53 protein-coding genes and 1 tRNA gene (2 of these 54 cut by a window edge) are annotated in these 57,671 nt (G+C 46.7%); 8 read left to right on the top strand and 46 right to left on the bottom strand.

Features of this window, described 5'->3' with window-relative positions:
- The 9 genes from phoU to ICN11_RS04735 form a co-directional block, all read right to left on the bottom strand.
- On the bottom strand, window positions 1–676 hold the 5' portion of the coding sequence (gene phoU / locus ICN11_RS04775) for a phosphate signaling complex protein PhoU (protein WP_015420965.1). It extends 32 nt beyond the left edge of the window; only the first 676 of its 708 coding nucleotides appear in the window; the start codon lies at window positions 674–676; the stop codon falls past the left edge of the window.
- A 12-nt stretch (window positions 677–688) separates the two neighbouring features.
- Window positions 689–1,480, bottom strand: coding sequence for a phosphate ABC transporter ATP-binding protein PstB (gene pstB, locus ICN11_RS04770; protein WP_015420964.1), 792 nt, complete (start codon window positions 1,478–1,480; stop codon window positions 689–691).
- A 56-nt stretch (window positions 1,481–1,536) separates the two neighbouring features.
- Window positions 1,537–2,403, bottom strand: coding sequence for a phosphate ABC transporter permease PstA (gene pstA / locus ICN11_RS04765; protein ID WP_216229389.1), 867 nt, complete (start codon window positions 2,401–2,403; stop codon window positions 1,537–1,539).
- Window positions 2,400–3,389, bottom strand: a complete 990-nt coding sequence (gene pstC / locus ICN11_RS04760) for a phosphate ABC transporter permease subunit PstC (RefSeq protein ID WP_216229388.1) — start codon at window positions 3,387–3,389, stop codon at window positions 2,400–2,402. Before pstC ends, pstA begins: the two co-directional genes overlap by 4 nt.
- A gap of 83 nt (window positions 3,390–3,472) precedes the next feature.
- On the bottom strand, window positions 3,473–4,495 hold the full coding sequence (pstS, locus tag ICN11_RS04755; RefSeq protein ID WP_216229387.1) for a phosphate ABC transporter substrate-binding protein PstS: 1,023 nt from the start codon (window positions 4,493–4,495) through the stop codon (window positions 3,473–3,475).
- 115 nt (window positions 4,496–4,610) lie between these two features.
- Window positions 4,611–5,954, bottom strand: a complete 1,344-nt coding sequence (gene glmM / locus ICN11_RS04750; RefSeq protein WP_216229386.1) for a phosphoglucosamine mutase — start codon at window positions 5,952–5,954, stop codon at window positions 4,611–4,613.
- A 40-nt stretch (window positions 5,955–5,994) separates the two neighbouring features.
- Window positions 5,995–6,864 carry a dihydropteroate synthase gene (folP, locus tag ICN11_RS04745; protein ID WP_216229385.1) on the bottom strand — a complete coding sequence of 290 codons (870 nt, stop codon included), beginning with the start codon at window positions 6,862–6,864 and terminating at the stop codon, window positions 5,995–5,997.
- Between the two features lie 25 nt (window positions 6,865–6,889).
- Window positions 6,890–8,767 carry an ATP-dependent zinc metalloprotease FtsH gene (ftsH, locus tag ICN11_RS04740; protein WP_216181820.1) on the bottom strand — a complete coding sequence of 626 codons (1,878 nt, stop codon included), beginning with the start codon at window positions 8,765–8,767 and terminating at the stop codon, window positions 6,890–6,892.
- Between the two features lie 127 nt (window positions 8,768–8,894).
- A complete protein-coding gene (locus ICN11_RS04735; protein WP_216133141.1) occupies window positions 8,895–9,569 on the bottom strand; it encodes an RlmE family RNA methyltransferase in 675 nt (224 codons plus the stop codon).
- Between the two features lie 138 nt (window positions 9,570–9,707).
- Here ICN11_RS04735 and ICN11_RS04730 point away from each other — a divergent pair, with 138 nt between their 5' ends.
- Complete coding sequence (locus ICN11_RS04730) at window positions 9,708–10,334, top strand: YhbY family RNA-binding protein (RefSeq protein ID WP_216181822.1); 627 nt, start codon at window positions 9,708–9,710, stop codon at window positions 10,332–10,334.
- A gap of 56 nt (window positions 10,335–10,390) precedes the next feature.
- Here ICN11_RS04730 and ICN11_RS04725 read toward each other — a convergent pair whose 3' ends face one another.
- The 7 genes from ICN11_RS04725 to gloB form a co-directional block, all read right to left on the bottom strand.
- The gene (locus tag ICN11_RS04725; RefSeq protein WP_255539881.1) at window positions 10,391–10,876 is read right to left on the bottom strand and encodes a DUF4149 domain-containing protein; all 486 of its coding nucleotides are present in this window, start codon (window positions 10,874–10,876) and stop codon (window positions 10,391–10,393) included.
- 15 nt (window positions 10,877–10,891) lie between these two features.
- Window positions 10,892–11,368: a transcription elongation factor GreA gene (greA, locus tag ICN11_RS04720; RefSeq protein WP_216229384.1), complete on the bottom strand. Its 477-nt coding sequence runs from the start codon at window positions 11,366–11,368 to the stop codon at window positions 10,892–10,894.
- 19 nt (window positions 11,369–11,387) lie between these two features.
- Complete coding sequence (carB, locus tag ICN11_RS04715; protein WP_216229383.1) at window positions 11,388–14,651, bottom strand: carbamoyl-phosphate synthase large subunit; 3,264 nt, start codon at window positions 14,649–14,651, stop codon at window positions 11,388–11,390.
- Window positions 14,651–15,844, bottom strand: coding sequence for a glutamine-hydrolyzing carbamoyl-phosphate synthase small subunit (gene carA, locus ICN11_RS04710; protein ID WP_216229444.1), 1,194 nt, complete (start codon window positions 15,842–15,844; stop codon window positions 14,651–14,653). Before carA ends, carB begins: the two co-directional genes overlap by 1 nt.
- 245 nt (window positions 15,845–16,089) lie before the next feature.
- Window positions 16,090–17,973 (bottom strand): propionate--CoA ligase, encoded by a 1,884-nt coding sequence (locus tag ICN11_RS04705; protein ID WP_216229382.1) that lies wholly within the window; start codon window positions 17,971–17,973, stop codon window positions 16,090–16,092.
- Between the two features lie 35 nt (window positions 17,974–18,008).
- Window positions 18,009–19,418 carry a transglycosylase SLT domain-containing protein gene (locus ICN11_RS04700; protein ID WP_216229381.1) on the bottom strand — a complete coding sequence of 470 codons (1,410 nt, stop codon included), beginning with the start codon at window positions 19,416–19,418 and terminating at the stop codon, window positions 18,009–18,011.
- Complete coding sequence (gloB, locus tag ICN11_RS04695; protein WP_216229380.1) at window positions 19,418–20,224, bottom strand: hydroxyacylglutathione hydrolase; 807 nt, start codon at window positions 20,222–20,224, stop codon at window positions 19,418–19,420. The genes ICN11_RS04700 and gloB overlap by 1 nt, the downstream gene beginning before the upstream one ends.
- Window positions 20,225–20,260: 36 nt before the next feature.
- Here gloB and ICN11_RS04690 point away from each other — a divergent pair, with 36 nt between their 5' ends.
- From ICN11_RS04690 to dnaQ, 5 genes are all read left to right on the top strand, one after another.
- Window positions 20,261–21,046, top strand: a complete 786-nt coding sequence (locus ICN11_RS04690; RefSeq protein ID WP_255539880.1) for a class I SAM-dependent methyltransferase — start codon at window positions 20,261–20,263, stop codon at window positions 21,044–21,046.
- A gap of 4 nt (window positions 21,047–21,050) precedes the next feature.
- Complete coding sequence (gene rnhA, locus ICN11_RS04685; RefSeq protein WP_215334807.1) at window positions 21,051–21,506, top strand: ribonuclease HI; 456 nt, start codon at window positions 21,051–21,053, stop codon at window positions 21,504–21,506.
- A 116-nt stretch (window positions 21,507–21,622) separates the two neighbouring features.
- Entirely contained in the window at window positions 21,623–22,933 is a 1,311-nt protein-coding gene (locus tag ICN11_RS04680) for an efflux RND transporter periplasmic adaptor subunit (protein WP_216229378.1), read from the top strand.
- Window positions 22,930–26,028 carry an efflux RND transporter permease subunit gene (locus ICN11_RS04675; RefSeq protein WP_216229377.1) on the top strand — a complete coding sequence of 1,033 codons (3,099 nt, stop codon included), beginning with the start codon at window positions 22,930–22,932 and terminating at the stop codon, window positions 26,026–26,028. The genes ICN11_RS04680 and ICN11_RS04675 overlap by 4 nt, the downstream gene beginning before the upstream one ends.
- On the top strand, window positions 26,028–26,741 hold the full coding sequence (dnaQ, locus tag ICN11_RS04670) for a DNA polymerase III subunit epsilon (protein ID WP_216229376.1): 714 nt from the start codon (window positions 26,028–26,030) through the stop codon (window positions 26,739–26,741). Before ICN11_RS04675 ends, dnaQ begins: the two co-directional genes overlap by 1 nt.
- Here dnaQ and ICN11_RS04665 read toward each other — a convergent pair.
- From ICN11_RS04665 to ICN11_RS04655, 3 genes are all read right to left on the bottom strand, one after another.
- Window positions 26,728–28,695, bottom strand: coding sequence for a tetratricopeptide repeat protein (locus tag ICN11_RS04665; protein WP_216229375.1), 1,968 nt, complete (start codon window positions 28,693–28,695; stop codon window positions 26,728–26,730). The two genes, dnaQ and ICN11_RS04665, sit on opposite strands and share 14 nt — an antisense overlap.
- Before the next feature lie 104 nt (window positions 28,696–28,799).
- Window positions 28,800–29,459: a SprT family zinc-dependent metalloprotease gene (locus tag ICN11_RS04660; RefSeq protein ID WP_216229374.1), complete on the bottom strand. Its 660-nt coding sequence runs from the start codon at window positions 29,457–29,459 to the stop codon at window positions 28,800–28,802.
- 53 nt (window positions 29,460–29,512) lie between these two features.
- Window positions 29,513–30,634: an NADH:flavin oxidoreductase/NADH oxidase gene (locus ICN11_RS04655; RefSeq protein ID WP_216229373.1), complete on the bottom strand. Its 1,122-nt coding sequence runs from the start codon at window positions 30,632–30,634 to the stop codon at window positions 29,513–29,515.
- A gap of 150 nt (window positions 30,635–30,784) precedes the next feature.
- Here ICN11_RS04655 and ICN11_RS04650 point away from each other — a divergent pair, with 150 nt between their 5' ends.
- Window positions 30,785–32,305, top strand: coding sequence for a CoA-acylating methylmalonate-semialdehyde dehydrogenase (locus ICN11_RS04650; protein ID WP_216229372.1), 1,521 nt, complete (start codon window positions 30,785–30,787; stop codon window positions 32,303–32,305).
- A 75-nt stretch (window positions 32,306–32,380) separates the two neighbouring features.
- Here the strand turns inward: ICN11_RS04650 and ICN11_RS04645 are convergent, their stop codons facing one another.
- From ICN11_RS04645 to rpsO, 26 genes are all read right to left on the bottom strand, one after another.
- Window positions 32,381–33,046 carry an amino acid ABC transporter permease gene (locus ICN11_RS04645; RefSeq protein ID WP_216229371.1) on the bottom strand — a complete coding sequence of 222 codons (666 nt, stop codon included), beginning with the start codon at window positions 33,044–33,046 and terminating at the stop codon, window positions 32,381–32,383.
- Window positions 33,046–33,777, bottom strand: coding sequence for an amino acid ABC transporter ATP-binding protein (locus ICN11_RS04640; RefSeq protein ID WP_216229370.1), 732 nt, complete (start codon window positions 33,775–33,777; stop codon window positions 33,046–33,048). Before ICN11_RS04640 ends, ICN11_RS04645 begins: the two co-directional genes overlap by 1 nt.
- A gap of 34 nt (window positions 33,778–33,811) precedes the next feature.
- On the bottom strand, window positions 33,812–34,465 hold the full coding sequence (locus ICN11_RS04635; protein ID WP_216229369.1) for an amino acid ABC transporter permease: 654 nt from the start codon (window positions 34,463–34,465) through the stop codon (window positions 33,812–33,814).
- Window positions 34,466–34,509: 44 nt separating this feature from the next.
- Entirely contained in the window at window positions 34,510–35,262 is a 753-nt protein-coding gene (locus ICN11_RS04630; protein ID WP_216229368.1) for a transporter substrate-binding domain-containing protein, read from the bottom strand.
- An 82-nt stretch (window positions 35,263–35,344) separates the two neighbouring features.
- Window positions 35,345–35,872, bottom strand: a complete 528-nt coding sequence (locus ICN11_RS04625; RefSeq protein WP_216229367.1) for a DUF1178 family protein — start codon at window positions 35,870–35,872, stop codon at window positions 35,345–35,347.
- Between the two features lie 61 nt (window positions 35,873–35,933).
- On the bottom strand, window positions 35,934–36,536 hold the full coding sequence (locus ICN11_RS04620) for an NUDIX domain-containing protein (RefSeq protein ID WP_216229366.1): 603 nt from the start codon (window positions 36,534–36,536) through the stop codon (window positions 35,934–35,936).
- Between the two features lie 104 nt (window positions 36,537–36,640).
- Entirely contained in the window at window positions 36,641–38,146 is a 1,506-nt protein-coding gene (nuoN, locus tag ICN11_RS04615; protein WP_216229365.1) for an NADH-quinone oxidoreductase subunit NuoN, read from the bottom strand.
- Window positions 38,147–38,156: 10 nt separating this feature from the next.
- Window positions 38,157–39,623: an NADH-quinone oxidoreductase subunit M gene (locus ICN11_RS04610; RefSeq protein WP_216229364.1), complete on the bottom strand. Its 1,467-nt coding sequence runs from the start codon at window positions 39,621–39,623 to the stop codon at window positions 38,157–38,159.
- A gap of 24 nt (window positions 39,624–39,647) precedes the next feature.
- Window positions 39,648–41,708, bottom strand: a complete 2,061-nt coding sequence (gene nuoL, locus ICN11_RS04605) for an NADH-quinone oxidoreductase subunit L (RefSeq protein ID WP_216229363.1) — start codon at window positions 41,706–41,708, stop codon at window positions 39,648–39,650.
- Between the two features lie 2 nt (window positions 41,709–41,710).
- On the bottom strand, window positions 41,711–42,019 hold the full coding sequence (gene nuoK, locus ICN11_RS04600) for an NADH-quinone oxidoreductase subunit NuoK (RefSeq protein ID WP_015420930.1): 309 nt from the start codon (window positions 42,017–42,019) through the stop codon (window positions 41,711–41,713).
- Window positions 42,016–42,663 carry an NADH-quinone oxidoreductase subunit J gene (locus ICN11_RS04595; protein ID WP_216229362.1) on the bottom strand — a complete coding sequence of 216 codons (648 nt, stop codon included), beginning with the start codon at window positions 42,661–42,663 and terminating at the stop codon, window positions 42,016–42,018. Before ICN11_RS04595 ends, nuoK begins: the two co-directional genes overlap by 4 nt.
- Before the next feature lie 21 nt (window positions 42,664–42,684).
- On the bottom strand, window positions 42,685–43,176 hold the full coding sequence (nuoI, locus tag ICN11_RS04590; RefSeq protein WP_216229361.1) for an NADH-quinone oxidoreductase subunit NuoI: 492 nt from the start codon (window positions 43,174–43,176) through the stop codon (window positions 42,685–42,687).
- An 11-nt stretch (window positions 43,177–43,187) separates the two neighbouring features.
- Window positions 43,188–44,261: an NADH-quinone oxidoreductase subunit NuoH gene (nuoH, locus tag ICN11_RS04585; RefSeq protein ID WP_216229360.1), complete on the bottom strand. Its 1,074-nt coding sequence runs from the start codon at window positions 44,259–44,261 to the stop codon at window positions 43,188–43,190.
- Between the two features lie 8 nt (window positions 44,262–44,269).
- A complete protein-coding gene (gene nuoG / locus ICN11_RS04580; protein ID WP_216229359.1) occupies window positions 44,270–46,594 on the bottom strand; it encodes an NADH-quinone oxidoreductase subunit NuoG in 2,325 nt (774 codons plus the stop codon).
- 31 nt (window positions 46,595–46,625) lie between these two features.
- Window positions 46,626–47,924 (bottom strand): NADH-quinone oxidoreductase subunit NuoF, encoded by a 1,299-nt coding sequence (gene nuoF / locus ICN11_RS04575; RefSeq protein WP_216229358.1) that lies wholly within the window; start codon window positions 47,922–47,924, stop codon window positions 46,626–46,628.
- Window positions 47,921–48,427 carry an NADH-quinone oxidoreductase subunit NuoE gene (gene nuoE, locus ICN11_RS04570; protein ID WP_216229357.1) on the bottom strand — a complete coding sequence of 169 codons (507 nt, stop codon included), beginning with the start codon at window positions 48,425–48,427 and terminating at the stop codon, window positions 47,921–47,923. Before nuoE ends, nuoF begins: the two co-directional genes overlap by 4 nt.
- 23 nt (window positions 48,428–48,450) lie before the next feature.
- Window positions 48,451–49,704 (bottom strand): NADH-quinone oxidoreductase subunit D, encoded by a 1,254-nt coding sequence (locus ICN11_RS04565; protein WP_216181924.1) that lies wholly within the window; start codon window positions 49,702–49,704, stop codon window positions 48,451–48,453.
- A 3-nt stretch (window positions 49,705–49,707) separates the two neighbouring features.
- Window positions 49,708–50,307, bottom strand: a complete 600-nt coding sequence (locus ICN11_RS04560) for an NADH-quinone oxidoreductase subunit C (protein ID WP_216229356.1) — start codon at window positions 50,305–50,307, stop codon at window positions 49,708–49,710.
- A gap of 3 nt (window positions 50,308–50,310) precedes the next feature.
- Window positions 50,311–50,793, bottom strand: a complete 483-nt coding sequence (locus ICN11_RS04555) for an NADH-quinone oxidoreductase subunit B family protein (protein WP_011902891.1) — start codon at window positions 50,791–50,793, stop codon at window positions 50,311–50,313.
- Between the two features lie 5 nt (window positions 50,794–50,798).
- Window positions 50,799–51,158: an NADH-quinone oxidoreductase subunit A gene (locus ICN11_RS04550; protein ID WP_011902892.1), complete on the bottom strand. Its 360-nt coding sequence runs from the start codon at window positions 51,156–51,158 to the stop codon at window positions 50,799–50,801.
- A gap of 109 nt (window positions 51,159–51,267) precedes the next feature.
- Window positions 51,268–51,352: transfer RNA gene (locus tag ICN11_RS04545), tRNA-Leu, on the bottom strand.
- An 85-nt stretch (window positions 51,353–51,437) separates the two neighbouring features.
- A complete protein-coding gene (gene secG, locus ICN11_RS04540) occupies window positions 51,438–51,785 on the bottom strand; it encodes a preprotein translocase subunit SecG (protein WP_216229355.1) in 348 nt (115 codons plus the stop codon).
- Between the two features lie 22 nt (window positions 51,786–51,807).
- On the bottom strand, window positions 51,808–52,566 hold the full coding sequence (gene tpiA, locus ICN11_RS04535) for a triose-phosphate isomerase (RefSeq protein ID WP_216229354.1): 759 nt from the start codon (window positions 52,564–52,566) through the stop codon (window positions 51,808–51,810).
- A 17-nt stretch (window positions 52,567–52,583) separates the two neighbouring features.
- The gene (locus ICN11_RS04530) at window positions 52,584–53,582 is read right to left on the bottom strand and encodes an NAD(P)H-quinone oxidoreductase (RefSeq protein ID WP_216229353.1); all 999 of its coding nucleotides are present in this window, start codon (window positions 53,580–53,582) and stop codon (window positions 52,584–52,586) included.
- A 25-nt stretch (window positions 53,583–53,607) separates the two neighbouring features.
- On the bottom strand, window positions 53,608–55,776 hold the full coding sequence (gene pnp, locus ICN11_RS04525) for a polyribonucleotide nucleotidyltransferase (RefSeq protein ID WP_216229352.1): 2,169 nt from the start codon (window positions 55,774–55,776) through the stop codon (window positions 53,608–53,610).
- A 271-nt stretch (window positions 55,777–56,047) separates the two neighbouring features.
- On the bottom strand, window positions 56,048–56,317 hold the full coding sequence (gene rpsO / locus ICN11_RS04520) for a 30S ribosomal protein S15 (protein ID WP_015420915.1): 270 nt from the start codon (window positions 56,315–56,317) through the stop codon (window positions 56,048–56,050).
- 210 nt (window positions 56,318–56,527) lie between these two features.
- Between rpsO and ICN11_RS04515 the strand changes: the two genes are divergently transcribed.
- On the top strand, window positions 56,528–57,130 hold the full coding sequence (locus tag ICN11_RS04515; protein ID WP_216229351.1) for a YSC84-related protein: 603 nt from the start codon (window positions 56,528–56,530) through the stop codon (window positions 57,128–57,130).
- A 41-nt stretch (window positions 57,131–57,171) separates the two neighbouring features.
- Here ICN11_RS04515 and ICN11_RS04510 read toward each other — a convergent pair whose 3' ends face one another.
- Window positions 57,172–57,671, bottom strand: partial view of a 2-isopropylmalate synthase gene (locus tag ICN11_RS04510; protein WP_215334779.1) — the 3' end only. 1,048 nt of this gene lie beyond the right edge of the window; the window shows 500 of its 1,548 coding nt (coding positions 1,049–1,548); its start codon lies off the right edge, out of view; it ends in the stop codon at window positions 57,172–57,174.

The raw sequence follows: 57,671 nt of genomic DNA, 5'->3' as shown, positions 1-57,671 counted from the left end.
CATGAGGAATATGGCGCACATCAGAGCCTTTAGCAATATAAATCACGAACTCCGCAATATTCTTTGCATGATCACCAATACGCTCAATTGCTTTAGCAATCGTGAGCATATCGAGTCCTGTTGAAATCGTATGTGGATCTTCCATCATGTAGGAAATCAGCTTACGTACAAAGCCCCTAAACTCTTCATCGATCTGACGGTCTTCTTGAACCACTTCAGCAGCTGCGCTTGTATCTAAACGCGCAAACGCATCCAAACTGCGGCGCAATAATGAAATAGCCATCTGACCAGACAAACGAATTTCGGCAACATTAATGTTATGGGTTGCACCGGATTCGATTAAACGCTTAGTACGCTTAGCAACGCGCTCAGCCTCATCGCCCGCACGCTCTAAATTGGTGATTGCCTTAGACACAGCCATTACCAAACGCAAGTCACGAGCCGTTGGTTGGCGACGCGCAATCAATTCGGTACAGGCCAAGTCAATCTGAATTTCTAGATCATTTACCGTTTTCTCATTAGCGATAACAACGTTACAGGTATCGATATCCATCTGGGTGAAGGCACGCATAGCAGTTGAAATCTGGGATTCAACTAAGCCGCCCATTTCTAACAAACGACTAGAGAGGGAATTTAGATCTGCATCAAATTGTGATGATAGGTGTTTATCTGGCATTTATTTCTCCAATTAACCAAAACGGCCGGTAATGTAATCTTCTGTTTCTTTACGCTTGGGCTTGATAAAGATTTCGTCCGTCTTGCCATACTCAATCAAACTCCCCAAGTACATATATGCAGTGTAATCGGAGACACGAGCTGCTTGCTGCATGTTGTGCGTAACGATCGCAATCGTATATTCATGCTTAAGTTCGTTAATCAACTCCTCAATCTTGCCTGTAGATATTGGATCCAATGCTGAGGTTGGCTCATCAAGCAAAATAACGGATGGCTTTACAGCTACCCCACGAGCAATACACAGTCGCTGTTGCTGACCGCCAGAGAGCGATAGTCCACTTTGATTAAGTTTGTCTTTTGCTTCATTCCAAAGAGCCGCCTTATTGAGAGCCCATTCAACGCGCTCATCCATCTCAGATCGAGACAGTTTTTCGTATAAACGCACGCCAAATGCAATGTTCTCATAAATAGACATTGGGAATGGGGTTGGCTTCTGGAAAACCATACCGATTCGTGAGCGCAATAAGTTCAGATCCTGACCAGACTCTAAAATATTTTGGCCGTAGAAATTTATCTCACCTTCTGCGCGCTGACCAGGATAAAGGTCATACATGCGATTTAGAGTTCTCAGAAGAGTAGATTTTCCACATCCAGATGGGCCAATAAAAGCGGTTACTTTACCCTCTTCAATATCTAAATTAATATTTTTAAGACCCTGGAAGGCTCCGTAGAAAAAATTGAGGTTGCGTACCTCAATAGCATTTTTTACTTCTTTAGCGGTTTGGATATTAGTGTTGTCGTTCATTCTGATTCCTTGACTATCGATTGTATTTAAGTCAAACATTGTTTTCATATTGGCCATTAGCTTTGTACTTTTTCACGGAAGACTACCCGGGCTAGGATATTTAATCCCAATACAGTGAATGTGATGAGCAAAGCGGCAGCCCAAGCTAGGTCTACCCAGTTATCGTAGGGACTCATCGCAAACTGGAAGATCACCACAGGCAAGTTAGCCATCGGTGCATTCATATTGGTTGTAAAGAATTGATTATTTAGCGCCGTAAAAAGCAGTGGTGCAGTTTCACCGCTAACGCGGGCCAGGGCCAATAAAATACCGGTAATCACACCACTTTGGGCGGCACGTAGAGTGATCATGAAGGCCACCTTCCACTTTGGCGTACCCAATGCATAAGCTGCTTCACGCAAACTACCCGGAACTAAACGCAACATATTCTCTGTTGTGCGAACTACTACTGGAATAGCGATTAAGGCCAAGGCGATAGTCCCCGCCCAACCAGAAAAGTGACGGACCTGAGCAACGACAATTGCATATACAAACAAACCAATAACAATTGATGGTGCTGAGAGCATGATGTCTGTAACAAAGCGTGTTACGGACGCAACCTTACTTCTATCACCATATTCAGAGAGGTATAGGCCAGCTAAAACGCCAATCGGAGTACTAATTAAAGTACAACTAGCCACAATCATCAAGCTGCCTACAATCGCATTAGCCAGACCTCCACCCTCAGATCCCGGCGCAGGAGTGCTGTGCAGGAATACGTCCATATTAATGGAGGAGAAGCCCTTAATAAATAGGATGCTCAGAATCCAGAGAAGGAAAACCATACCAAGCACCATAGCCCCAGTAGAGAGGACTAGGCCAATCTTGTTGGCGCGCTTACGTTTAGCAAAAACTGCTGGATTAATATTGGATAGGCCGTTCATGTTTTAAGTCCTTGCTTTTTCTCCATATTCATCAACATCCACTTAGCAATGGCTAAAACTACGAATGTAATCATGAATAGCGCAAGACCAAGCGCAAATAAAGAAGAGTAATGTGGTCCAAGCTCAGCCTCACCAAACTCATTAGCCAATGTGGAGGCAATTGAGTTGCCCGGAGCGAAAAGGGATGCAGAAAGACGGTGTGCATTGCCAATCACAAAGGTGACAGCCATAGTTTCACCAAGCGCCCTACCCAATCCAAGCATGACGCCACCAATCACACCAGCCTTGGTATAAGGAAGAACGATATTTTTTACCACTTCCCAAGTAGTGCAGCCGATACCGTATGCCGACTCTTTAAGAACAGGTGGAACAATTTCAAATACATCGCGCATGACTGAGGCGATGAAGGGAAGAATCATCATGGCCAAGATGAGGCCTGCACATAAAATACCAATGCCATTAAAAGCACCAGAGAACAAAATTCCTAAACCCGGAATTTGACCCAGCGTTGCTGCTAAGGCTGGCTGAATATACTCACCAAAAAGTGGTGCGAATATAAATAAACCAAACATTCCATAAATGATAGAAGGAACAGCTGCAAGCAATTCAACAGCGGTACCCAAAGGTCTACGTAATGGACCGGGACATAACTCAGTTAAAAACACCGCAATACCAAAGCTTAATGGCACGGCAATGAGTAGCGCAATCAAGGAGGTCACCAATGTGCCGTAAATGGCGATTAGGCCACCAAACTCACCATTAACAATGTCCCACTCTTTAGTAAAGAAAAACCCGATTCCAAATTTATCAAGGGCGGGCCAAGCATTAATAATTAGCGAAATAATGATGCCAACCAGCGCAATCAGCACTGATAGAGCAAAAAATTGTGTAATTCCGTGAAATAAAAAATCTTGAATACGTTGCAACTTAGCAATCCGAAGAGCTTGAGGCGTGGGCGCTGAGTGCGACTGAGTTGATTCAATCATGATTGAGCTTATTTAAAAATTGAAACAGCCCCACCCTCGGTGGAGCTGTCATATGAGAGACAAATAGACAGTAGTCCCAAACCTTACTTAGTAACTACTTTTGAGAATACATTCTTGCGAATGAAATCAGTAGTTACATCAGGCATTGGAACGTAATCCAACTCTTCAGCCATCTTCTTGCCATCTTTAAATGCAAAGTCAAAGAACTTAATTACTTCAGCAGCATTTGCTTTGTTCTCTGGATTCTTGTAGATCAAGATAAAAGATGCGCCAGTGATTGGCCATGATTTCGCGCCAGAAGCATTGGTAATGAATGTACCCATACCAGGAATCTTAGACCAGTCTGTGCCAGCTGCTGCTGCTGCAAAAGTAAGATCATCAGGCTGAACAAATTGACCATCTTTATTCTTTAAGGAAACGCTAGTCATTTTGTTTTTCTTGGCGTAGGCATACTCAACATAGCCAATTGCGCCTTTAACGCGAGAAACGTTAGCTGCAACACCTTCATTACCCTTACCACCTACAGATGAGGTTGCTGGCCACTTAACAGCAGCACCTTCGCCAACTGCATCTTTCCAGTTCTGACTAACTTTGGCTAAGTAGTTTGTAAAAATTGCAGTAGTTCCAGAGCCATCTGCACGATGCACTACAGTAATTGGCAAGTCAGGCATCTTCATACCTGGGTTGTTCAACACAATACGTCTGTCATTCCAGTTGGTAATAGCGCCCTGAAAAATATCAGACAAAGTGTCTGGAGATAGCTTGAGCTCGTAAGGCTTCACACCTTCAACGTTAATAACTGGAACCACACCGCCAATAATTGCCGGGAACTGAACCAAGCCATCTTTTTCTAAATCTTCAAATTTAACTGGATTGTCGCTTGCGCCGAAATCCACAGTTTTTGCTTTAATTTGCTTGATGCCACCTGAAGAACCAATAGACTGATAGTTCATATTGGAGCCAGTCTTGGATTTGTAAGCTTCAGCCCACTTTGCATAAATTGGGTATGGGAATGTTGCGCCAGCGCCGGTCATGTCCGCTGCAAATGCAACTGGGGCAATTGAAATCGCGCTAACAACTAACGCTTTTTTCAAAAATGATTTCATGTGGATCGTTCCTCAGATAAATAACGCAACATTGCGATAGAGGAACGATACGATTTGAGTGTGACCCTTTTATGACAGTTGTCATAAAAGAACTAATCCTAATTAAATCAAGGGGTTATATGGTTGGAACTAAATCCGCAATGCTCTTAGCCGAGCTCATGGCTACATCGCCATCCTGAGCCTCAACCATGACCCGCAGGACGGGCTCTGTGCCTGAGGCGCGAATAAGTACCCTACCCGTGCCTTTAAGATCACTCTCAACCTGATTAATCTTGGATTTGAGGGCGTTATCAACCTTCCAGTCGTAGCCAGCCTTAAATTTAATATTGAGAAGTACTTGGGGGAAGATTTTTACGGAATCTAGCAATTGCGCCAAGCTCTTCTTGGCCTGACTCATGGCGGCTAGAACTTGTAATGCGGCAATAGTGCCGTCACCAGTTGAATGTTGATCTAAGCACAGCAGATGGCCTGAGCCTTCGCCACCAATAATCCAGCCTTTTTGTTTGAGCAACTCCAAGACATAGCGATCGCCTACATTGGCGCGCTCAAATCCGATACCCAAACCTTTGATAGCGTTTTCTACAGCAAGGTTGGTCATCAAAGTGCCAACTACCCCACCCATTGCTTGACCCCGCTCGATGCGATCTTTTGCAAGTACGTATAGCAGTTCATCACCATTAAATAATCTGCCGGAGGCGTCAACCATTTGTAAGCGATCAGCATCACCATCTAAGGCAATACCAAGATCTGCCTTAGTTTCTTTAACTTTCGCAATTAATGCTTCAGGGGATGTCGCACCAAAGCCATCATTAATGTTGCGGCCATCGGGTTGAACACCAATAGAAATTACTTCTGCGCCAAGTTCATGAAAGACGTGAGGAGCAGTATGGTACGCAGCGCCATGTGCACAGTCCACCACCAACTTCATGCCTTTGAGATTGAGCTCGCCTGGAAAGGTGGATTTACAGAATTCAATATAACGACCAGCAGCATCATCTAAACGAAATGCTTTACCCAGCTCCTTTGAGCTTACGCAGCCCATCGGTTTTGCAAGCTCAGCCTCAATCGCTAATTCAAACTCATCGGTCAACTTACCGCCTTCAGCAGAGAAGAATTTAATACCGTTATCTTGATAGGCGTTGTGTGATGCTGAAATCACCACTCCTGCAGATAAGCGTAATGCCTTAGTGAGGTAGGCAACGCCAGGGGTTGGCATAGGGCCACACAACATCACATCTACACCAGCAGCGGCAAAGCCAGCCTCTAAAGCGGCTTCCAATAAATAACCGGAAACACGGGTGTCTTTACCAATCAAAATCTTGCAACGCTCACCGGGCTTTGCCTGGCTACTCAGTACTTTTCCGGCAGCATAGCCGAGGCGAGTGATGAACTCCGGAACAATCGGAAATTGCCCTACTTCACCGCGGATGCCATCAGTACCAAAGTATTGTTTTTTCATAGGCTTGATTATAAAACTTGTGGGTATTTAACCAACCAAGTTATTTCTGGACCGCTTCCCAGAGCTTTAAGGAGTCAACCGTCTCCTGAACATCATGGACACGGATGATGCGGGCACCTCGATCAGCAGCCAGAATTGCAGCAGCAATGCTTGGCGCTACTCGGTCATTGGTATCACGACCCGTTAACTTGCCCAACATCGATTTACGAGAAATTCCTGCTAATACCGGATAGCCTAGTTGCGAGAATTGATCAAAATCAGCCAGCATCTTAAGGTTGTGCTCAAGACTTTTACCAAATCCAAATCCAGGATCAATAGCGATTCTATTTTTAGCAATGCCTTGATCTTCCAGCAAGGTGGCGCGCTCCTGTAGAAACGCTTTTACCTCTGTGATGACATCTTGATACTCGGGATCAAATTGCATGGTTTGTGGATCACGTTGCATGTGCATTAAAACAATGCCGCACTGTTTATCTAAATTGCTTTTATCGCACTCAATGACCGCCTCTACTGCCCCCTCTTGTCGCAATGCCCAAATGTCGTTTACGCAATCCACTCCAGCCTTGAGTGCTTGGCGCATAGTCTCGGCTTTATAGGTGTCGATTGATAGTGCTACACCACAATCTTTTAGAGACTCAATGACCGGTAAGACACGATCTAATTCTTCTTGGAGGGAAACTGGTTCAGCACCGGGGCGAGTAGATTCACCACCGATATCAATCATGTCTGCGCCGTTGGCAATCATGCGCTCTGCTTGAGCAATGGCATCACTTGGGGTTCTGAATTTGCCACCATCCGAAAATGAATCTGGTGTGGCATTCAGAATACCCATCACTAATGGGCGCTGACGTTTACTAAAGTCAAAAAGAAAACGCCCGCAACGCCATGTTGCGGGCAGAGTTTGCTTCATCACCTTGCTATCAGCTTAAAGCTAATTAAGCAGTCGCTGGAGCAGCGCCCGCAGCAGGACCTGGCGTACCAGCAGAATTACCAAACTGGGTTGCTGGAGGTGGCTTTGGAGCACGTGGTGGACGACCTTCCATGATGTCGGTAATCTGCTCAGCATCAATGGTTTCCCATTCAAGCAAAGCAGCAACCATCGCTTCAACCTTGTCACGGTTTTGCTCGAGAATAGATCTTGCCAATGCGTATTGACTATCGACCAATGCACGAATCTCCGCATCCACCTTTTGTTGAGTCAACTCAGAAACTGTCTTTGAGCTAGTGCGACCGAACATGCTTTCAGATTCAGTGTCGACGTAGACCATCGTACCTAAGCTATCACTCATACCGTAACGCGTCACCATGTCGCGCGCCATTTTGGTAGCACGTTCAAAGTCATTCGATGCGCCTGTACTCATGGAATGCAAGAACACTTCTTCAGCAGCACGACCACCAAACAAAATCGCCAACTCTTCCATCATGCGATCTTTGTATAAGTTCACACGATCGAACTCAGGAAGCTGCCAAGTCACACCAAGCGCCATACCGCGCGGCATGATGGTGACCTTGTGCACTGGATCCGCTTTAGGCAACACCTTCGCAACCACTGCGTGACCAGACTCGTGATACGCCGTATTACGACGCTCTTCTTCACGCATCACTGCAGACTTACGCTCAGGACCCATATAGATCTTGTCTTTGGCATCTTCAAAGTCTTTCATATCTACTGCACGCTTATTACGACGCGCTGCAAACAATGCTGACTCATTTACCAAGTTCGCCAAATCCGCACCTGAGAAACCAGGTGTGCCGCGCGCCAATACTGCTGCGTCCACATCTGGATCAATCGGAACTTTGCGCATATGCACTTGAAGAATTTGCTCACGACCACGAATGTCTGGCAAGCCAACATGCACTTGACGGTCAAAACGACCAGGACGCAATAAGGCACGATCCAATACATCAGAACGGTTGGTTGCAGCAACAACGATTACACCGCTATTACTTTCAAAACCATCCATCTCCACCAGCATTTGGTTGAGAGTTTGCTCACGTTCATCATTACCACCACCCATACCGGCGCCACGATGACGACCAACCGCATCGATCTCGTCAATAAAGATGATGCAAGGAGAATTTTTCTTGGCGTTTTCAAACATGTCGCGCACGCGTGATGCGCCAACACCAACAAACATCTCTACGAAGTCTGAACCTGAGATGGAGAAGAATGGAACTTTTGCCTCACCCGCAATCGCACGAGCCAGCAAGGTCTTACCAGTTCCCGGAGGGCCTACTAGTAATACGCCATGCGGAATGCGGCCACCAAGCTTTTGAAACTTTTGCGGATCTTTAAGGAAGTCAACAATCTCGAAGACTTCTTCTTTGGCTTCATCGCAACCAGCGACATCAGCAAAGGTAACTGTATTGCTGTTCTCATCAATCAAACGCGCTTTGGATTTGCCGAAAGAGAATGCTCCGCCCTTACCGCCGCCTTGCATCTGACGCATCATGAAGAACCAAAAACCAATAATCAATAAAGTCGGTCCGAGGTAGTACAAAGCAGAAACTAACATATTGGGTTCGTCATCTGCCTTACCGGTAACTTGGACTCCATACTTCATCAGATCGCCAACCATCCAAATGTCTCCTGGGGAGATGATGGAGTATTTGTTGCCGTCGTTTGGAGTGACTTGCAGTGTGCGACCTTGCACATCAACTCGTTTGACTTTGCCAGCCTTGGCATCGTCCATGAATTGAGAATACGTGACCTGATTCTGATCTTTAGGCTTGTCAAACTGTTTAAAAACAGTGAACAGCACTAGACCCACAATGAGCCACACACCGATTTTCTGCAACATATTGCTATTCAAAAGGAGACCTTTGCCGGATTAATCCGGGAGTTAAAGCGGATTGCTATACCTAAGTATTTGATTCTACTACCAGCCTTTTTCAAGGGCTGAGAGCCAATTTATTTAATAAACCCCTTCTTTTAGGGGGTTATTTAGGTGGTTTGAGGTCTCGGCCAAGCAAAAAGATTTCCGAGGACTTCGCTCTGGACGCTTTTGGCTTTCTGGAGGCTACTGTTTTAAAGACCTTTTTAAAGGATTCCACGATTTGGCTATAGCCACTACCGTTAAAACACTTAATTAATAAGGCACCCTCAGGCTTGAGGTGTTGAACCGAGAAATCCAAGGCAATCTCAGCCAAAAAAGCCATGCGAGCTGCATCTGCAACGCCTACCCCAGATAGATTGGGGGCCATATCCGACATCACTAGATCAACTTTTCCGTCCGCATCGGCCGGTAAAAGCGCCTCTAGAGCCTTTAAACCCTCATCCTCACGGAAGTCTCCCTGAATAAAGGAAACGTCTGCAATATCCTCCATCGGCAGAATATCGATCGCAATAATGGTTCCATCTGGCTTGCCAGATTCAATATTGGGATTGTTTTTACCAAGCTCCGTCAGGCGATTACGGGCGTACTGAGACCAGCTCCCAGGAGCACTCCCGAGATCCACAATAGTCATACCTGCTTTGATGAGTCGGTCTTGCTCGTCTATCTCGCTCAGCTTATAGACGGCCCGTGCGCGATAGCCCTCTTTTTGAGCCATCTTCACGTACGGATCATTGAGGTGATCCTGCAACCAACTTTTATTAAATTTATTCTTTGCCACAACTTACCCACTTTCGGCGTCCATTTTCCTTGTTTATGCCCTACAAGGCAAAAGGAATCGACGTAAAACATCTTGATATAAGCCTATATGAGGCCGAAAGCCCTGTTTTACAAGCCCTAATGCTCTATCATCGAGGCCATGACTGCACTTACTATTACTCCTGCACAACGTAAATCCCTTAAAGCTGACGCCCATGGACTGAGTCCAGTCGTCATGATTGGTGGCGATGGCCTGACCCCTGCGGTCGTTAAAGAGGCTAAGTTAGCGATTTCTCATCACGGCCTGATTAAAGTTCGCGTCTTTGGTGATGACCGTGATGCACGCGTTGCCATCTATGAAGAGCTTTGCGACAAACTTGGCGCAGCTCCAGTTCAACACATCGGAAAATTGCTCGTACTTTGGAAGCCGATTGATATTGTTGATGCGGCCCTCTCCAATTTAGGAAGATCTAGCAAGCAAACCAAGAAATCATTGCAAGCACCTCGCACTAAGCGTCAACCGAATCGTGTTGTCGCAAAAGCCGGTGTTCGTACTAGCACCTCCGAGAGATCAGATCGACGCTCTGCAGCCAGCAAGTCGCCTTTTGAAAGAGTTGCTGCTGCAAAAAGCGCCACTCCGAAGAAACGTGTTCTGCGCGCTGATGCTGCTGAGTCAAAGATTGGTTGGTCATCGCCTGGCTACCGCAAGGCTGTTGCAGCGCCCGCTCCAATTAAGAAACGTAAAGTACGCATGAGCAGCACGAAGAAGAAATCCTTGGGCTCTTGATGCAAAGAGCATCAAAGAGTTTTAAAAAAACGCCGCTAGTCGGCGTTTTTTATTGCCTACCTCTTGGTCAGTCGCCAAACCAAGGTGATACCCAAAAGACTCTGCAACATAAACAGAATGCTAGAGGCCCCATGTAACCTGCCGAATAAAGTAGCTGAGGGAGACTCCATTACCGGCATGCCTTGGGCTAAGGCGTTATCTCTAAGCGCATTCATCCAAGGAATGAAGATAAAAGCTGCTGCGATCGAGCACAGCAGCATTGCCAATAAGAGCCAACGAATGAGTCTGAATTGACTGAGGCCGCGATTAACCAGGAGGTTAGCTAAGACCATTAGACCGATGCACACAATTAAGCTGAGGTAAGCCTCTAACTTAAAAATACTGCCAGCCACCATGCCGGCAGCTTGGCGATCAGTCATCGTACTAAAAATAGCTGGGGCGACTAAGTAGCCTACAGTGAGGAGACTACCGACCCATAAACCCGCAATCAGAATAAACAGTCTTTGAGCCCCCATATGATTCGGAGTCTCTAGAGTCTGCATATTGATTTGGGATTATTAGATGTAACGAACCGCGAGAATTTCTACTTCGCGATTACCGCCAGGAGCTTGCACAGCCACAACATCACCCTCTTCTTTGCTGATCAATGCACGAGCAATCGGAGAGCTAATCGAGATCTTATTAAACTCAATATCAGCCTCGTCATCACCAACGATTTGATAAGTCAACTTGGTGCCATCTTCCAAGTCTTCGAGATCAACGGTCGCGCCAAATACTACGCGGCCATTCACATCCAAAGTTGCTGGATCAATGATTTGAGCGGCAGATAACTTTCCTTCAAGCTCCTGAATACGACCTTCAATAAAGCCCTGCTTCTCTTTAGCGGCATCGTACTCAGCATTCTCAGAAAGGTCGCCCTGTGCACGCGCTTCAGAGATTGCATTAATCACCGATGGACGCTCTACATGCTTTAAGCGATGCAACTCTTCTTTGAGGAGCTCTGCGCCATGCTTAGTAATAGGGATTGTGTTCATGCTTCTTACCTAACTTAATTTAATTGAGAGTCTTATGCAGATTCTGCAATGAATACACTTCAAGAGACTCTTTATTGCCATTTTGAGATGTCATCAAACCATCCATGACGGCACGTGCTGCACTAATCGTGGTGTAGTAAGTCACATTATTAGCTTGGGCACTAGTACGAATGGAGCGGGAATCCGCAATCGCAGTACGTGTCTCATCAACGGTAGTAAAGACCAGTGAGATCTCACCATTCTTGATCAAGTCAACAATGTGTGGGCGACCATCTTTTACTTTATTGACTACGCGTACTGGTAATCCAGCGGCTTCAATCGCTGCAGCGGTACCTTTAGTAGCCACCATTGGGAAGCCCAACTGATGTAGGAGCTTAGCCACTTCGACTGCTTTTGGCTTATCGCTATCTTTGACCGTCAAGACTACAGTGCCACTCTTAGGTAACTTAATGCCGGCACCTAACTGAGACTTAAATAAGGCTTCGCCGAAAGTTTTACCAACACCCATTACTTCACCAGTTGAACGCATCTCTGGTCCAAGAATTGGATCAATGCCTGGGAACTTGTTGAATGGGAACACCGCTTCTTTAACAGAGAAATACTCTGGCTTCACTTCAGCCTGAATACCTTGCTGGTCTAAAGTCTGACCCACCATGCAGCGTGCCGCAATCTTCGCCAACTGCAAACCAGTTGCTTTAGATACGAATGGCACGGTACGAGAAGCGCGTGGGTTTACCTCGAGAACATAAATAACATCCTTGCCATCAACATTCTGGATAGCAAACTGTACGTTCATTAAGCCAACTACATTCAGGCCTTTAGCCATTGCCGCTGTTTGACGCTTGATTTCTGCGATCGTCTCATCAGATAGTGAGTACGGTGGCAAAGAACAGGCAGAGTCACCAGAGTGAACGCCGGCTTGCTCAATATGCTCCATCACACCACCAATGAATACGCGCTGACCATCACTGATACAGTCCACGTCGCACTCAATCGCATCATTCAAGAAGCGGTCTAACAATACTGGTGAGTCATGAGATACCTTGACAGCCTCACGCATGTAACGCTCAAGGTCACGACCATCATGAACGATTTCCATTGCGCGACCACCTAATACGTAGGAAGGACGCACTACCAATGGGTAACCAATTTCTTCAGCAAGCTTCAAAGCCTCATCTTCCGCACGCGCTGTTCGGTTAGGCGGCTGACGCAAGTTCAAATCATGCAATAACTTCTGGAAGCGCTCACGATCTTCAGCTGCATCGATCATGTCTGGTGATGTACCAATAATAGGTACGCCATTTGCCTCAAGATCTAAGGCCAACTTCAACGGAGTTTGACCGCCGTACTGCACGATCACACCCTTTGGTTTTTCTTTGGCAACAATCTCCAACACATCTTCTAAAGTTAAAGGCTCAAAATACAAGCGATCAGATGTGTCGTAATCAGTAGAAACCGTTTCTGGGTTACAGTTCACCATGATGGTTTCATAGCCATCTTCGCGCATGGCTAAGGCAGCATGTACACAGCAATAGTCAAACTCGATACCCTGACCAATACGGTTTGGACCGCCACCCAAGACCATAATCTTGTCTTTAGTGGTTGGTTGTGACTCGCACTCGCCATGCTCTGCTTCGTAAGTGGAATACAAATAAGCTGTGTTTGTAGAGAACTCAGCCGCACAGGTATCCACGCGCTTATACACAGGCACTACTTTTAAACGGTGACGTGCTGCACGAACTGAGGAAGCATCTACTCCCAACAATTTCCCTAAGCGACGATCTGAAAAACCTTTTTGCTTAATGAAACGCAACTCTGGAGCTGACAAGCTATCGATCTTGCGCTGCTTGAGCTCAGTTTCCATGGTGATAAGTTCTTCGATTTGCTCCAAGAACCAAGGGTCAACCTTGGTCTCGTTGAAGATCTCATCTAAACCCATACCCATACGGAAAGCATCAGCCAAATACCAAATACGATCCGGTCCTGGCTCGCCGATTTCTTGAATGATGTCATCTAGATCTGTAGAAACTTCATCTAGACCGTCAACACCAACCTCTAAACCGCGCAATGCTTTTTGGAATGATTCTTGGAAAGTGCGGCCAATTGCCATCACCTCACCTACGGATTTCATCTGCGTTGTCAGACGAGAATCCGCTTGCGGGAATTTCTCAAACGCAAAGCGAGGAATCTTGGTTACAACGTAATCGATTGATGGCTCAAAGGATGCTGGAGTGGCGCCACCAGTGATGTCGTTCTTCAACTCATCCAAGGTATAACCAACCGCGAGTTTCGCCGCAATCTTAGCGATTGGGAAACCAGTTGCTTTAGAAGCCAATGCAGATGAGCGTGAAACACGTGGGTTCATCTCAATAACGATCATGCGACCATCGACCGGGTTAATGGAGAACTGTACGTTTGAACCACCAGTATCCACACCAATCTCACGCAATACCGCAATTGAGGCATTTCGGAGAATTTGATACTCTTTATCCGTCAATGTTTGTGCTGGGGCAACAGTGATTGAGTCACCGGTATGCACACCCATTGGATCTAAGTTTTCGATTGAGCAAACGATGATGCAGTTATCGGCGCGGTCACGCACCACTTCCATCTCAAACTCTTTCCAACCCAAGAGAGACTCTTCAATCAAGAGCTCACGTGTTGGTGACAAATCTAAGCCGCGTTTGCAAATCTCTTCAAACTCTTCACGGTTGTATGCAATACCACCGCCTGATCCACCCATAGTGAAAGAAGGACGAATCACGACCGGAAAGCCTAAGCTGCCAGTTTCTTTCTGAATACGTTGCTGAACTTCATGCGCCTCATCCATCGAGTGCGCAATGCCAGACTTCGCAGAACCGAGACCAATCTTGGTCATCGCATCTTTAAACTTTTGACGATCTTCTGCTTTATCAATCGCTTCTGGTGAAGCACCAATCAATTCGCAACCGTATTTTGCGAGAACACCATGGCGATGCAAATCAAGTGCGCAATTCAAGGCAGTTTGACCACCCATCGTTGGCAAAATCGCATCCGGTTTCTCAGTGGCAATAATGCGCTCTACTACTTCCCATGTGATCGGCTCGATGTAAGTCACATCCGCCATCTCTGGGTCAGTCATGATGGTCGCAGGATTGCTGTTCACCAAAATAACTTTGTAGCCTTCATCACGCAAAGCTTTACAAGCTTGCGCACCAGAATAGTCAAACTCACAGGCCTGTCCAATCACAATTGGACCTGCACCAATAATCAGGATGCTCTTAATGTCGCTACGCTTAGGCATTATTTGCCCCCCTTATTGCTAACAGCGGCAGCATTCATTAGCTCCACAAAACGATCAAATAAATAGGCGATGTCATGAGGGCCAGGTGAGGCCTCAGGGTGACCTTGGAAACACAAAGCAGGCTTATCTTTCCAAGCTAAACCTTGTAGTGATCCGTCAAATAATGAAACATGCGTGACACGAATATTGTCAGGCAGCGTATTTGCGTCCACCGCAAAACCATGGTTCTGAGAGGTAATCGCTACGCGCCCAGTATCCAAATCTTTTACAGGGTGGTTTGCACCGTGGTGACCAAACTTCATCTTCAAAGTTTTAGCGCCAGCAGCTAAACCCATAATCTGGTGACCCAAACAAATACCGAATGTTGGAACACCTTTTTCGATAATTTCTTTTGCGGCAGCAATCGCGTAATCGCAAGGACCAGGATCTCCGGGGCCGTTTGAGAAGAACACGCCATCTGGGTTCATCGCCAATACTTCAGCGGCGCTAGTTTGTGCAGGCACAACCGTGAGTTCGCAGCCACGCTCTGTGAGCATGCGCAAAATATTGCGCTTCACACCAAAGTCATAAGCAACCACTTTCTTGATTGGCTTGCTAGCATCTAAAGTTCTGTATGCAGGTTTACCGTCAGGACCATGTAGATCCCATTCAGCTTCACGCCATTGATATGGAGTCTTAGTAGTAACCACCTTGGCTAGATCTAAACCAGCCATACCCGGGAAGGCTTTAGCCAACTCCAAGGCTTTCTTACCAAGAGCCTCTACATCATCACCCATCTTGCCAGCGACGATTGCGCCAGACTGAGCGCCTTTGTCACGCAGGATGCGAGTGAGCTTGCGGGTATCGATACCAGAGATGCCCACTACGCCTGCTTTGGTGAGATAGCTATCGAGGCTTTCTTCAGAGCGGAAATTCGAGACACGCTTAGAGAGGTCTTTTACGACCAAGCCAGCAGCATGAATTTGATCCGACTCGGCGTCTTGACCGTTCACACCCACGTTGCCGATGTGCGGATAGGTCAAGGTCACGATTTGGCGAGAGTAACTAGGATCAGTAATGATCTCTTGATAGCCAGTAAGTGCGGTATTGAAAACGACTTCACCGGTAGTTTCGCCAGGGGCGCCAATACTAAGACCGGGAAATACGGTGCCGTCGGCTAGAGCCAACACGGCGGGAGGAAAAGAAGGAAGCAAGGGTGACAAACCATCTCCAGTCCCTGCTCCATCCGACGCTCAACACCCCAAAAAGACCAACCCAGGACTGTTTGTGCGGGAGGTGAGTGTCTTTAAGCGCTAGGGTAATTTATTAAGTTTTGAACCTAGTAATGATACCAGTTTTGCGTATAAACCCTTGGATTCCCAGCCAATTGGGCTTAGAAGGTAATAAGCCCCTAAGTCTTGCGACCGAGGGGCTTAATTTGGCTAAAACTGAGCTAGCTTTAAGACTTTGCGCTTTGCTCGATGATGGTCTTAATTTGAGCCAAAACAGTCTGATCTTCCATGGTGCTGATATCACCAGGATCGCGCCCTTCAGCTACAGCCTGAAGTGCACGACGAACGATCTTGCCAGAACGGGTCTTAGGCAAAGCAGTAACCACATAAACACGGCCCGGACGCGCAATTGCACCCAATGTGGTGTCCACAGTCTTCATGCACTCCGCTTCCAAGGTGGCTGTATTTGAAGAATCCTTTGGAATCACAAATGCAATCGCTGCCTGACCCTTAAGTTTGTCCTCAATACCTACCACTGCCACTTCCGAGATATTTGGGTGGCTAGAAATACTCTCCTCAATCTCACGGGTACCTAAACGATGGCCTGCAACGTTAATCACGTCATCGGTACGACCCAAGATGAAGAAATAACCGTCCTCATCTTTAATACCCCAGTCAAAAGTGGAGTAAATGGTCTTACCCGGGATGGTTTCCCAATAGGTGCTGACAAAGCGCTTGTCATCACCCCAAACAGTCTGCATACAACCTGGGGGCAAAGGACCTTCAATTGCAATGACGCCCTTCTGATCTGGGCCCAGCTCTTCGGAAGTTGCATCATCGAGCAACTTCATGTTGTAACCAAATGAAGGAACGCCTGGCGAACCAAACTTATGCGGCATTACTTCTACACCACGCTGAATTGCCAGCATTGGCCAACCTGTTTCAGTCTGCCAGTAGTTATCCACGATTGGCTTCTTGATCGCATCATGAATCCATGTCGCTGTTGGCTCATCCAAAGGCTCGCCCGCCAAAAACAAGGCGCGCAGGCTAGACAGATCATATTTAGTTAAGAACGCAGGATCTTGTTTCTTGAGAACACGAACTGCAGTTGGTGCGGAGAACATGACTGACACTTTGTACTTCTCAACCAACTCCCACCAAATACCTGCATCTGGACGCAATGGCGTACCTTCATACATAATGGTTGCCATGCCATTGAGTAATGGCGCGTAAATGATGTAGCTATGACCTACAACCCAACCGATGTCAGATGTGCAGAACATGGTTTCGCCAGGATTACCGCAGAAGATGTGCTTCATGGTTGCAGCCAAAGCAACTGCATAACCACCGGTGTCGCGTTGAACGCCCTTCGGCTTACCAGTAGTGCCTGAGGTGTATAGGATGTATGAAGTGTGAGTCGCATCAACCCACTCAATTGGAACCAAATCGTTTAGGTGCTTTTGACGCTCAGTGGCGTAATCTAAATCACGGCCAGCAACCGTAGTGAACTCAGTCAGACCGCGGTTCACAATCAAGACTTTCTCAGGTTTGTAGCTAGCAAGCGTAATTGCCTCGTCAAGCAAAGGCTTATAAGGAACCGCTTTACCGCCACGTGCGCCTGCTTCTGCAGTCACAATCATTTTTGGTTTTGCATCATCAATACGTGATGCCAAGCTGTGGGAAGCAAAGCCTCCAAACACCACCGAGTGAATTGCGCCAATACGTGCGCAAGCAAGCATTGCAAAACAAGCTTCAGCAATCATTGGCATGTAGATCAATACACGATCGCCCTTTTTGACGCCATTGGCTTTATAGATAGCAGCCATACGATTGACTTCTTCGTAGAGCTCTTTAAATGTGTACGCTTTCTCTACATTGGTTTCTGTTGAAACAGCAACGAGAGCAATTTGATCAGGACGATCTTTGAGATGTCGATCCACTGCGTTGTAGCAAAGATTGGTTAGACCGCCTTCAAACCATTTTGCAAATGGAGGGTTTGCGTAATCCAGAACTTTATTAAATGGTTTTTCCCAATGAATGAGTTTTGACTGCTCTCCCCAGAATCCATCTGGGTCTTTAATGGAGCGTTCGTGTTCTGATTTGTAGGACATGGTCAACCTAAATAAGTAAATTAAAGTGTCTGGGCTTACTGAATCTTGCTAGCCCCTTTGCTATTTGATGCCTTGACTGTGGAGCCAGTCGTCTTCGCAGATCCATTTTTCGCAGATTTTGCAAGCCCTGTCGATGCGGATTTATGCTGAGATGCAGCATTATTTGCGGAAGAATTACCCTTAGCAGCCCCTTTTGCAGATTTTGCTACCGGACATTTTGCCCCTTTTGCACATTTTTTAGGCGCCGGGGGCGCTGGCTTGTCGAGACTAAGACTGCCGTTTTCTGCCATCGCCAGAGAAATATCGCCAGGTCTACGGCTGGTTTTTGGCACTAAAACGGTGGACCCAGAACGAATGCGCATCCCCTTTGGAATGCCATTCACTTCTCGCAAGGTATCGGCATCAACACCAAGAGTCTTGGCGCATTGATCTACAGATTCTGTTTTAGTCACCTGAACCGCCGCCCATGAAGACAGTGGCTTGGTGTACTGCTTGAGATTTGCCTGGAAGATTTCCGCGTGACCGAAGGGCAGCAAAATCTGCTGGTTAGCATTACTCAAAATGACTGGCTTATTAAAAGACGGATTCAGACTATGAAACTCATCCGATGGAATCTCAGCCAACTTAATCGCTAGATCAACGTCGATATCACTACCAACGTCCACCGCTACAAAGTAAGGATGGTTTTCTAGCTCGGGTAACACAATGCCGTAGGCCTGAGGATCCAACACAATCTGTCGATAGGCCATCAACTTGGGCACATAGTTACGCGTCTCATTCGGCATCTTGAGACTGAGGTAATCCGTCGGTAGTCCTGCCGCTAAATTACGTTTCTGCGCTTTAGCAACATTACCCGCGCCCCAGTTATAAGCGGCTAATGCAAGCTCCCAGCTACCGAACTGCTTATATAAACGTTGCAAGTAATCCAGCGCGGCGTCGGTGGACTGCAACACATCTCTGCGCTCATCCCTAAAGACGTTTTGAGTTAAACGAAAATCTTTGCCGGTTGCCGGCATGAATTGCCACAAGCCCATTGCCTTGGCGCTGGACTTTGCATTTGTGACGAAGGCGCTCTCGACAAAAGGCAGTAAAGCGATCTCCGTTGGCATATTGCGCGCATTCACTTCCTGCACTATGTAAAACAGGTAGCGAGATGAACGAGTCATCGAGCGATTCACATAATCAGGGCGAGCGCTAAGCCAGCGCACTTGCTCGATTTCTAGGGGCGTATTCATCGGCTCCATCTCAAAGCCATCCCGAATACGAATCCAAAGATTGCTTGATGGAGCATATAAGTCACTGACAGATTGATTCTTCAGATTAACGCGCTTTGCTTTGGAGGCGCGCGGGTCCTGACGCGTCGGCGCGTCAGAAGACCAGTCCCCATTACTGGCACAACCCGAGAGTGCAGCAATCAGCAAGATCGCCGCATAGCGCCACAACATCAGAACCGATCCTTCCAAGCTCTTATCACCGCCAAGACATGCGCAGGCGTAGGCAATGATTTCTCACCGGAGACTTCAAGTGCGGCATCAATTACAGTCTTCTGATCACAGCGCATGAATGGATTGACCTGCAACTCTTGTCCGATAGTCGTAGGCAAGGTTGGGAGATGTTGATCGCGTAGAGCCTTGGCAGTTTCCGCCCAAGTAATGAGGTTTGCATTATTTGGCTCAACCGCTAATGCGAAGCGAATATTCGATAGAGTGTATTCATGAGTGCAATAGACCAAGGTATTTTTTGGCAAGGCAATGAACTTAGCGAGGGACTGACTCATCTGTGTTGGGGTGCCCTCAAACAAACGGCCACAGCCTGATGCGAATAAGGTGTCGCCACAGAACAGCATCGGCTCAACCACATTGGCCTGCATGTTTGCAAAGTAAGCAATGTGGGTCAAGGTATGACCCGGCACTTCATACACCTCAAGGCTAATGCGTGGTGCGGCCACTTCAATCTTGTCACCTTCCATCATGACATTCGTGCGGCCAGGAATATCAATATTGGCGGGACCATAAACCGGGACCGATCCCAGCGCCTGCAATAGATTGAGGATGCCACCCGTATGGTCAGCATGATGATGCGTAATTAAAATACCGGTCAGAGTAAAATTTTTCTCCTCGAGGTATTGCAGTACAGGGGCAGCATCACCTGGATCCACAATCAAGGCGGATTGCCCATCATGGATACACCAGATGTAGTTGTCATCAAAGGCCGGTATCGGCCAAACCTGCAATAAAGTATTCTTCACCATAGACCGATGATACCAACCCCACCTTCCCCATCTCAGATGCCTGCACCACCATGGAGTTCATGGGAAAAGTGGCTGCAATCGCCTCCTGGACGCTATGTGCTTGCCTGGGAGCAGAAATGCTTCAATCAAATCGTGGCTGATGTCTTTGGTTTTTATGCCGTACAGATCGGTTTGCCCCAAATGAATACTCTGGCAGAAAATCGTATGCCTTTGCATGCTTTGTTGATTCATTCAAATGATCGCCAAAAACACGCCAGTCAATTTAACTGGCATCAAGTCGAAAGTAATGCCAGCGAGCTGCCCTTTGCATCTGAAACTATCGACTTACTAGTTCTTCCACATGTCTTGGAATTCGCTGCTGATCCACATCAAATCCTGCGAGAGGCTGAGCGTGTGCTTCGCCCTGAAGGTCGCTTGATTATTTCGGGCTTCAACCCAGCCAGTCTTTGGGGAATGCGCCAATATCTGAGCAGACTAATTGGCAGCCCCTACTTGCCAAGAGATGGGCAATTTATCAGTCTCCTCAGAATTAAAGACTGGTTACAACTACTGAACTTCTCATTAGATAGAGGTCATTTTGGCTGCTACAAACTCCCCTTGAGTGGTGAGTCCGGCATGGCCAGAATGGACTTTATGGAACCAGCTGGGAATCGCTGGTGGCCTATCTTTGGGGCTGTTTTCTTGGTTTCAGCCATCAAACGCCAACAAGGTATCCGCCTCATTGGGCAGGTCCAAGGTTTGCGTATTCCGGCCATTACCCAATTAAGCCCTGCCGCTGAAAGCCGTCAAAATTTGGCAAACAAGCAAGACCAAGTAAATTAACGGTATGCCTCACACCAAATCTCTCCCACATATCGTCATTTATACCGATGGTGCCTGCAAAGGCAATCCTGGTCCTGGGGGCTGGGGTGCTGTTCTCCGCTCCGGGGGGCATGAAAAGCATTTGCACGGGGGTGCTGAGCACACTACCAATAACCGCATGGAGATTAGTGCGGTTATTCATGCATTACGAGCCCTTAAGCAAACCAGCTCGGTTGAGCTGTGGACTGACTCCCAATACGTCCAAAAAGGCGTTACAGAATGGCTAGAAGGCTGGAAAAAGAGAGGCTGGAAGACTGCAAGCAAGGATCCAGTCAAAAATGCCGATTTATGGCAAGAATTAGACGCCCTTATCCCTGACCACAAGATCTCTTGGCATTGGGTACGTGGCCACAACGGTCACCCCGGAAATGAGCTTGCTGACCTCCTGGCAAACAAAGGCGTTGAGGAATTTCTACCTTAAGTTGGATGGGTGTCGGCAAGCCCGTTTTTGACGGTCTTATGAGAGAATGAACGGATTCAGAGCGGGTACAGAATCTACCGCTAAACCCATATAGAACCAAGAAAAACGCCGAGACCGTGTCAAAAATTGAATCAGCCTTAGATAAAGCCGTTGCCAAGCTACCCGCGCTAAAAAATTCGGTAAAGGCGCGCTTGTGCAAACTTTGGCAAAAACTCTCGCCCCACTTTGATAAAGTCAAAAAAATAGACTACGCCACAGCCAAGGAATTCACCCTTAAATACAAGTGGCGCATCTTGGCGGTGTTGGTTGTTTTGTATGCCGGCTCTAAGGCATTTGATTACTTCTTCCCCGCTACCGGTAAAACAGGTGGACCACAAACAATTACGAGTGTGGTTGTCGAGAAAAAAGATATCCCATTAATTATTGAGGCTACAGGAACGATTATTTCTAGCAGCATTGTGGATATTCGTCCAATGACTACTAATACAGTCAAAACCATCCATATTAAGGATGGGCAAGAAGTAAAAGAAGGTGAGCTCCTCTTTACCTTGGATGATCGCAACGATCGCGCCAACTATGAAAAACTCAAAGCGCTGGCAGATGATTCCCAAAAACAATATCTTCGCGCCAAGGAGCTGGTAGCCAAAAACTTTATCTCTAAAGCAGGCTTAGAAACTTCACTGGCGAATGCCAAGTCAGCGCAAGCTGCAGCTCGCTCTGCTGAGGTGCAGCTCTCTTATGACTCTATCCGCTCTCCAATTGCCGGACGCGCGGGCATCATCAACGTATTTCCAGGCTCGCTAGTACAGGCAAGCAATGTAGTAACCACTGCAACCAGCTCTACAGCAACCTCTAGTGTTGGATCCATGGTGACCATCACCCAACTCAATCCGATCAACGTTCAATTTGTGGTGCCTGAGAAAGATATCCCCTTATTAATGGAGGGCAAACAAGCAGATACACCACTCAAAGTAAAAGTAAGCGTTGGCAATGATGCTAAGGCGGTTTATGAAGGCGAAGTGCTGGTGATTGATAACCAGGTAGACCCTAGCATTGCAGCAGTGCGTGTGCGAGCTCAAATTCCAAATGAGAAGATGACTTTATTGCCAGGGCAATTTGCTCGCGTTTCATTAAACGCCAATACCCTCAAGGATGCCATTGCAGTGCCATCTGAAGCTATTGTGATCAGCCCGAAAGGTCGACTTGTTTATGTGGTTGATAAGGATGACAAGGTTCAGTCCAAACCAATCAAAGTGATCTACGAATATCAAGGCACCTCTGTCATCAGCGGTATTGAATCTGGCTCACGCGTAGTTGTTGAGGGCAAGCAAAACTTGCGTCCCGGTAGCAAGATTCGTGAAGCAAAAAAACAAACTGCCACATCCACTCCAGCTAAGGCAGCGGCTCCTGCTCCTGAGACAAAATGACGCTTTCTGAGTTATGCATTAGACGGCCCGTAATGACGGTGCTGTTGTCGATTGCAACAGTGATCGCTGGTACCGTTGCCTACTTCAAGATCCCGGTTGCAGCTCTACCTAGCTTCAATACACCCATTATTTCTGTCAGCGCCAGTTTGCCTGGAGCTGCCCCAGAAAATATGGCGTCTTCTGTAGCACTGCCATTAGAAAAAGAATTTTCAACGATTGATGGCATTAAAGTCATTAGCTCAACCAATACGCTTGGCTCGACTAGCATCACACTTGAGTTCACGAACGACCGTGATATTGATAAAGCGGCAGTCGATGTACAAGCAGCCCTCCTACGAGCACAAAGAAGGCTTCCGATTGAAATGACGGTGCCACCGTCCTACCGCAAGATCAATCCTGCGGATACAGCGGTGCTCGTGATTCGAATGAGCTCACCATCAATGAGTCTGTCCGAGATCAATGCCTATGCAGAAAATCTACTCGCACCGTCGTTGTCCACAATCACCGGCGTCTCACAGGTCTTGGTATATGGCGCTAAACGCTATGCCGTTCGTGTCAGCGCGCGACCAGATGCTTTGGGCAATCGAAATATCACGATGGAGGAATTGGCGCTTGCAATCAATAAGGCCAATACCAATAGTCCAGTGGGTACCTTGGATGGCCCACGTCAGCTCATCACGATTTATGCCAATCCGCAACTTGTCAAAGCAGATGAATTCGCTAACCTCGTCATCGCTCAACGCAATGGTCTACCTGTCTACCTCAGGGATGTAGCTGATGTCCAAGAAAGCTTTGAGGACGTCAAGACTTTTGCCACAGCAGCTGGTGAGCGTTCGATTGCGATTGGCATCATGCGGCAGCCAAATGCCAATACGGTTGATGTAGTTGCGGCAGTCAAGAAATTACTGCCGACATTTAAAGAGCAGATGCCAGCATCGATTCAGCTGACATTAATTAATGACCGCTCTCTATCAATTATTGAAGCGATTCATGACGTTAATTTGACGCTGGCACTCACCATTCTTTTAGTGGTCTTGGTGATCTTTTTATTCCTCAAGCGTCTTTCCGCAACCCTCATCCCTTCTGTAAGCTTGCCTATCTCATTGATTGGCGCATTCTTCTTGCTCTACTTTTTAGGCTACAGCTTAGATAACATTTCTTTATTGGGCATCACTCTTGCTGTCGGATTGGTGGTCGACGATGCCATCGTTGTTCTTGAAAATATCATGCGCTACATTGAGCAAGGCATGGATCCCCTAAAGGCTTCACTCAAGGGCAGTAAAGAGGTAGGCTTCACCATCATCTCCATCTCCATCTCTTTGGTAGCCGTCTTTATTCCACTCTTCTTTATGGCTGGTCCAATCGGCCTGCTCTTTAGAGAGTTTGCGGTGGTGGTATCGCTATCCATTTTGGTATCGGCAGTTGTCTCACTCACGATCGTCCCCTTGCTCTGCAGTCGGTTCTTACCTAAGCCTGGCGATCATCCGAAAGAATATGCCATCACCAAAAAGTTTGATCAAATCTTTGATCGCTCACTCAAAACCTATATTCACTATCTTGATCTCGCATTAGCGAATCGAAAGAAAGTATTGTGGGGCGCGATTGGCTCCTTCTTCATCACAATTGCCCTATTCGCGTATAGCCCAAAAGGTTTTTTTCCAGAAGAAGATATCGGTCAAATTACGGCAACCACTGAAGCTTCAGAGGACACCTCCTTTAAGACCATGCTGGAACTTCAGGATCGTGCGGCGGAGATCGTTAATAGCGATCCTAATGTGGCTAACTCTATCTCCATCCTTGGTGGTGGCCTGAGCGCAGGAAGAAATACAGGTCGCTTCTTCATCATCCTGAAGCCTAAGGGAGATCGAGAAAAAATGGCCAAGGTCATTGAGGGATTGCGAATGAAGTTTAAAGAAATCCCAGGGCTGCAGGTATATATGCGCCCTGTTCAGAACTTACAGCTTGGTGGACGTAGCAGCAAGAGTCGCTACCAATTTACTTTGCAGAGCGTTGGCTTCGAGGGCGTAAATGACTGGGCCGATAAGCTCACTCAAAAAATGCGTGCTGACCCCATCTTCCGCGATGTGACTAGCGACTCTCAGCTCAAAGGTCTTAACGTGAAGATCGAGATTAATCGTGAGCAGGCTGCTAGCGCTGGTGTCACCATTGCCGATATTCGTAGTGCGCTCTACAACTCCTTTGGTGAGCGCCAGGTTTCCACGATCTACACGCCAGTGAATACCTATTACGTCATTCTAGAAACGGCTGAGAATGATCGTCAATTTGAAACTGATCTGAATAAGGTCTATGTCAGAGGTCGCGCTACTGATAAATTAATTCCGCTATCAAGCTTGGCTAGCTTTGTTCGTACTATTGGACCAACAGCCGTGAACCATCAAGGTCAAATTCCAGCGGTAACGATCTCCTTTAACTTGGCTCCAGATGTCTTCCTGGGGGATGCCACTAAAGCGATTGATGGCTTCGTTAAAGAGGTTGGATTACCACCTTCGATCATTACGAGCTACGGTGGTGATGCCGCCGTGTTTAAAGACAATCAATCCGGTCAAATCATATTGATCTTGGCAGCGCTGGGTGTGATTTATATTTTGCTAGGCGTGCTCTATGAGAGTTACATTCACCCCCTCACGATTCTGGCCGGACTGCCCTCCGCTGCGATTGGCGCCATTTTATCTTTGCGCATCTTTGGATTTGAATTAACCATTGTTGCTTCGATTGGTATTTTGCTGCTCATTGGTATCGTGAAAAAGAATGCCATCTTGATGATTGACTTCGCCTTGGATGCACAGCGCAATCAAGGCATGTCACCAGAGAAGGCGATTCGTGAAGCTTGTATCTTGCGTTTCCGCCCCATCATGATGACAACGATCGCCGCACTGATGGGTGCCCTACCGATTGCTTTGGGCTTGGGTGCTGGTGCAGAATTGCGTCAACCACTGGGCATTAGCGTGGCAGGTGGATTGATCTTCTCGCAGTTTGTAACACTCATCATCACGCCTGTGATCTATCTCTATTTAGATAAATATGCAGGTAACGGCCCAATGGAAATCCCTCCATCTGTTTTAGAAGGTACCTAATGCGTCAAGTTATTCTCGATACTGAAACTACTGGACTTAACCCTGCCACAGGCGACCGCATTATTGAAATCGGCTGCGTTGAAATGGTGGGCCGTCGATTAACTGATCGCACTTTCCATTACTACATTAATCCTGAGCGTGACATTGATGCGGGCGCTTTTGCCGTTCACGGACTCTCCCGCGAATTCTTATCCGACAAGCCGGTATTTGCCAATATTGTCGAAGAGTTGATTGAGTTTGTTGATGGTGCTGAAGTAGTTATTCATAACGCGGCATTTGACTTGGGATTCTTAGATAACGAATTTGCTTTGCTAAAGCGCCCTCCTTTTAGAGGTCTTGCATCTAAGGTTACGGACACCCTCTTAGATGCTCGTCAAATGTTTCCGGGCAAGCGCAACTCGCTAGATGCGCTCTGTGAGCGCTTTGCTATTAGCAATCAACACCGCACCTTACACGGCGCTTTACTTGATGCCCAGCTATTGGCCGAAGTCTATGTAGCAATGACACGCGGCCAAGAAGATCTCTCGATTGATCTCATTGATTACACCGTCGGCACTGATGCATCTGGTCAGATGAAAGCTTTGCCTACCAACCTCAAACTCATGACAGCCAGTCCAGAAGACTGTGAGCTTCATGAAAAGATCTTAGGTGAAATTGCCAAGGCAAGCAAAAAGGACCCCGTTTGGAGCCAAACTGAGCTCAATGCAAGTTAGCCTTATTCAATAAGCCGATATACAAAGCCTCCAAATCCTTCACATAACGCTTTGTATCAAATAATGGTGAGTGAGCCCGACTGCCCTCCAAGCGTTGGCGCACAGACTCAAGAGCTAAGGGGTTTCTTGCAAATTCCAAGGCCTTTGCAATGTATTCCTCTTCAGAGCTAGCTATCAACTCATTAAAACCTAACGCAGTAATTTGACTTGCAGCAACACGACCCGAAAATGTATGGCCGATTTGAGTAAGTACCGGTAAGCCAGCCCACAGTGCATCTGCCGCGGTAGCATGAGCGTTGTAATTCGGGGTATCTAAAAATAAATCTGCAAGTCGCAACCTACTTAAATGCTCCAAGCGCCCCGGCGTCCTTGTAGCAAATATCAATCTAGAGGAATCAACCCCCCTTCTTTCAGCCTCCTTTTGCAGGTTGAGCTGAGCCATTGGGGAGGGTTTTGAAAGCCATAAAATGCTACCCGCCACATCATTTAAAAGCCTCATCCACACGTCAAAAATATTCGGTGTAATCTTATACGCATTATTAAAACATGCAAATACAAACCCAGAATTTGGCAGACCTTGGCTAGCTCTTGTTGGCAAATCACCAAAAGACTCAACTGGAATGCTTGTATCTACCGGAAAAAAGGAATTAGGTAAGTAAGCAATACTTTCAGAGAAGTAGACTTGATGCTCCGAGGGAACGGCAACCCTATCTGCAATTAAAGCGTCATAAAAATCGGTCCCAGATGTGCCTGCGTAACCCAAATAATTAATCTGGATCGGCGCAACTTCTGCTGCGAATAATGCAGTCCGAGCGCCACTGGTATGGCCATTAAGGTCAATCGCTACATCAAGCGAAGACTTCCCAATTAAATCTATTGCAGCAGAGTCACTAACGCCATGAAGATCAATGACATGATCAAACTCCTCCAGTAAAGCACTTTCAATTGGGTCACCAGTTCGAAGATTAAGAAAGAACCCATAGATCTCAAACCGTGATCGATCATGTAGTCTGAGTAAGTTCTGCATCAAAATACCAACAGGATGCTCACGAAGATCCGAGGAAAAATACCCTATCCTAATTTTTCCGCGATCCAGATTTTGGAATCTCGTAAGGCTAATTTTTCTTGACTTTGGAAGCCGGTCTTTTGAAAAAGTTTCCGCTCCAATTTTTTGTAACTCCAAGCTGGCATTGGTTTGCAATAAATTAAATGGGAGGGTTACTTTACGGCCAACAGAAACTAAATCTAATAACTGCTTAATTTCAGGTGATTCATCCCAAATACAGAGATTAATTTTCGCCGCAAAATACTGGCCCATTAAGTACGGAATGTCTGGTTTAATGCTAAAGGCTTTATCATATGCATTAAAAGACTCATCGCCTTTCTTTAATTCCAACAGAGTATTTCCGTAATTTGACCAAGCCTCACCAAAATCGGGATCAATACTTAAGGCCTCTTCATGGGCTGATTTAGCATCCTCATACTTACCTAGCGCAAACAAGGCATTCCCATAATTAGTCCAACCCTCAGCATATCTAGGATTAAACTCAAGAGCCTTTTGGTAGCTCGCAACAGCATCTTCAGACATACGTAAATCAGATAGCAAATTTCCGCGATTAGACCAAGCTAAAAAATAATCTGGTTGAATTTCAATGGCCCTATTAAATAAAGCCTCTGCCTCATCGTAAAACTTAGACTTTGCTAATGCAGTTCCCATATCCGTCAAAATTTGTGCATTGTTAGGAATCAGACGATCTAACTTTTTGTAAGTCTGAATTGCATCTTCGTACAAGTCAGCCCCTTGTTGAGCCTTAGCAAGGTTAGAAAGAAGCTCTGGATTTTTTTGATCTAATTGTGAGGCTTTGTATAGGGGCGCTACAGATTCTGCAATTCGGCCCTGCATTGCCAATGAAAGTCCGTGCACTTGCAGGGCAACCACATCTTTTGGGCTCATTTTAAGAATTGCCCTAGCTAATCTCTCAGCCGTTTCTAAATGTTGCCCCTGAAATGCTTGAAGCATTTGTTGAGTCATTGTTGAGTAAGCCTGATTCATAACTATCAACTAATGGCGCGGCGAATATCATCAGCCTTGGGCTTGGATCCCGCAACAGATTCTGAATCGTGCTCGGTCGTATTTTCAATCGTCTCGGTAACCGCCTCTTGCATCCGGATATTGTCTTTCGGGCAAATTGGGGCGCCATAGGTAGCCCACTTCTTCAATAGCGTAACTTCATATCCACACTGCCCGCATTTAGCTTTATTGCGACTCGCATTACTTGGTCTTGGCGGCGGGAAAACAATCGCCTGATGTGGGTATGGGCCAAGCTCTTGGCTAATCATCATCAGACGCACCATCAACTCTTCGGTTGCATGCGCCATTCTGGCTGGACCTTCTAGACCAACAGTCTGAGCAATGCCTTTAAAGTCTTCGCCATGACCGCTAAAGCAATCATCTACCGCATGGCATAACTCATGCACCAAGGTATCTAACAGCTGAACAGGGTCGTCCAATTTAGGTGAAATGAAGATCTCATTCACACCTCCGCCAGAACGTTCACGAGGCCAGCACTGACCTAGCGTTGTTCTCGGACTGCTGGAGGCTGGAAAACCACATGACACTCTCACTGGTGGAATGGCATACCCCGCTTTAGAAAACACGGGCTCTAAATGTCTCACGGCATCTTCCAGCCAGGATTCTCGTACAGAATGTTGCTTCATCAATTACTCATTTATGTTTTAGTTCAAAGGCTTGGTTCTGGGCAAGCCCCCTATTATCGCTGCCCTACTTTGACCTCACCAAATATGGCTTGAGCCTCACGCGGTAAGCAGCGCCAGTAACGCTCATTTGAGGGCACGGTACCGCCTAAGGCTGCGGCAGCCTCCCAGGCCCATCTTGGCTTATACAAAAATGCACGGGCTAAGGCAATTAGATCCGCATCCCCTTTTTGCAAGATATCTTCCGCTTGCTGTGGCTCGGTGATCAAGCCAACTGTCATCGTAGGCAAACCAGATTGATCTTTTACGATCTTGGCAAATGGCACTTGGTAGTTTGGCCCTATCGCAATCTTCTGCAGCGGTGAAATACCGCCTGATGAGATGTGGACAAAATTACATCCCAAGGGTTTTAGACGAGATGCAAAGTCAGCAGTCTCTTCAGGGGTCCAGCCGCCCTCAATCCAATCGCTAGCCGAAATCCGAATACCCAATACGCCCTGATATGCCTTGCGTACCGCAGCAAATAATTCCAGCGGGAAGCGGATCCGGTTTTCATAAGAGCCGCCATATTCATCAGTACGCTGATTGGCGATTGGAGACAAGAATTGATGCAAGAGATAGCCATGAGCCCCGTGCAATTCAATACCATCAACACCAACTCGCTCAGCACGCTGCGCTGCAACAACAAATGCAGCAATTAACTCTTGTAATTCCACTTTGGAGAGCTCATGCGGCAAACGCTCATCTTGGAGTTGCGGAATAGCTGAAGGAGCAACTGTCTCCCAGCCACCCTGCTCTGCGGGCAGCAATTGACCACCATCCCAAGGGGTTGCGCTGGAGGCTTTTCGACCGGCGTGAGCTAATTGAATAAAGACGGGGGTTTCTGGGGCCAGCTTACGCGCTCTGATGAGCCTGTCCTTCAGGGCAGCCTCAGTACGATCATCCCACAGTCCCAGGCAAGCCGGGGTAATACGGCCCTCTGGAGTAACTCCAGTAGCCTCAATAATGAATAGACCCGCCCCGCTATTAAGGAGATTAGCCCAGTGCATTAAATGCCAGTCCTGAGCCTCGCCATTAACTGCCGAATACTGGCACATGGGTGCCACTACGATGCGATTAGGGAGCGTCAAATCACCCTTGGGAGAGCTAAGCGTATAGCTGGAAAATAGAAGACTCATGGAGGGCCCCGGGATCCTGAAATGCGTAAAAGTGATGAAAGCGATAAAATAGAATGAGTAGGATAAACGAGACCATACACTTGTGCGATTCCGTCGCAATACAAGTTTATTGAACCTAAAACTAGTAAATAACTATTTAAGCAAAATACTATGAGCGCACCACAAGCCTTTGAATCAAAAGAAGATATTGGCCACTTTGTTGGCGGCAATGTTGTCAACCCAAAAGACGGTCGATTTGCCGATGTATTCAACCCCTCTACAGGCGCAGTCGCAAGACGAGTTGCCCTAGCAAGCCGTAAAGAGGTGGATGCTGCCGTGGCGGTTGCCCAAAAAGCCTTCGAGAGCTGGAGTCAAACCTCCCCCCTTCGCCGCGCACGGATCATGTTCAAGTATCTTGAATTACTCAATGCCCATCGCGATGAATTAGCTGCCATCATTACTGCCGAACACGGCAAGGTATTTACCGATGCCCAAGGTGAAGTGACTCGCGGTATTGATATTGTGGAATTTGCTACTGGTATTCCTGAACTTCTTAAAGGAGATTACACCGAGCAAGTATCTACCGATATCGACAATTGGGTAATGCGCCAGCCTTTAGGTGTTGTAGCCGGTGTCACGCCATTTAACTTCCCAGTCATGGTTCCAATGTGGATGTTCCCAGTGGCTATTGCCTGCGGCAACACCTTCATTCTGAAGCCAAGCCCAACCGATCCATCCGCTTCATTGTTGATGGCCAAGCTTTTAAAAGAAGCGGGCTTGCCTGATGGTGTATTTAACGTGGTTCAAGGCGACAAAGAAGCTGTAGATGCCTTGATCGAGAACCCAGATGTCAAAGCAGTGAGTTTTGTAGGCTCAACTCCAATTGCCAACTATATCTATGAGCGTTGCGCGCACTTTGGTAAGCGCTCCCAAGCTTTAGGTGGCGCCAAGAATCACATGGTCGTGATGCCAGATGCAGATATCGACAAAACGATTGATGCCTTGATTGGCGCTGCTTATGGTTCTGCTGGTGAGCGTTGCATGGCAATCTCAGTAGCCGTTCTCGTTGGCGATGTTGCAGAAAAAATCATGCCAAAACTGATTGAGCGCACGAAGACTCTCAAAGTGAAGAATGGCATGGAGCTTGATGCAGAAATGGGCCCTATCGTTACTAAAGCCGCTTTAGATCGCATCACTGGCTACATTGAAAGCGGTGTCGCCTCTGGCGCGAAGTTATTGGTAGACGGACGTGGTTTGAAAGTGCCAGGTCATGAGAATGGCTTCTTTATCGGCGGCACCCTCTTTGATAACGTCACTCCAGACATGAAGATCTACTTAGAAGAAATCTTCGGACCAGTGCTGTCTTGCTTGCGCGTAGCGAACTTTACTGAGGCATTGAACTTGGTAAATGCTTGCGAATATGGCAACGGTGTTGCCTGCTTCACAAGTGACGGCAATATTGCCCGTGAATTTGCACGCCGCGTTCAGGTGGGTATGGTCGGTATTAACGTACCTATTCCAGTTCCAATGGCTTGGCACGGTTTTGGTGGCTGGAAGAAATCCCTCTTTGGCGATATGCATGCCTACGGCAAAGAAGGCGTTCGCTTCTATACCAAGCAAAAGAGTGTGATGCAGCGCTGGCCTGAGAGCATTGCCAAAGGTGCAGAGTTTGTAATGCCTACGTCTAAGTAATTCCTAGCACTGAGCTTTACAAATAAAAATAGCGGCCTTCGGTTCGCTATTTTTTTGTGCTTTAACTTGCAATACTCAAGCAGGAATAAAGTAACGCCTCTCAATGGCGCGGGCGAATAGCACAATTACCGATACCAGCGCTAAGTAAACCAAAGCAGCTAATAGATAAGCCTTGAAGAATTGGAAATTGGTTGCAGCCAGTTCTTGTACACGCGCAAAGAATTCGGTGTACTGAATTAAGAAGGCAACCGAACTATCTTTGAGATTAGCAATTACTTGATTGGTCAACGCCGGAATAGAAAGTCGAATCACTTGCGGCAAGGTAATCAACTTAAAAATCTGGAGGGGACTGAATCCTTGAGCGCTAGCCGCTTCTAATTGAGTCTTGTCCAAACCATTGAAGGCAGTCTTTAGATAGGCGGCGTTATAAGCTGCAACGTTAAATGTAAAGCCAATAAAGGCAACCGTAAATGGTGAGAGTCGAACGCCCCACTGCGGCAAGCCGTAATACATCAAGAACAGTAAAACAATTAAAGGCATTCCTATGAAGAAGGAAATATAGGAATTAATGGCGCTACGCACATACTTGTTTTTGCTCAGCGTGAGATAGAACACCACAATCCCCAGCAGCAATCCAGATACGCTGATCAAGCCTGCCAATTGCAAGGTCTTCACCAGCCCAGTCAAAATCAAGGGCATCTGCTCCGTGAGATCACGAATAAAAGATGGCCATCCTCCCATTAGAACTTTTCCTCGGAGGCAAAAAAGGCTTTAATTTCTGGATCAGAATGCTTGCTCAACACATCGATACGATCATCAGCCCGAATCACGCCGCGATCTAAAAACATGACGGTATCCGCAATATTGCGAGCCAAGTTGAGATCGTGGGTAACGCAGATCATGGTGATGCCTTCGCTATGCAAGCGATTGATGAGATCAGCAACATCCCTAGACATAACAGGATCCAATGCAGAGGTTGGCTCATCGAGAACCAGGACAGCAGGATCCATCGCCAACGCCCTAGCTATGGCAACACGCTGCTTCTGCCCTCCTGAAAGCTGTGAGGGGTACTTATCTTGATGGGGAGTCATTTCAAAATGGGATAGCTCGTGCAAGGCTTTTTCTTTAGCCTCCGCTTTACCCATCTTGTGCAACTTACGTAGCCCCAAGGACACGTTATCTAATACCGTGAGGTGGCTATAAAGAGCGAATTGCTGAAATACAAAACCAATTTGCTTACGCAACTCACGCACATCAACACCGGGACCCAATACTTCTTGCCCCCTGAAAATAATTGATCCAGAGGTGGGCTCGACCAGTCGATTGAGGCAACGTAATAAGGTGGATTTACCAGAGCCGGACGCACCCATCAATACCCGAACATCACCCTCTTTTAAATCGAGATTAATATTCGACAAGACAGTTTGCCCATCAAACTCTTTGACCAAATCCCGTACTTGAATTAATGCCACGAACTTGCCTCTTTAGATAATGTCATATTGATACTCATGCGGGAGCCATTCCCGGAATTTGAAAACGCTTAGTCAGCAATTGAATGCCAAGTAAACAGATTCGGTAAATCACGAAATACAAAATACCCACTGCTAGGTATACCTCTATGCCGCGAAGCGTTGTTGAGGTCAAAGTCATGGCCTGCTTAGTAATCTCTGGAATACCTACCGTATAGGCAAATGGCGAGTACTTTAAAACCGAGGTGAACTCATTGACCATGCCTGGAATCGAAAAACGCAACATCTGTGGCAACTCAATAAACCGGAGAACCTGGACACGAGTCATACCCATGGCCTTGGCAGCAATCACTTCAGCTGGATCAACAGAGTTAAATGCACCCCGGAATACCTCGGCTAAATAGGCAGATGCCACCAAACCCAAACTGAGTGCCATCGCCATCAAAGGAGGAACCTTAAAGCCAATTCCAGGCAAACCAAAATAGACCATGAACAATAAAACTAAAACTGGTACACCCCTAAAGACATAGGTATAACAATCAATTAGCGGGATAAGCCATGGGATATCAAGACGACGTAAGCTCGATAGCAGTAAGCCAACGACCAAACCCGTCAGCGAGCAAACCAGTGTTACCACTACCGTATAAGAAATGCCCTGAGCTAACTGGGCAAGAATATCCAGAAAAGTCACAGGGCAGGCTCTCGACTACTTATTAAGATCTTGATGAGGGGCGCCTATTTCATCCACTTATCAAGAATGGCTTTGATCTTTTCAGGGCCGAGCTCATTGAGATACTTATCAAAGTCATCACGCAATTTGGAGCCCTTAGCAAAGGCAAAGCCAAGCTTATCAAAGCCCTTGAAAACGTAACTACTCTGAATCGGTAACTTCAGTTTGTTTTCATAATTCAGAAATACAGGCTCTTCAATAAAAGCCAAATCTAAATTGCCATTCTGAAGATCGGTAATCACTTCAGCGTAAGAGGGATAGAGTTTGACTTTGCTTAATGAGTAGTAACCTTTTGGCTCCAACTCATTCTTAATGAGATCGTCATAAGCCATGCCACGTGGATAGCCAATGGAGTATTTCTTGAGTTGATTCAAATCGGTGATCTGAATATTTTTATTCTTCATGCTCACGAGATGCCAAGCGTTGTCATAGTACGGCTGTGAAAAATCCATCACCTCTTTACGTTTATCGGTAATAGAGATTCCAGAGAAGGCAACGTCAGCCTGACCACTGGATACGGCACCCAACATTCCAGCCCAGTCGTATGGCGTTACTTTAAAAGTGCAGCCACGAGACTGGCAGTAGCCCTGAAAGATATCCATATCAACGCCTACGATCTGCCCCTTGTCATCAAACAACATTGGGGGAGATGCGGGTGATACGGCAACCTTAATTTCTTTGGTATCCGAGGACTTGGAGCAAGCCACAATGGTGAGCGCCAGAACAGCGGCAAACAATGCCAGAAAAAAGCGTTTCATGGGTATTTCTCCTATCCGAATAACGTGGTCATACCCAGTCTCTGGGTGCACACCAAGTATAGGGGAATTGGAGGGAAACTGGCTACTGCAGGGTGTTTTTAAAGGCGGGCATCATTGGCATTGCCATGACTTCAATACCCTCTTCACGCAAAGCTTCGGCCTCATCCAATGTGGTTTGGCCACGAATACTCCGCTCAGGAGATTCCTTATAGTGGATTTTGCGAGCCTCTTCAGCAAAAGAGCTTCCAACATCCTCAGAGCGACCCATCAACTCACGCATGCCCTTTAAAAAGGCTGCCTGTACCTGCGCTTCCAACTGAGAATGATCGCTTCCAGTCAAGGCAACAACATCGCCAGTTAGGCCGCCACTGACACCAGAATTATCTGTTGTCGCAGGGCTAGCTACAGTCAGCTCGGTTGAAGTTGAAACATCTTTGCTAGAACTTGATTTAGCAATATGTGGAGCCGATGGCATCCGCGTAATCTCAGCACTGTCACAAATAGGACACGCCAACATCCCCTTGTCTTGCTGAGCAAGGCAATCCTCTTCAGAGGCGAACCATCCCTCAAAGCGATGATCCAATGGGCAAGCGAGGTTATAAACTTTCATAAGACCTATATAGGGGCAAAAATACTAAATTCAATACCCCTATTTTAATAGGATTATGGAATTACCCTGGAATGGGCGTAGGACTCACTAAACCGCGGCGATAGCGGTCCAACCAGTAAGTTGCAATGGTTGTTTTCACGTCGGTAATTTCGCCCTGCTCTACCCACTCCAGTAACTGCTCCAAAGGGGCAGCAAATACATCTAAAAATTCTTCATCATCAAGATGGCTTTTGCCGGAGACCAAGCCTTCGGCAAGATAGATATCAATAAACTCCGTCGAATACGAAATCACTGGATGGATGCGGCGAATGAAACTCCACTTACTTGCGGAATAACCCGTCTCCTCTTCCAGCTCTCGCTGAGCACAAACCAGATGATTCTCTTTGGGGTCTAGCTTCCCTGCTGGAATCTCCAGGCAAGCCTTTGCAACGGGATATCGATACTGACGCTCCATCAATACCCTGCCATCATCCAAGATCGCCAAAATAGCAACTGCGCCAGGATGTGTCAGGTATTCACGTACTGCTTGATTGCCATCGGGCAAGCTGACATGATCACGCTTCATGTTTAGAAAGATGCCGCCGTAGATATCCTCGCCAGACAAACGCTCCTCCCGCAAATGGGCATCGCCAATGGGTAGGTCTTTGAATGATTTTTCAGTCATGGCACGCTTTCATTAATTGAATGTTCATCATACAAAACTCAGATGACAGAAAAGAGAAAGGCTCCTATTCGGAGCCTTCATCAAAAGTCAGTAGAACTGCTTGCTTATGAACCTAATAAAGTGCGGCGCATTGCATCAAGGCACACAGCCATGAGCCCAGCCGGGAAAATCCCCAAAGCCAAAACAAATACCGCATTCAGACTCAAAAGGCCACGAGCAAATCCTGACCCAGTAACTTCAGAAGCATGCTCTTCTTTTGGCTCATCAAAGTACATGACCTTAACCACTCTGAGGTAATAGAAAGCGCCAATCAATGAAGCGATCACAGCAATGATGGCCAAGAATGTATGCTCGCCATCAACTAAGGCCTCAAGCACTCCCAACTTAGCTGCAAAGCCTACTGTTGGCGGAATACCTGCCAAAGAGAACATCATTACTAAGCCAATAAAGGCAAACCATGGATGGCGCTTATTTAAACCCTTGAGATCATCAATGGTTTCGCAATCATGACCTTTGCGTGACAACATCATCAAGAGGCCGAAGCTCCCCAAAGTAGTCAACACATAAGTGATGGCATAGAACATCGAAGCGCTAAAAGCATGGTCATCGAATACAGACAGCATACCTAGCAACACAAAGCCCATCTGCGCAATCGCAGAGTAAGCCAGCATACGCTTCATATTGGTTTGCGCAATCGCAGTGACGTTACCCACAACCAATGACAAGACTGCCAACAAGACTAACATTGGTTGCCAGTCACCCAAGAGTGGCAATAAGGTATTCACGAGCAAGCGGAATAACAAGGCAAAGGCTGCAATCTTTGGAGCTGCAGCAATCATCAGAGTTACTGCAGTTGGCGCACCTTGATAGACATCAGGTACCCACATATGGAATGGCACAACACCTAATTTGAAGGCCAAACCAGAAACAATAAATACCAAACCAAAAGCCATCACCAAATGATTTACGCGAGGATCAGCAACTGTTCTGAAGATTTCGATTAGATCGAGTGAACCGGTTACGCCGTACAACATGGACATACCGTAAAGCAAGAAACCAGATGCTAATGCGCCCAGAATGAAGTACTTAATGCCTGCTTCAACACTCTTCTCATTGTTATGACGCATTGCTACCAAAGCATAGGTAGGCAAGGCCATCAATTCAAGACCCAAATACAGAGTGAGAAGATTGGCACCAGAGATCAATACGCACTGCCCTAACAAGGCCAACAAAGCCAAGACAATAAAGTCTGGACGGAACATTGCACGATCAGTCAGGTATTGCTTTGAGTACACCAAGCTCACCAATACAGCGCCACATGAACACGCCTTTAATAGGTTTGAAAAAGGGTCGGACTGAAATAAGCCATTCATGGCAACAACGGAAACATCTCCAATACGTCCTACATAGGCAAAGATCAAATAGACCAACAAAATGATGGAGAAAAAGTAAACAAAACCAACGCCACGAGGCGTATGGAAAATATCTTGCTCTACACCAGGGGTTGCTGGCTGACGCTCAGGAACATAAACGCTCGCTACCAATAAGAGGCAGGCAGCTACGAGTAAAACAAGTTCCGGCAGGACGGCGTATAGGTCAAATGCTTGCATTAGCTTTTACTCAGAGTTTGCTAACAGCAACATGCTGCAGCAGATTAATCACGGCTGGATGAATGATGTCGGTAAAAGGCTTTGGATAAACACCCATACCGATCACACAGATGGACAACACTGCCATCATGAAATACTCACGCGCATTGAGATCTTTTAACTCCTCAACATGCTTATTAGTAACCGCACCAAAGAACACGCGCTTCACCATCCATAGGGAGTAAGCGGCGCCGAGGATTAATGCAGTCGCTGCCAAGATGCCGATCACAAAGTCATAATCAACTGCAGCCAGGATCACCATGAACTCACCCACGAAACCAGAGGTAGCAGGTAAACCGCAGTTAGCCATTGCCATCAATACTGCAAATGCTGTGAACGCAGGCATACGATGGACAACGCCACCGTAATCAGCAATTTGACGGGTATGCATGCGGTCATACAGAACGCCAATAGAAAGGAACATTGCACCGGCTACAAAGCCGTGAGAAATCATCTGCACAATACCGCCCTCAATGCCCAGCGGGCTAAAGAGGAAGAAACCGAGGGTTACAAAGCCCATGTGTGCCACTGAAGAGTAAGCAACCAACTTCTTCATATCCTTCTGCACTAAAGCCACTGCGCCTACGTAAATCACAGCCACTAAAGATAGGAAGATAACAAATGGACCGAGATACTGACTTGCATCTGGGGCGATTGGTAATGAGAAGCGCAAGAAACCATAAGCACCAAGCTTCAACATAATCGCAGCCAACACTACAGAGCCACCAGTCGGCGCTTCCACGTGAACGTCTGGCAACCAAGTATGTAATGGCCACATTGGCACCTTCACAGCAAACGCCATGAAGAAAGCGAAGAACAGGAGAATTTGCTCAACGATATCGAGGCGAGCATTGTGCCAAGCCAAAATATCGAAGGTATTCGTTACGTTGTACAAGTACAGCATGGCAATCAAAGTCAGTAATGAGCCAAGCAAGGTGTACAAGAAGAACTTAAATGCTGCATAGATACGGTTATGACCGCCCCACACGCCGATGATGATATACATCGGGATCAAGGTTGCCTCGAAGAAGACATAGAACAGCAATGCATCTAGAGCAGCAAATACACCAATCATTAATCCAGAAAGGATTAAGAAGGAAGCCATGTATTGCGAAACCTTCTTATCAATCACTTCCCATGCTGCAATCACCACAATAATATTGACGAATGCAGTCAAGACGATGAACCATACAGAGATACCGTCGATACCTAAGTGGTAGTTAATGTCGTAGCGAGGAATCCAGCTGAGTTTTTCAACAAACTGCATGCCTGGATTGGCGATATCAAAGCCAATCACTAGTGGCAGAGTTGCAATGAAGCCAAGAACGGAGCCAACGAGAGCCAACCAGCGAACACCGGCAGTCGGCTTCTCTGAACCGTAGAACAAAATAATGATGCCGAAGAAAATCGGGATCCAGATGGCGTAAGAAAGAATCATGATGGCTACTTAAGTAACAAAGGCCTAGCGAACAAAAGGCAGGTAAGCGTACAAAACCCAAGCCAGCAATACCGCTAAGCCCGCAATCATTGCGAAGGCATAGTGATAAAGATAACCGGATTGCAAATGGCGAATAACCCCGGAAAAGCGCCCTACTGCGTGCGCACTACCGTTAACCAAGAAGCCATCGATTGCCTGCTGATCGCCGCGATGCCATAAGACACCACCGATCCACAGCAAACCTTTAGCAAAAACAGCTTGGTTTAAATCATCGAGATAGTATTTGTTATCCAAAAGCTTCTTGATTGGAGCAAATGCTTGCGCAACCACGCCAGGCAACTTAGGAGCCCAGAGATAACCAATTGCAGCAGTCAATACGCCAAGAACAACTAATAACAATACTGGGGATGTCAGCGAATGCATTGCCATGGCAATCGGACCATGGAACTCTTCAGCAAGTTCCTTCATCGCTGGATGCTTACCAATATCAACAAAGATCGAATCACCAAAATAGGTGCCAAATAACAAAGGTGTAATCGTGTAGTAACCGATGATGACAGAAGGAATTGCCAACAAGATTAATGGCAAGGTCACAACGAATGGTGACTCATGCGGTTTTTGACCAGGAGCTAAACCATGATGCGCATGATCGTCACCCTGCTCTGCATGATCATGGTGGTGATCGTGCGCATGAGCATCATCATGACCCCAGCGTGCTTTACCGTGGAATACATAGAAGTACAGACGGAAAGAATACAAAGCTGTTACAAAAACGCTGGCCATCACTGCGAAGTAAGCAAAGCCTGAGCCAGGAATGTGGCTAGCAGCTACTGCTTCGATGATGGAGTCTTTTGAATAGAAGCCTGAGAAGAAAGGTGTTCCGATCAAGGCCAAGTTACCTAGCAACATCATGAGGCAAGTGATTGGCATATATTTCCAGAGACCACCCATCTTGCGCATATCTTGCTCGTGATGCATACCCAAAATCACACTACCCGCGGCAAGGAACAAGAGCGCTTTGAAGAATGCGTGTGTCATTAAATGGAAGATGGCAACTGGATAAGCGGATACACCCAATGCGACAGTCATGTAACCCAGCTGAGATAGTGTGGAGTAAGCGACTACCCGCTTGATATCGGTTTGGACTATGCCCAAGAAACCCATAAAGAGTGCAGTGATCGAACCAATCACCAAGATGAAGCTCAAGGCTGCATCAGACAACTCAAACAGCGGTGACATGCGTGACACCATGAAGATACCGGCAGTCACCATCGTTGCAGCATGAATCAATGCAGAAATTGGAGTTGGGCCTTCCATCGAGTCAGGCAACCAAACGTGTAATGGGAACTGGGCTGATTTACCCATCGCACCGATGAATAAACAGATACAAGCTACGGTGACTAAATTCCAGCTAGTGCCCGGTAAAGTTTGCGCAGCAAGAGCTGTGTTCTGAGCAAAGATCACGTCGTAGTTCATGGAGCCAGTGCTGGCTAAAAGCAAGCCAATACCGAGAATGAAGCCAAAGTCACCAACACGGTTAACTAAGAAGGCCTTCATGTTGGCAAATACAGCGGTTTGACGCTCAAAGTAGAAGCCAATCAATAAATAGGAAACCACACCTACTGCTTCCCATCCGAAGAAGAGTTGCAAGAGGTTATTACTCATTACCAACATCAACATCGCGAAGGTAAAGAGTGAAATGTATGAGAAGAAGCGGTTGTAGCCCTCTTCACCCTGCATATAACCGATGGTGTAGATATGGACCATCAAAGATACAAAGGTCACTACACACATCATGGTGGCTGTCAGCGGGTCAATTAAGAAGCCAATATCCAGATTAAGCTCGCCCAATTGCATCCAGCGGTACACGGTGCCATTGAAATAGAAACCATCCATCACTTGCACCAGCACAAAACAAGACAGGACGAAAGCGATCATCACACCTAAAATGGTTACGAACTGGCAAGCGCCGTTACCGATGCGGTTACCACCTAATTTGGTGCCGAAGAATCCCGCAATCGCCGAACCAAATAATGGCGCCAGCGGAATTGCGCAGAGAACAGGAAGAGTTAAGGTCAATTGCATGACTAGCCTTTTAGGTGGTCAAGGTCTTCAGCATTGATGGTGTCTACCTTACGGAAGAGAACAACCAAAATTGCCAGACCGATTGCTGCCTCAGCAGCAGCCACAGTCAAAATAAAGAATACGAATACTTGACCAGCCATATCACCCAAATAATGAGAGAAGGCTACAAAGTTCATGTTCACCGAGAGAAGCATCAATTCAATTGCCATTAAGAGCACGATGATGTTCTTACGGTTCAAGAAGATACCGATCACGCTAGTCGCAAACAAAATTGCGCCAAGCACTAAGTAGTGAGCCAGGGTAATAGTCATTTCTTCTCCCCGCGTGTATCTTGCTTTGCGGCCATATCTGAACCCATCTTCACGATACGCATACGGTCTGCAGAGTTCACGTTCACTTGCTCATGGATATTCTGCGATTTGGAATCTTTACGGTTACGCAGTGTCAATGCCACGGCAGCGATGATGGCCACTAAGAGAATGACGCCGGCAACCTCGAAGGCATAAACATAATCAACGAAGATCAACATACCTAAAGCTTGTGTATTGCTAGTAGCCATTTCCTCGAGCATTGGCTGCACTGGTGCGCTCGTACCGATAAAGCTACGAATTAAAACGATAGATAGTTCCAATACGATGACCGCCCCCATCAAGAAGGCTACCGGTAGAAATTTCTTAAAGTCACGGCGCAGATGCTCAAGATCCAGATCCAGCATCATGACCACGAACAAGAAGAGCACCATTACTGCGCCAACATAAACGAGGATCAAGGCCAAACTCAAGAACTCCGCCTTGAGAAGCATCCACAAGCCAGAGGCGCAGAAGAAAGCCAAAACCAAGAACAAGGCAGCATGCACAGGATTGCGAGCTGTGATCACGCGCAATGCTGAGAGCACTAAAAGGCCAGCAAAGGCATAAAAGAACGCTGCAAAAAGTGTAGAAGTATCGAATGTCATATGTCGTTGTGCTTTATTCGATTAACGATAAGGCGCATCAGCTGCGCGGTTAGCGGCAATATCTTTTTCATACTTATCGCCTACTGCCAAAAGCATTTCTTTAGTGAAATACAAATCACCGCGCTTATCACCGAAATACTCAAAAATATTAGTTTCAACAATGGCGTCAACTGGACAAGCCTCTTCACAGAAGCCGCAGAAAATGCACTTAGTTAAGTCAATGTCGTAACGGCTAGTACGACGCGTACCGTCATCGCGCTCAGCAGTTTCAATCGTGATGGCATAGGCAGGACAAACAGCCTCGCACAATTTGCAACCAATGCAGCGCTCTTCCCCATTTTCATAACGGCGCAAAGCATGTAAGCCACGGAAGCGAACAGACTGAGGCGTCTTCTCTTCAGGGTATTGAACAGTAATTTTTGGCTTGAAGAGGTAACGACCGGTAATTGCCATGCCGACCAAAATGTCTCTCAACATCAAGCTATCGAGGAATTGGGAAATTTTCTTAAACATGATTGATCAACTTATTTCCAAATATTCAATGGGGATACAACCCATGCGCCAACGACAACTACCCAGAATACAGAGATAGGAATAAAGATCTTCCAACCCAAACGCATAATTTGGTCATAGCGATAGCGTGGCAATGTCGCACGCAACCAGATAACGCAAGACAAGAGGAAGAAGGTTTTAGCAAATAGCCAGAAGAAACCTGGGATATCACGGAGGATAGGCAAATCAACGATAGGCAACCAACCACCTAAGAACATGGTGGATGCTAAGGCAGCAATCAGAATCATATTGGCGTATTCAGCCAAGAAGAACATTGCAAAAGCCATGCCGGAGTACTCAACCATGTGGCCCGCAACAATCTCTGACTCACCCTCAACCACGTCAAATGGATGACGGTTCGTTTCAGCAACGCCAGAGATGAAGTAAATCACGAACATTGGTAGCAACGGTAGCCAATTCCAGGATAGGAAATTCAAGCCCATGTTGGCGAAGTAGCCCTGCTCTTGTGAAGCCACAATCGTGCTCAAATTCAATGAGCCAGAAGTCAACAGCACAGTAACCAATGCAAAGCCCATGGCGATCTCATAAGAAATCATTTGAGCTGATGCGCGCATAGCACCAAGGAATGGGTACTTGGAGTTAGATGACCAACCTGCCAAGATCACACCATAAACACCAATGGATGAAATTGCCATTACATAAAGTAATCCAGCATTGACATCAGCCAAGACCATTTTGGCCTGGAAAGGAATCACAGCCCAAGCGGCAAATGCCGGCATGATCACCATCACTGGTGCAATGAAATACAGTACTTTGCTAGCTTGTGTCGGAGAAATAATCTCCTTCATCAAGAGCTTCAAGGCATCAGCTATCGGCTGCAATAAACCCAAAGGACCAACACGGTTTGGCCCAAGACGGATATGCATCCAACCAATGAGCTTACGCTCCCAAAGAGTCATATAAGCAACGGCGCCAAACATCGGCAACACGATGATCACGATGCGCACCAAAGCCCAAACAAGTGGCCATAGTGAACCAAAGATGGCCTCACCTTGGGTGGTAACGAGGTTCAAGAAATTATCCATCTCGTCCCTTATGCCTTGCTAACAGTTACAGGACCAAACATCGATCCCAATTTAGCGCTAGCCATAGTGCCCGCAGAAATTCTGACGGCACCCTTGGCCAAGTTCGCTTCCAATGTGACAGGCAAATCTACGGACTGACCACCTTGGATCACTCGCACAGCATCGCCCTCTTTCAAGCCCAACTCATTAAAGAGCGCTTGACCTAATCCAACTTGATTGCCACGCTTAGCATCACGCGTTAACTGCAATGCTGATGAACGACGGACGATTTGATCACCGGCGTAAATGCCAACATCAGATATGCGCTCTAAACCTGCTGACGAGCCTGCATTGCCACTAGTTAAATTAGTTAAGTCAGTAGCTGTAGATTGGTTTGACAACTTAGCGCAGTAATTCTCACCAAGCGCTTCACCCAACACCTCTTCAGGCATGTTGTAGAGGAAGCCATCTAAATTCAATAAACCACCTAGAACACGAAGAACTTTCCATGCTGGACGAGAATCGCCTAAAGGTTTTACAGCTGGCTGAATCGTTTGTGCACGGCCTTCTGAATTAACAAAAGTAGACACTGTTTCTGTAAATGTAGAGATCGGCAGAATTACGTCAGCGACCTCAAGCAGATCAGCGCTCTTATAAGCACTTAAGGCAATCACTGTATTAGCTTTAGCCAAAGCAGCGCGAGCCTGTGCAGAGTTTGGCAAATCAGCATCTGGCTCGATATTCATCAAGATCACAGCGCGGCGCTCACCGGATAACACGGATTCAACGCCAACACCGTTGGCATTTACCAAGCTAGCACCAACAGCATTACCGCCAACCGGCAAGAAGCCTAAAGTTGCGCCAGTTTGCTCAGCAATAAATTGCGCCAGCATATGTAAATCAGATGCCTGTGGATGCGCGATTGCGGCAGAGCCCAGCAATACAGAAGTAGATGTACCGGAAAGCAAGCTATCTGCAATTTTTTGCGCAGTAGCAGACACAGGTAAATTTGGCGTGCAGGCCGGAGCAGTAGCAGACTTCGCTTTAGCCACAGCCAATGCCACTTCGCTTAATGTGTTGAGCCATGCGCTCGGAGTTGCAGCAATACCAGTATTAGGAATTAACCAATCATCGCCACCAGCATCAATACGTGAAACCTGTAAGCCACGCTTAGCTGCAGTACGTAGACGAGCAGCAATCAATGGTTGCTCTTTACGCAAGAAGCTACCGATTACTAAAACACGATCTAATTCACTTACTTTGCTAATCGGCATACCCAACCATGGGGCAGAGGCAGCGCCCTTCACGTCAGTTTGACGTAAACGAGTCTCAACTTGCTTAGAGCCTAAACCACGAATCATCTTCTGGAGGAGGTACAACTCTTCAGTACTAGAGATTGGATGCGCTAAAGCAGCAACCGCTTCAGGGCCACTCTCAGAGGAAATGGTTTTAAGTGAATGAGCAACATAATCCATTGCGGATTGCCAATCAGTCTCAAGCCACTGACCGCCCTGCTTCACCATTGGTGTCGTTACGCGATCCGCGCTATTCAAACCTTCATAGGCAAAGCGATCACGGTCGCTAATCCAGCACTCATTTACTGCGTCATTTTCCAAAGCAACAACACGCATTACTTTGTTGGCTTTAGTTTGAATAGTAGTGTTCGCACCAAGACTATCGTGTGGACTCACTGAGCGCTTACGACCCAATTCCCAAGTACGCGCAGCATAGCGGAATGGCTTGCTTGTCAAAGCGCCAACTGGGCACAAATCAATCATGTTTCCAGACAACTCTGAATCAATGGTTTGACCTGCAAAAGTCGTGATTTCAGAATGCTCGCCACGGTTGACCATACCCAATTCCATGACACCGGCAACTTCTTGTCCAAAGCGTACGCAACGGGTGCAGTGAATACAACGGGTCATCTCCTGCATGGAGATGAGTGGACCTACATTCTTATGGAAAACAATACGCTTTTCTTCTTCGTAGCGTGAATTCGATTTACCGTAACCAACTGCTAAATCTTGCAACTGGCACTCACCACCTTGATCGCAAATTGGGCAATCCAAAGGATGGTTAATCAGCAGGAACTCCATGACAGAGCGCTGAGCTTCAACTGCTCTAGCAGAATGTGTAAACACCTTCATGCCTTGCGTCACTGGAGTTGCACAAGCTGGCAAAGGTTTAGGAGCCTTCTCCACTTCTACCAAACACATACGGCAGTTAGCAGCGATAGATAATTTCTTGTGATAGCAGAAGTGAGGAATATAAGTGCCGATCTTGTTCGCGGCGTGCATCACCATCGAACCTTGCGGAACTTCTACAGCCTTACCATCTAATTCGATTTCAACCATGCTCACTTTAAGATGTCCCGTGCTCAATGTCTTATAAAGGTTTCGCAGAATCTAAGCAGCGCTTATGTTCTACGTGATACGCAAATTCATCCATGTAATGCTTCAACATGCCGCGAACCGGCATTGCAGCTGCATCACCTAAGGCGCAAATCGTGCGACCCTGAATGTTTGCCGCTACATCGTTCAATAAATCCAAATCTTCTGGACGGCCTTCACCATGTTCGATGCGGTGAACAATGCGCCACAACCAGCCAGTACCTTCACGACATGGGGTGCACTGACCGCAAGATTCTTCGTGATAGAAGTAAGACAGACGTTCTAAGGCGCGAACCATACAACGTGTTTCATTCATCACAATCACAGCACCAGATCCCAACATCGAACCTGCTTTCGCAATGCTGTCGTAATCCATTGTGAGGGTCATCATCTCTGCGCCAGGAATAACTGGTGAAGAAGATCCACCAGGAATTACCGCTTTCAATGGGATGCCATCACGCATACCACCGGCAAGCTTCAACAGCTCAGCGAATGGAGTGCCTAATGGAATCTCGTAGTTACCTGGATAAGTAACATCGCCAGAGATAGAGAAAATCTTCGTACCGCCGTTATTTGGCTTACCCAACTCTAAGTAAGCTAGACCACCAATTGCCATAATGAATGGCACAGCAGCAAATGTTTCAGTGTTATTGATGGTGGTTGGCTTGCCATACAGACCAAAGCTTGCAGGGAATGGTGGCTTAAAGCGTGGTTGGCCCTTCTTACCCTCAAGAGACTCCAGCAAAGCAGTTTCTTCACCACAGATATAAGCGCCCCAACCTGGAGCGGCATGCAATTGGAAGTTGAAATCACTTCCCATGATTTTGTCGCCAAGATACCCAGCAGCTCGAGCCTCATCAAGAGCCTCTTCGAAACGGGAATAGACTTCCCAAATTTCGCCGTGGATATAGTTGTAGCCCACAGTGATGCCCATAGTGTAGGCACCAATAATCATGCCCTCAATCAAGGCATGCGGGTTGTAACGCATGATGTCGCGGTCTTTAAATGTACCCGGCTCACCTTCGTCACTATTGCAAACTAAATACTTTTGGCCAGGGAATTGACGGGGCATAAAGCTCCACTTCAATCCAGTTGGGAATCCTGCGCCTCCACGACCACGTAATGATGAAGCTTTTAATTCAGCAATGATTGCGTCAGGTGCAACTTTGTCATTGATGATGCGACGGAGTTGTTGATATCCGCCACGGCTTTCGTAATCTTTTAAACGCCAGTTCTCGCCATTCAATCCAGCAAGAATCAAAGGCTTAATGTGTCTGTCGTGCAAGCTGGTCATCCTGCTTTCCCTTCTGCACGGAGCTCATTTAAGAGAGCGTCAATCTTTTCTTTACTCATGAAGCCGCACATACGCTTGTTATTCACCAACATCACTGGAGAATCTCCGCAAGCACCCATGCACTCACCCTCTTTTAGAGTGAACGTACCGCACGGAGTTGTCTCGTTGTAGCCAATGCCAAGAGTTTCTTTTAAATACGTTGCAGCAGTTTCACCATGGGTTAACTGGCAAGGTAGGTTTGTGCAAATCACCAACTTGTATTTGCCAATTTTTTTGGTGTCGTACATGTTGTAGAAAGTAGCCACTTCATCCACTGCAATGGTTGGCATTTCCAAAATTTGAGCAACAGTAGCAATCACCTCTGGCGAAACCCAACCTACTTCAGTTTGGGCGGCAATCAAAGAAGCCATCACGGCAGATTGTTTTTGTTCTGGCGGGTATTTCGCGACATTGCGCGCAATGTCTGCGAGCGTTTTGTCTGAAAGTTGAAGAGTTGTTGTCATGAATTAATCCTTGGCGCGCTGAATTAGCGGTCAATCTCCCCGAACACAATATCTTGGGTACCAATAATGGTTACAGCATCAGCCAACATGTGGCCGCGTGACATCTCATCCATTGCAGATAAATGCACAAAGCCTGGCGCACGAATCTTCATGCGGTATGGCTTATTCGCACCATCAGAAATCAAGTAGATACCAAACTCACCTTTTGGATGCTCAACGGCAGAGTAAGCCTCGCCATCAGGAACGTGCATACCTTCAGTAAAGAGTTTGAAATGGTGAATCAACTCTTCCATATTGGTCTTCATGTCCACACGCTTCGGTGGAGACACTTTATGGTTGTCGCTCATGACAGGGCCATCATTTGCCTTGAGCCAAGCCACGCACTGTTTAATGATGCGATTGGATTGACGCATTTCTTCCATGCGCACTAAATAGCGATCATAAGAATCACCATTCACGCCAACCGGAATATCAAAGTCGAGTTTGTCGTAAGTCTCGTAAGGTTGCTTTTTACGTAAGTCCCACTCAATACCAGAACCACGAAGCATTGGGCCAGTGAAACCGAGTTGCAAAGCACGCTCAGGAGATACGACACCAATACCAACTAAGCGTTGTTTCCAAATACGGTTATCCGTTAAGAGATTGCAATACTCATCTACGTTGGCATCAAAACCATTTGAGAACTGCTCAATGAAATCGAGTAATGTGCCGCTACGATTTTCATTCAAACGCTTGATTGCAGAAGCACTACGAATCTTCGACTTGGAGTACTGCGCCATCTGTGTAGGTAGGTCGCGATAGACGCCACCCGGACGATAGTAAGCAGCATGCATACGAGCGCCAGAAACAGCTTCGTACATATCAAAAATATCTTCACGATCACGGAATGCGTACAAAAATACGGCCATTGCACCAACGTCTAAACCGTGACAACCAATCCACAAGAGGTGATTGAGTAAACGGGTTAACTCGTCAAACATCACGCGAATATATTGAGCGCGTTCTGGCACATCTACTTGTAGCAATTTCTCAATCGCCATTACATAAGCATGCTCATTTGACATCATCGATACATAGTCCAGACGATCCATGTAAGGAACGTTCTGAATCCAAGTACGTGTCTCAGCTAATTTTTCTGTAGCGCGATGCAATAAACCGATATGCGGGTCAGCGCGCTGAATTACTTCGCCATCGAGCTCTAACACCAGGCGTAATACGCCGTGTGCCGCAGGATGCTGAGGACCGAAATTGAGGGTGTAGTTCTTAATTTGTGCCATGACTTAAACCGGACCTCCGTACTGCTCTTCGCGCACGATACGTGGCGTGATTTCACGCGCTTCAATCGTGACAGGCTGATACACAACACGCTTTAACTCTGGGTCGTAACGCATTTCAACGTTGCCAGAAATTGGGAAATCTTTTCTAAATGGATGACCAATGAAACCGTAGTCAGTCAAGATGCGACGCAAGTCTTCATGACCATCAAACAAGATGCCATAGAGATCAAACGCTTCACGTTCAAACCAGTTAGCAGCTGCCCAAACTGGAGTTAGCGAAGCAACCACTGGATACGCATCTTCTGGTGCGAACACGCGTACACGCAAGCGCCAGTTATGTTCGATAGACAAGAGATGAGATACAACACCAAAGCGCTGACCACCCCACTGCCCTTCGCGGAAATCTTGATAATCCACGCCGCACAAATCAATCAGTTGCTCAAAAGCCAATGAAGACTCATCACGCAACAACATAGCGGATTCAAAATAGGTATCTGCATTTACAACAACAGTCACTTCACCCAAAGCAATCTCAATAGATTGCGCACGCTTACCTAAAACTTTTTCTAGATTGGCAGCGAGTTGAACTAAACGATCTGACATGGTTTAAGCCTTCCGCGCAATCGTGCTGGTGCGAGCGATCTTGGATTGCAACTGAATGATTCCATAGATCAGCGCTTCTGCAGTTGGAGGACAGCCAGGAACATAAATATCAACTGGCACGATGCGGTCGCAACCGCGAACTACTGAATACGAGTTATGGTAGTAACCACCACCATTGGCACAAGAACCCATCGAGATAACCCAACGTGGCTCAGGCATTTGGTCATAAACCTTACGGAGCGCTGGAGCCATCTTGTTACACAAGGTACCAGCAACAATCATGAGGTCAGACTGACGCGGGGATGGGCGGAAAACCACACCAAATCGATCCAAGTCGTAACGGGATGCGCCTGCGTGCATCATTTCTACAGCGCAGCAAGCAAGACCAAATGTCATTGGCCATAAAGAGCCATTACGCGTCCAGTTAATTAACTGGTCTGCAGTAGTGGTAACAAATCCTTCTTTGAGAACGCCTTCTAATGCCATATCTATCACTCCCAGTCGAGAGCGCCCTTTTTCCAGATATATACAAAGCCAACGATGAATTCCAATAAGAAAATCACCATAGAGGCGTAGCCGAACCAGCCGATATCACGAAGAGCCACACCCCATGGGAATAGGAATGCAGTTTCTAAGTCAAACAAGATGAATAGGATGGCAATAAGGTAGTAGCGCACGTCGAACTTCATACGCGCATCTTCGAAGGCCTCAAAACCGCACTCGTATGGCGACAGTTTTTCAGCATCTGGCTTCGAAGGAGCCAAAATTTTTCCGAGGAACATGGGGACTAAACCCACCCCAATACCTACGAGGATAAAAAGAAGAACAGGAAAGTAATTAGCGAGATTCAAAATGGTCCTGAGTCGTTCGTCTGACAAATCTTTAGATACAGCAAATTATCAATTAATCCACTACATAAAACGTTGATTTACAGCATAAACCCCTACAAATTTTACAATTTGGTGCCGACGGCGAGACTCGAACTCGCACAGCCTAAGCCACTACCCCCTCAAGATAGCGTGTCTACCAATTTCACCACGTCGGCATCTTGTAAAACCTGTCAATTCTACTGCATTGCACCACTGAACTACCCCGAAAACAGGGGTAGAAAGTGCTGAATTCCTACTTTTTTACTTTGGAACTGCTGGCTTAGTGGGATCCTGAACTGGGGCAGCTGGTGCAGCAGCGGGAGCTACGACAGGAGCAACGGTTCCAGACAAAATACCAGGGCTAACTTCCTTCTTATTACCAATCCAGGTAATCCCCAAAGTGCAGACAAAGAAGACTGCAGCAAAAATGGCGGTTGTGTGGGAGAGGAAATTGGCTGAGCCACTGGCGCCAAACAGGCTACCAGAAGATCCTGAGCCAAATGCAGCGCCCATATCGGCACCTTTACCCTGCTGAAGCAACACAAGCAAGATCACAGCCAAAGCTGAAATAACCTGCAAAACGATCAATAAAGTCTTAAACCATTCCATGGCTTATCTCCAAATAAAAAATCTAGGCCTGACAAATAGCGAGAAAATCCTGCGGGTTCAATGAAGCACCCCCAATCAATCCGCCATCAATATCTGGCATTGCAAACAATTCAACGGCATTGTCCGGTTTAACACTGCCGCCATACAAAATTCCCACATGGGACGCTACATCTTCATCAAATTCCGCTAGCTGCAAGCGAATTGCTCGGTGCATATCCTGAGCCATCTGAGCGCTTGCCACCTTCCCCGTACCAATCGCCCAAATAGGCTCATAAGCAATGAGGCAGTCAGCCAAACGGTCTTGCAAAATAGCCACCTGCTTTGAAATCTGACCTCGAACTACCTCAACCTCACGACCCGAGTTACGCTCATCCGCAGACTCACCAACACAAATCACCGGAGTCATGCCGCTATCAAGCACCTGAAGGGCTTTCTCAGCAACCTGCTCATCAGCCTCATGGTGGTGCTGACGACGCTCAGAGTGCCCAACAATCACGTAAGCGCAATGTAATTCTTTGAGCATGGATGCGGCAACCTCGCCGGTATAAGCTCCAGCAGCATAAGCCGATGCATCCTGAGCACCCAAGCTTAAAAAAGCGAGTGAGCATTCTTGAATCAATTCACCACACTGCGATAAATAAGGCGCTGGCACGCAGACTGCATACTTACGGCCTGCTGGCATGCCCTGCTCCATCCCATGACAAACGGTCTTGACCCAGTCTGCGTTACTCGCAAGACTGCCATTCATTTTCCAGTTGCCGATAACAGTGAGTGGACGCATTAAATCTAGCTCAATACTTAAACAGTTAACACAATCTTGCCAACGTGCTCAGAAGACTCCATCAAACGATGAGCATCAGCAGCTTGGTCTAAGGTAAATGTTTTATAAATCACCGGCTTTAACTTGCCCGCATCTAACAAAGGCCAGATACGTGCATGCAACTGCTGGGTAATTTGTTTCTTGAATGACACTGGACGTGGGCGCAATGTTGAACCAGTGATGGTTAAACGGCGACGCAAAATTTGACCAGTATTCACTTCTGCTTTTGATCCACCCATGATCGCAATGATCACGATACGACCATCATCAGCCAAACAATCAATTTCTTTTTGTACGTAAGCACCAGTGACCATGTCAAGCACCACATTGACACCTTTGCCATCTGTAGCTTTCTTTACTTCTTCCACAAAGTCTTGTGTCTTGTAGTTGATCGCCAAGTCAGCACCTAAAGCTACGCAAGCTGCGCACTTCTCATCAGTACCGGCAGTAACAAATACTTTATGACCTAAAGCTTTGGCAATCAAAATGGCAGTTACACCAATGCCACTAGAACCGCCCTGCACCAACAAAGTTTCACCTTCAGATAACTCACCACGCATGAAGACGTTGCTCCACACGGTGTAAAAAGTTTCAGGTAATGAAGCTGCTTCTTGATCAGTAAATCCTTTTGGGTAAGGCAAGCATTGCGCAATGGGAGCGGTACACAGTTCCGCGTAACCACCACCCTGCACAAGCGCACAAACCTTATCACCCACTTTGAGGCCAAACAGATTGTCAGCGTGAGCTAGGTCACCACCAACAATCTCGCCAGCCACTTCGAGACCAGGAATATCCGATGCGCCTGCAGGAACTGGGTAATGGCCTTTACGTTGTAAAACGTCTGGGCGATTAATCCCAGCAGCAATCACCTTAATCAAAATCTCACCCGTACCAGCAGCCGGAGCCACTGGATCTGGACGAGTGGCAGACACCAGCATTTCTGGTGCGCCAAATTCTTTGATTTCCATTACGCGCATATGAATCCCCGCTCGCTTACTTTACTTAAGCAGTTTCGCCAGATGCAGGAGCTGCTTCAGCAGTAGCTTCGCTAGTGCCAGCCAAAGGAGCAATCGTGCCACCTTCATCAGCCATCGCAGCCTTGAGAGATAAACGCAAACGACCACGCTCATCAGCAGCTAACAACTTCACGCGAACCACTTGGCCTTCTGCTAAGTAGTCTTTAACTTCTTTTACACGCTCATTGGAAATTTCAGAGATGTGCAAGAGACCGTCTTTACCTGGAAGAATGTTTACCAAAGCACCAAACTCGAGCAACTTCACAACTGGACCTTCGTAGATCTTACCTACTTCAGCTTCAGCAGTGATGCCTTCGATACGCGCTTTCGCTTCAGCCATGCCTTCAGCAGAAGTAGAAGCGATTGTTACAGTACCGTCATCTTTAATGTCGATGCTGCAACCAGTTTCTTTAGTCAAGGCCTGAATTGTTGCGCCGCCCTTACCGATGACTTCACGAATCTTGTCTGGATGAATCTTGAAAGAAACCATACGTGGAGCATGTGCAGACAATTCAGTGCGAACTGAACCCATTGCTTCTTGCATCTTGCTCAAAATGTGCAAACGGCCTTCTTTAGCTTGGGCCAATGCAACTTGCATAATTTCTTTAGTGATGCCTTGAACTTTAATGTCCATTTGCAAAGCAGTAATACCGTTAGCAGTACCAGCTACTTTAAAGTCCATGTCGCCTAAGTGATCTTCGTCACCCAAGATGTCTGTCAACACAGCAAAACGATTGCCATCCAAAATCAAGCCCATTGCAACACCAGCAACGTGCGCTTTAACTGGAACACCAGCGTCCATCATTGCTAAACAGCCGCCGCAAACAGAAGCCATGGATGAAGAACCATTGGACTCAGTAATTTCAGAAACCACACGAATGCTGTACGCAAAATCCTCTGCACTTGGCAATACTGGAATCAATGCACGTTTAGCCAAACGACCGTGACCAATTTCACGACGCTTAGGGCTACCTACACGACCTGTTTCGCCAGTAGCGAACGGAGGCATGTTGTAGTGGAACATGAAGCGATCACGGTACTCACCTTCGAGCGCGTCAATGATCTGCTCATCACGTGCAGTACCTAGAGTAGCTACTACAAGAGCCTGTGTCTCACCACGGGTAAACAATGCTGAACCGTGTGTGCGTGGCAATACGCCATTACGAATTTCGATTGGGCGAACAGTGCGTGTATCACGACCATCAATACGTGGCTCACCATTCAAAATCTGGCTACGAACAATCTTCGCTTCGATTTCAAACAAGATGTCGTTAACGGCAACAGCGTCAACATCACCCTCTTCTTGTAACTTAGCTACCACTGTTTTAGTGATTTCTTTGAGCTTGTCTGAACGAGCACCTTTTTGACGAATCTGATAAGCCTCACGCAATGGCGCTTCAGCCAATGCAGTTACCTTAGCGATGAATGGCTCATCTTTAGGAGCAGCAGTCCAATCCCACTCTGGCTTGCCAGCTTCAGTCACTAATTCGTTAATTGCATTGATTGCAGTTTGCATTTGGTCATGACCATATACAACAGCGCCCAACATGATTTCTTCTGATAACTGATTGGCTTCTGATTCAACCATCAATACAGCAGCTTGTGTACCAGCAACAATCAAATCCATCTCGCTAGTAGCTTGCTCTGTACGAGTTGGGTTCAAGAGGTATTGGCCGTTAGCGTAACCAACACGTGCAGCGCCAACTGGGCCAGCAAATGGAATGCCTGAAACAGCTAAAGCTGCAGAAGCGGCGATCAATGCAGGAATATCAGCAGGAACGTCTGGGTTGATAGACAGCACATGAACCACTACCTGAACTTCGTTTAAGAAGCCTTCTGGGAACAATGGACGCAATGGGCGATCGATCAAACGGGAGATTAATGTCTCACCTTCTGATGGACGACCTTCACGACGGAAGAAGCCACCAGGGATTTTTCCTGCGGCGTAAGTTTTTTCGAGGTAATCAACAGTCAATGGGAAAAATGACTGGCCCGGCTTAGCTGATTTAGAAGCAACTACTGTGCCCATTACTACTGTGTCATCCACATTAACGATTACAGCACCACCAGATTGACGAGCAATCTCGCCTGTTTCCATTGTTACTTGATGGTTGCCCCATTGAAACGTCTTTACTACTTTTTTAAACATAGTCATTCTGATCTTCTCCAAATTGTTCACGTAAAAGCCACATGGATTTCACGCTTGCCGTGGGATAAAGCAGTGTCACGACAACACTGGAGCGTTTGAAGATCACAAGGGATGCCATTCCAGGGAGACACTGGATTTAATAATCCAGAAACTCATTGGAATGACACGATCCCCTACACAAATAATCTTGAAGCGCTCAAAAAACATGCCATCTGCTTAAGACTGATTCTGTTACGAAACAACCCTAAGAAAGATGGCATTGCAATACCGATAAGAATTACTTACGGAGACCTAATTTCTCGATCAATGCGCGATAGCGACCCAAATCCTTGCCCTTGAGGTAATCCAAGAGGCGGCGACGGCGTGAAACCATCTTCAACAAACCACGACGGCTGTGATGATCTTTAGCGTTAGCTTTGAAATGGGGGGTTAATTCATTGATACGGGCTGTTAGCAATGAAACTTGAACTTCAGGGCTACCTGTATCGTTTGCGCTGCGCGCGTTTTCTTTGACGATTTCCGCCGTTTTAATATCAGCAACTGCCATTTTCATACTCCTTACTTGCGAACACTTGAGCTTTCACCCAATCCGTGTCGTGCATTAATTAATCAAATAAAACAAAAAAGCTTTAAAAATCAAAGCCCTCGAATTGTAGCAGAGACAGGTCAAAAAATGGGTTGCCTCTCCTAGAACTTGCTATCCTCTAGTGGATCAAACCCCATTTATAATAAAATTATCCAATAAAATCAATAAGTTATGAAAATTCATCGTCTTGCCCCGTCTATATTTACCCTGGTCTTGGGCGCTTTTTGCCTCAGCAACACTGCTTTTGCCCAATTTTCCAATCCTTTTGGCCCTCAAAAGACAGTTGCTCAGCAACGGGAAGACATTCTTAAAACGAGCAATGACATCCTCAAGGCGCTTTATCAGGTTCAACCAAAAGCAAAAGAAGTGATTGAAAAATCGGTTGGGTACGCCACCTTTAGCAACTTTGGCATGAAGATTCTGATTGCAGGCGGAGGCACGGGTAGCGGCGTTGTTATTCAAAAGGATGGGGTTAAGCCGATTTATATGAATATGGCCGAAGTCCAGGCTGGCCTGGGCCTTGGAATTAAGTCATTCCAGAACATCTTTGTATTTCAGACAAAAGCAGCCTTAAATGACTTCGTGAATTCCGGCTGGACCTTTGGCGGTCAGGTCACTGCAGCTGCCAAGTATGAAAGCAATGGGGATGCCTACCAAGATGCAGCCACAGTCGCTCCTGGAGTATTGATGTATCAACTTACAGACTCAGGCCTTGCCGCTGAAATCACCGGCAAAGGTACCAAGTACTACAAGAACACAGACCTCAATAAATAAGAGGTGTATGACTCAGATACTGCAGATGCCACCAAGAATGATTAAGGTGTCATCTGCGCATTGAGCTTAGCTTGGCTAGGATCATGCAATTTATTCAGTGCAGATAAGTAAGCTTTCGCTGATGCAGCAATGATGTCTGGATCAGTGCCAACACCATTGACGATGCGTCCACCTTTAGCGAGTCGCACAGTAACCTCACCTTGAGATTGCGTGCCTGAAGTGATCGCATTCACGGAATAGAGCAACTGCTCCGCCCCACTCTTCACGATCTCTTCAATTGCATTCAAGCTAGCATCCACTGGGCCATTACCTTCAGCCTCAGAGCTCGCCTCTTTGTCGCCCACTCGGAAAGTAACCTTAGACTTTGGACGCTCACCTGTTTCGGAATGCTGACTCAAAGAAATGAATTTATAAAACTCACCCTCTTCCGCTGCAGCAGAGTCTGACATGATGGCAATAATATCTTCATCAAAGATTTCTGATTTTTGATCAGCCAATGCCTTGAAGCGAACAAATGCTTCATTCAAATCTGCTTCAGCTT

It is taken from the genome of Polynucleobacter sp. 78F-HAINBA, from assembly GCF_018882325.1.
Classification (GTDB): Bacteria; Pseudomonadota; Gammaproteobacteria; order Burkholderiales; family Burkholderiaceae; genus Polynucleobacter.
Note: the sequence above shows the minus strand (reverse complement) of the source record. Positions and strands in the feature narration are given on the sequence as shown.

Excerpts from the sequence above, each read along its gene's own strand:
- pstB (WP_015420964.1), bottom strand. The coding sequence starts at position 1,480 with ATGAACGACAACACTAATATCCAAACCGCTAAAGAAGTAAAAAATGCT.
- pstA (WP_216229389.1), bottom strand. The coding sequence starts at position 2,403 with ATGAACGGCCTATCCAATATTAATCCAGCAGTTTTTGCTAAACGTAAG.
- pstC (WP_216229388.1), bottom strand. The coding sequence starts at position 3,389 with ATGATTGAATCAACTCAGTCGCACTCAGCGCCCACGCCTCAAGCTCTT.
- pstS (WP_216229387.1), bottom strand. The coding sequence starts at position 4,495 with ATGAAATCATTTTTGAAAAAAGCGTTAGTTGTTAGCGCGATTTCAATT.
- glmM (WP_216229386.1), bottom strand. The coding sequence starts at position 5,954 with ATGAAAAAACAATACTTTGGTACTGATGGCATCCGCGGTGAAGTAGGG.
- folP (WP_216229385.1), bottom strand. The coding sequence starts at position 6,864 with ATGAAGCAAACTCTGCCCGCAACATGGCGTTGCGGGCGTTTTCTTTTT.
- ICN11_RS04730 (WP_216181822.1), top strand. The coding sequence starts at position 9,708 with ATGACTGCACTTACTATTACTCCTGCACAACGTAAATCCCTTAAAGCT.
- ICN11_RS04725 (WP_255539881.1), bottom strand. The coding sequence starts at position 10,876 with ATGCAGACTCTAGAGACTCCGAATCATATGGGGGCTCAAAGACTGTTT.
- greA (WP_216229384.1), bottom strand. The coding sequence starts at position 11,368 with ATGAACACAATCCCTATTACTAAGCATGGCGCAGAGCTCCTCAAAGAA.
- carB (WP_216229383.1), bottom strand. The coding sequence starts at position 14,651 with ATGCCTAAGCGTAGCGACATTAAGAGCATCCTGATTATTGGTGCAGGT.
- ICN11_RS04705 (WP_216229382.1), bottom strand. The coding sequence starts at position 17,973 with ATGTCCTACAAATCAGAACACGAACGCTCCATTAAAGACCCAGATGGA.
- ICN11_RS04700 (WP_216229381.1), bottom strand. The coding sequence starts at position 19,418 with ATGTTGTGGCGCTATGCGGCGATCTTGCTGATTGCTGCACTCTCGGGT.
- gloB (WP_216229380.1), bottom strand. The coding sequence starts at position 20,224 with ATGGTGAAGAATACTTTATTGCAGGTTTGGCCGATACCGGCCTTTGAT.
- ICN11_RS04690 (WP_255539880.1), top strand. The coding sequence starts at position 20,261 with ATGCCTGCACCACCATGGAGTTCATGGGAAAAGTGGCTGCAATCGCCT.
- rnhA (WP_215334807.1), top strand. The coding sequence starts at position 21,051 with ATGCCTCACACCAAATCTCTCCCACATATCGTCATTTATACCGATGGT.
- ICN11_RS04675 (WP_216229377.1), top strand. The coding sequence starts at position 22,930 with ATGACGCTTTCTGAGTTATGCATTAGACGGCCCGTAATGACGGTGCTG.
- dnaQ (WP_216229376.1), top strand. The coding sequence starts at position 26,028 with ATGCGTCAAGTTATTCTCGATACTGAAACTACTGGACTTAACCCTGCC.
- ICN11_RS04665 (WP_216229375.1), bottom strand. The coding sequence starts at position 28,695 with ATGAGCCCAAAAGATGTGGTTGCCCTGCAAGTGCACGGACTTTCATTG.
- ICN11_RS04660 (WP_216229374.1), bottom strand. The coding sequence starts at position 29,459 with ATGAAGCAACATTCTGTACGAGAATCCTGGCTGGAAGATGCCGTGAGA.
- ICN11_RS04655 (WP_216229373.1), bottom strand. The coding sequence starts at position 30,634 with ATGAGTCTTCTATTTTCCAGCTATACGCTTAGCTCTCCCAAGGGTGAT.
- ICN11_RS04650 (WP_216229372.1), top strand. The coding sequence starts at position 30,785 with ATGAGCGCACCACAAGCCTTTGAATCAAAAGAAGATATTGGCCACTTT.
- ICN11_RS04645 (WP_216229371.1), bottom strand. The coding sequence starts at position 33,046 with ATGGGAGGATGGCCATCTTTTATTCGTGATCTCACGGAGCAGATGCCC.
- ICN11_RS04630 (WP_216229368.1), bottom strand. The coding sequence starts at position 35,262 with ATGAAACGCTTTTTTCTGGCATTGTTTGCCGCTGTTCTGGCGCTCACC.
- ICN11_RS04625 (WP_216229367.1), bottom strand. The coding sequence starts at position 35,872 with ATGAAAGTTTATAACCTCGCTTGCCCATTGGATCATCGCTTTGAGGGA.
- ICN11_RS04620 (WP_216229366.1), bottom strand. The coding sequence starts at position 36,536 with ATGACTGAAAAATCATTCAAAGACCTACCCATTGGCGATGCCCATTTG.
- nuoN (WP_216229365.1), bottom strand. The coding sequence starts at position 38,146 with ATGCAAGCATTTGACCTATACGCCGTCCTGCCGGAACTTGTTTTACTC.
- ICN11_RS04610 (WP_216229364.1), bottom strand. The coding sequence starts at position 39,623 with ATGATTCTTTCTTACGCCATCTGGATCCCGATTTTCTTCGGCATCATT.
- nuoL (WP_216229363.1), bottom strand. The coding sequence starts at position 41,708 with ATGCAATTGACCTTAACTCTTCCTGTTCTCTGCGCAATTCCGCTGGCG.
- nuoK (WP_015420930.1), bottom strand. The coding sequence starts at position 42,019 with ATGACTATTACCCTGGCTCACTACTTAGTGCTTGGCGCAATTTTGTTT.
- ICN11_RS04595 (WP_216229362.1), bottom strand. The coding sequence starts at position 42,663 with ATGACATTCGATACTTCTACACTTTTTGCAGCGTTCTTTTATGCCTTT.
- nuoI (WP_216229361.1), bottom strand. The coding sequence starts at position 43,176 with ATGTTTAAGAAAATTTCCCAATTCCTCGATAGCTTGATGTTGAGAGAC.
- nuoH (WP_216229360.1), bottom strand. The coding sequence starts at position 44,261 with ATGGATAATTTCTTGAACCTCGTTACCACCCAAGGTGAGGCCATCTTT.
- nuoG (WP_216229359.1), bottom strand. The coding sequence starts at position 46,594 with ATGGTTGAAATCGAATTAGATGGTAAGGCTGTAGAAGTTCCGCAAGGT.
- nuoF (WP_216229358.1), bottom strand. The coding sequence starts at position 47,924 with ATGACCAGCTTGCACGACAGACACATTAAGCCTTTGATTCTTGCTGGA.
- nuoE (WP_216229357.1), bottom strand. The coding sequence starts at position 48,427 with ATGACAACAACTCTTCAACTTTCAGACAAAACGCTCGCAGACATTGCG.
- ICN11_RS04565 (WP_216181924.1), bottom strand. The coding sequence starts at position 49,704 with ATGGCACAAATTAAGAACTACACCCTCAATTTCGGTCCTCAGCATCCT.
- ICN11_RS04560 (WP_216229356.1), bottom strand. The coding sequence starts at position 50,307 with ATGTCAGATCGTTTAGTTCAACTCGCTGCCAATCTAGAAAAAGTTTTA.
- ICN11_RS04555 (WP_011902891.1), bottom strand. The coding sequence starts at position 50,793 with ATGGCATTAGAAGGCGTTCTCAAAGAAGGATTTGTTACCACTACTGCA.
- secG (WP_216229355.1), bottom strand. The coding sequence starts at position 51,785 with ATGGAATGGTTTAAGACTTTATTGATCGTTTTGCAGGTTATTTCAGCT.
- tpiA (WP_216229354.1), bottom strand. The coding sequence starts at position 52,566 with ATGCGTCCACTCACTGTTATCGGCAACTGGAAAATGAATGGCAGTCTT.
- ICN11_RS04530 (WP_216229353.1), bottom strand. The coding sequence starts at position 53,582 with ATGCGCGTAATGGAAATCAAAGAATTTGGCGCACCAGAAATGCTGGTG.
- pnp (WP_216229352.1), bottom strand. The coding sequence starts at position 55,776 with ATGACTATGTTTAAAAAAGTAGTAAAGACGTTTCAATGGGGCAACCAT.
- rpsO (WP_015420915.1), bottom strand. The coding sequence starts at position 56,317 with ATGGCAGTTGCTGATATTAAAACGGCGGAAATCGTCAAAGAAAACGCG.
- ICN11_RS04515 (WP_216229351.1), top strand. The coding sequence starts at position 56,528 with ATGAAAATTCATCGTCTTGCCCCGTCTATATTTACCCTGGTCTTGGGC.